Raw genomic sequence first — 57,671 nt, 5'->3', positions numbered from 1 at the left:
TGCCCGGCATACGCATGGTCGGTGGGCTGATTTTGCGCGTGTAGACTTCGTACGCGCATCGGCGTATTAACGCCGGTCAACCATAGCGTATCGCCCACGTTTACCTCTCCGCTCAACGCCGTTCCGGTCACCACCAGTCCCGCCCCTTTCACCGTAAACGCACGGTCGATAGCCAGACGGAAGCGATGCTGCGCGGCGTGTAAACGTGCAGGAAGCTGCTGTAAATGAGCGCGAAGTTCTGCAATACCGCGTCCTTCATTGGCGGCGGTGACAAATAAAACGGTATCGGCGAAGCCATAGTTGTCGAGTGCCGCCAGCACCTCTTCACGTACTTCACCGATACGCGCCTCGTCCACGCGATCGGCTTTGGTCAGCGCGACGGTGAGCTGGAGATTACCCGTCAGTTGTAGGATCTGTAAATGCTCGCGCGTTTGCGCCATGACGCCGTCATCACAGGCGACCACCAGCAAAGCGTGATCAATACCGCCTACGCCCGCCAGCATGTTAGAGAGGAATTTTTCATGTCCAGGCACATCGATAAAGCCCAGCACACGACCATCCGGCTGCGGCCAATAGGCGTAGCCCAGATCGATAGTCATCCCGCGTTTTTTCTCTTCCGGCAGGCGATCGGCATTGACCCCGGTAATCGCCTGGAGCAACGTCGTTTTACCGTGGTCTACGTGTCCGGCAGTTGCAATAATCATTTCAGCATCATCTCCATAAACCGGCTTTCGTCTTCAAGACAGCGCATATCCAGCCATAAACGGCCATCATAAATTCGGCCAATGACCGGTACAGGCAGCGTGCGCCAGCGGGCCGCCAGCGCCTCCAGCCGACTACCGCGCCCGTCGTGCGGGGTAAAGGTCATGGCGGCGCTGGGGAGGCGGTCTACCGGTAATGAACCGCTGCCGATTTGCGACAGACAGGGTTTAACCTCCAGCGCAAATTCATCGCCGTAACGTGCCGCCAGCCGCGCCTGTAACCGCTGCGCTTGTTCGCGAATCGACGCTTCGCTGCGGGTTAACAGACGCAGCGTGGGTAATTTCTCCGCCAACGCTTCCGGGTGCAGATACAGACGTAACGTTGCCTCCAGCGCTGCCAGCGTCATTTTATCCGCACGCAGGGCGCGTTTCAGCGGATGGCTTTGCAGTTGGGCAATCATCGCTTTTTTGCCGACGATGATCCCGGCCTGCGGCCCGCCCAACAACTTATCGCCGGAGAAGCTTACCAGGCTGACGCCTGCGGCAATGAGCTGCTGCGGCATCGGCTCTTTGGGTAAGCCATATTGGCTTAAATCCACCAGCGAACCGCTGCCCAGATCCGCCACCACCGGAATATCCAGCTCTCGCCCGATTTCCGCCAGTTCCGCTTCCTCTACCGTTTTGGTAAAGCCCTCAATGCTGTAATTACTGGTATGCACCTTCATCAACAGCCCGGTATTTTCATTTACCGCCTGACGGTAATCTTTCGCGTGCGTCCGGTTGGTGGTGCCCACTTCATGCAGCGTACAGCCCGCCTGGCGCATAACATCCGGAATACGAAACGCGCCGCCGATTTCGACCAGCTCGCCACGCGAAACCACCACCTCTTTGCCGCTGGCTGTCGCCGCCAACATCAGCAATACCGCCGCCGCATTGTTATTGACGATACAGGCGTCCTCCGCCCCGGTGATACGGCATAACAGCGTCGCCAGCGCCCGGTCGCGATGCCCCCGCCCGGCGCCATCTAAATCGTATTCCAGCGTCACCGGCGCGCGCATCGCCTGCGTTACCGCCTCAATCGCTTCTTGCGCCTGCAATGCGCGGCCAAGATTGGTGTGCAACACCGTCCCCGTCAGGTTAATCACCGGGCGCAGCGCGCTTTGCGCCGCATTTTCCAGCCGGAGTTTCGCCTCTTGCGCCCAGTCTGCGTACCAGTCGGGAAGTGTTTGCGTATTCCGGATGACGTCGCGCGCGTCGTCAAGCATCTGCCTAAGCAGATCAACCACCTGGGTATGGCCATACCGATCGCGCAGAGAAAGAAAAGCGCTATCGTGCAATAAGCGATCGATAGCAGGAAGCTGGCTGTAGAGTGTACGCGTTTCGCTTGTCATGAAAATGCCTGGCTGTTGGTGGCCCTCTCCTGGCGGGAGAGGGATATCGACATAAGGGGGATTGTAACGTGAGTTTGCTCAGGCGGACATAATGCGCGTCAAGCCTTTGGCGCTTCGGTGCGGGCAAAGCTTTCGCGTTGAAAAAGCGTTTCGACCAGTTTGACCAGGTGGGGGCGGCTAACACACCAGCCGGGCGCGACCCGGCGGAAGTTGAGATAGCCTACCGCACAGGCAATCGCGATAGTCGCCAGATTGACCGTATCCGTTTTTAGTGTCCCGTCGCTCAGATAACTTTCGAGCATATCCAGGCTGCGGTTGATTTTTTCCCGCTGGCGCAACAGTTCCGTTTCCGATTGTTGCGCCGCCGGGCGCGCCTGTTCGCGTACAGAAACCAACGCTGCATCCATAATGCCGTCAGCCAACGCTTCAAGCTGGCGAACTTTAAGCGCTGCCATCGGGTCACGCGGGAGCATCGCTGGCGCGATATCCAGCAGCTCAATATATTCCGCGATGATCGGCGAATCGAACCAATACTCCCCTTTCTCCGTCACCAGCGCTGGCACCTTACCCAGAGGGTTGTATTGCGCCACGCCGTTATCCGCCTCGTAAGGTAGTTCATTAATAAATTCGAAGGTAATACCCTTTTCGAGCAGCAGAACAGAGATTTTGCGCACAAAAGGGCTGGTGTAGCTACCGATGAGTTTCATGCCGTGTCCTTTTTGCCAACCAGTAAAAATCATAGTATGGCTCAAATAAGACGAAAAGAGACACAAAAGGAGGTTGCTGAATGACATAACGTGAGAGGACTCGCGACAAAATGTTTGTCGGATCGTATTGACGTTACCCGGGCTTAAAATTTCTTGTGAAGAGGATCACAAAAATTCAACAAAGCACCAAAATAAAAATGTGAAATATCTCACATAAAATGGCCTTTTAAGGGCTAAAAATTAGATTCGTTGTTTTTTTACACAGCCACTTTGTGATCAATATCACATCAATTACCTCTCTACCCCCTATATTTATGTGACGCAAATCACATAAATTGTCCCTGTCTGGACAGTTGAACGATTCAGTGCCAGATTGCGCAGTATCTACACTACAGGGTCCGGCTACCTCTGCCGCTACATTAACAAACCTCGGGCTTTCAGCCTGCGCGACAGCAACATAAGAAGGGGTGTTTTTATGTCATCCGATATTAAGATCAAAGTGCAAAGCTTTGGTCGATTCCTCAGCAATATGGTGATGCCTAATATCGGCGCGTTTATCGCGTGGGGTATTATCACCGCATTATTTATTCCAACAGGGTGGTTGCCTAACGAAACGCTGGCGAAACTGGTTGGTCCGATGATCACCTACCTGCTGCCGCTGCTCATCGGTTATACCGGCGGTCGTCTGGTTGGCGGCGAACGCGGCGGCGTAGTGGGCGCTATCACTACCATGGGCGTTATTGTCGGCGCGGATATGCCGATGTTCCTCGGCTCGATGATCGCCGGTCCATTAGGCGGCTACTGCATTAAGAAATTCGACAGTTGGGTAGACGGTAAGATCAAATCCGGTTTTGAGATGCTGGTGAACAACTTCTCCGCTGGCATTATCGGTATGATCCTCGCCATCCTGGCGTTCCTCGGTATTGGTCCGGCGGTTGAAGTCCTGTCCAAAATTCTGGCGGCGGGCGTTAACTTCATGGTGGCGCACGATATGCTGCCGCTGGCGTCCATTTTTGTTGAACCGGCGAAAATCCTGTTCCTCAATAACGCGATTAACCACGGCATCTTCTCACCGCTGGGTATCCAGCAGTCCCATGAAATGGGTAAATCCATCTTCTTCCTGATTGAAGCTAACCCGGGTCCGGGGATGGGCGTCCTGCTGGCGTACATGTTCTTCGGTCGCGGCAGCGCTAAACAGTCTGCGGGCGGCGCGGCCATCATCCACTTCCTGGGCGGTATCCACGAAATTTACTTCCCGTACGTGCTGATGAACCCACGCCTGATTCTGGCCGTTATCCTTGGCGGTATGACCGGCGTATTCACCCTGACCATCCTGAACGGCGGTCTGGTCTCTCCGGCGTCTCCGGGTTCCATTCTGGCGGTACTGGCGATGACGCCAAAAGGCGCTTACTTCGCTAACATCGCTGCCATCGTGGCGGCAATGGCGGTCTCCTTCGTGGTTTCTGCAATTCTGCTGAAAACCAGCAAAGTGAAAGAAGAAGATGACATTGAAGCGGCCACCCGTCGTATGCATGACATGAAAGCGGAATCTAAAGGCGCCTCTCCGCTGGCGGCTGGCGACGTGACCAACGACCTGAGCCATGTGCGTAAAATCATCGTGGCTTGCGATGCCGGTATGGGTTCCAGCGCGATGGGCGCAGGGGTACTGCGTAAGAAAGTACAGGATGCAGGCCTGAGCCAGATCTCCGTCACCAACAGCGCCATTAACAATCTGCCGCCGGATGTAGATCTGGTCATTACTCACCGTGACCTGACCGAGCGCGCGATGCGTCAGGTACCGCAGGCGCAGCATATTTCGCTGACCAACTTCCTGGATAGCGGCCTGTACACCAGCCTGACCGAACGTCTGGTTGCCGCACAGCGCCACAATACTAATGAAGAGAAAGTACGCGACCATCTGAAAGACAGCTTTGAGGAGGGTGATAACAACCTGTTCAAGCTGGGCGCGGAGAATATCTTCCTGGGCCGTAAAGCCGCTAACAAAGAAGAGGCGATTCGCTTTGCCGGTGAACAACTGGTGAAAGGCGGCTATGTTGAGCCGGAATACGTCGAAGCGATGCTGGACCGCGAAAAGCTGACGCCGACTTACCTCGGTGAATCCATCGCAGTTCCGCACGGCACGGTGGAAGCTAAAGATCGCGTGCTGAAAACCGGCGTGGTGTTCTGCCAGTATCCGGAAGGCGTACGCTTCGGTGAAGAAGAAGACGATATTGCCCGTCTGGTCATTGGTATCGCCGCACGTAACAATGAGCACATCCAGGTCATCACTAGCCTGACCAACGCGCTGGATGATGAATCCGTGATCGAACGTCTGGCGCACACCACCAGCGTGGATGAAGTGCTGGAACTGCTGGCAGGTAAAAAAGCTTAACAGTTAAGCATCCCCAAAATAGTTCGAGCTGCAGGAAGGCGGCAACGCAGTGAATCCCCAGGAGCGTACATAAGTACGTGACTGGGGTGAGCGAGGAGAGCCAACGCATCTGCAGTTCGAAATATGAAGGCGATATCCTCTCCCTTGTGGAGAGGGTTAGGTTGAGGGAAAAGCCTCACCCCAGCCCTCTCGGGTAAAAACATTAATGAAGGTTAATACTATGAAAGCATTACATTTTGGCGCAGGTAATATCGGTCGTGGCTTTATCGGCAAATTGCTGGCTGACGCGGGGATACAACTGACGTTTGCGGATGTAAACCAGGTCGTACTCGATGCCCTGAATGCCCGTCATAGCTATCAGGTTCATGTTGTGGGTGAAAATGAGCAGGTGGATACCGTTTCCGGCGTCAACGCTGTCAGCAGCATCGGCGATGATGTTGTCGACCTGATTGCCCACGTTGATTTAATCACCACTGCCGTGGGCCCGGTGGTGCTTGAGCGTATCGCTCCGGCTATCGCTAAAGGGCTGGTAAAACGTAAGGCGCAGGGCGTGGATGCCCCGCTGAATATCATCGCCTGTGAAAATATGGTGCGCGGCACCACGCAGCTGAAAGGCCACGTAATGAACGCGCTGGCGGATGGCGATAAAGCCTGGGTTGAACAGCACGTCGGTTTTGTCGATTCCGCCGTTGACCGTATTGTGCCGCCATCTGCTTCTGCGACCAACGATCCGCTGGAAGTGACGGTAGAAACGTTCAGCGAGTGGATTGTCGATAAAACCCAGTTTAAAGGCGCGTTGCCAAACATTCCGGGGATGGAGTTAACGGATAACCTGATGGCATTTGTCGAACGTAAACTCTTCACGCTGAACACAGGTCATGCTATAACCGCGTACCTCGGCAAATTAGCCGGTCATCAAACCATTCGCGACGCTATTCTCGATGAGAGTATTCGCGCGGTGGTGAAAGGCGCGATGGAAGAAAGCGGCGCGGTGCTGATCAAACGCTACGGTTTTGATGCCGACAAACATGCGGCATACATTCAGAAAATCCTCGGTCGTTTTGAAAACCCGTATCTGAAAGATGACGTCGAACGCGTAGGTCGTCAGCCGCTACGCAAACTCAGCGCGGGCGACCGTCTGATCAAACCGCTGCTTGGCACCCTGGAATATGGTCTGCCGCATGTAAATCTGGTCAAAGGGATCGCGGCGGCGATGCATTTCCGTAGTGATGAAGATCCGCAGGCGCAGGAGTTGGCGGCTCTGATTACCGAAAAAGGCCCGCAGGCCGCGCTGGCGCAAATTTCCGGGCTGGATGCCAATAGCGATGTGGTGGCGGAGGCGGTTAACGCATATAACGCGACCAAATGACGCAGAATCCGGCGCAGGTTAGCCTGCGCCCAAATAACAGATTGTCAGATATGCAGGCAATAATGGAACAAACCCAGGCCTTTGAAAATCGTGTGCTTGAGCGTCTGAATGCTGGCAAAACCGTACGGAGCTTCCTGATTACCGCCGTCGAGTTATTGACCGAGGCGGTGAATATTCTGGTGCTTCAGGTGTTTCGCAAAGACGACTATGCCGTGAAATACGCTGTGGAACCGTTGCTGGACGGCGACGGGCCGCTGGGCGATCTTTCGGTACGTCTGAAACTTATCTATGGCCTGGGCGTACTCAGCCGCACCGAATATGAAGATGCGGAGCTGTTAATGGCGCTGCGCGAAGAGCTGAATCACGATGGCAATGAGTACGCCTTTACCGACGATGAAATCCTCGGGCCGTTTGGCGAACTGCACTGCGTCATGGCGCTACCGCCGCCGCCGCATTTTGATACGTCCGACGCGGCGCTATACGCCATGCAAATTCAGCGCTACCAGCAGGCGGTGCGTTCGACGATGGTCCTCTCTCTGACCGAGCTGATTTCTAAAATCAGCTTAAAAAAGGCCTTTCAAAAGTAAATCCCGCCGTTAACCTCTTTCTTCTTCTTTTGGTCGGTACAGCCGCCGGTAATATTCCAGACGCTGCAAATAAATGGGCGCGCTCTCCGACGGCACCTCGGAAGGAACATAATCACGCGGCGGCGTTTTATTCAGGTATTCACGGAACGCCTGGCTGGACGCCATAAAATCGACGGCTTTATCAATAAGAAGTGGTACGTTCTCACCTATTTTTGCCATGATAGATCCTCCATGTGGGACCCGCGTCTGACTCCCGCGGTCGCTTATTTGAGTTTAGGATCAATTTAGCGTTGTCATTGAGGAAAATGTGCTTAATCGCTTTTCTTGCCGACAAAAGGGCGCTTCATCTTTTCTTTCGACAAAAAGGATTTTATTCTCAACGAGATAATTAAATAATGAGCAGTGTAATACTTGCCATAATTGATTATCTTTACGTCATGAGTTGTGAAGAATCACTCACTGCGCGCATACTATAAGGTATCTATCCCATTTCTATCAGAAGCTATCCCATGAAAGAAGTTGAAAAAAACGAAATTAAACGCCTGAGCGATCGTCTTGACGCTATTCGCCACCAGCAGGCAGGTCTCTCTCTGGTTGAATCCGCCGATAAATACGCGGAGCTGGAAAAAGAAAAAGAGACGCTAGAAGCAGAAATTATCCGTCTGCGCGAAGTACACAGCCAGAAACTGAGTAAAGAAGCGCAGAAGCTGATGAACCTGCCGTTTCGCCGCGCGATCACTAAAAAAGAGCAGGCCGACATGGGCAAGTTGAAGAAAAGCGTGCGTGGCCTGATTGTTGTCCACCCGATGACGGCGCTGGGCCGGGAAATGGGGCTCAAAGAGATGACAGGTTTCGCGAAGAGCGAGTTCTAAACCTTCCGCATCCCAGGCTCTCAGGACACCCGTTGTACGGAGGATGTCTTGAGAGCATCGGGCTATATTCCGAATTTTTCATGGAACTATTTACACCGCTTATATACAAGTTCATTTTTAACGGTAGTCCCTGCTTTTTCAGGATGAAAAATTCCACTATCATGCCTGTTTGTATTTATACAATGAATTTTTTTCATCCCCTTTTCTTATATCCCGCAGAATATGATTGACCCGCAAAATTAAATAACATTATCATCCCTGAAAAAAATCCCCATACATAAACATTATAATTATATTTTTATAAAGCATTGCTATGAGCAATTGATAAATAACGTCGGGTTTTTGCGCGCTTCTATAGAAGCGACGAATGTTTTCATTCTAACCATACGTTAATGAGTTATTGGCAATACTCGCTGAATGATGAGCTAGTTGTATAAATAACAGGTTAACTATTTATATTATATAAATTATTAACAAGGATATTTCATATGCACAAAAATGGAAAATTTATCCCCCTGCTTGCGTTGGGATTCACATTCTTTTTATCTGGTTGTGATTACTTCGCAGATAAACACCTTGTTGAAGAAATGAAAGAACAACAAAAAGAACAAGAAACAAAGATAAACCTGTTAGAAAAACAACAAAAAGAACAAGAAGCAAAGATAAATCTGTTAGAAAAACAACAAGCTACGATTATCAACACAACCAAAAAGGTCACCGAAGTCGTTGGCCGCGTTGAACGCAAACAACGGCTATTCGACTATACAGAACTGGACCCATCACAAACGCACTATTTTATTATTAACAACGGCAATATCGGATTAGCCGGGCGTATTCTATCTATTGAGCCAATAGATAATGGAAGTGTTATTCATCTTGATTTAGTTAACTTACTCAGCATTCCGGTATCAAACCTTGCGTTTAATATGACATGGGGTACGAAAAAACCTTCCGAGGCAAAAGATCTGCCTCGCTGGAAACAACTCCTGCTCAACACGAAAATGGACTCGACAATCGAACTCTTACCGGGAGCATGGACAAACGTCACGCTAACATTAAAAGGCGTATCGCCCAATAATCTTAAGTATCTAAAAATAGGTATTGACATGGAGAATGTCATATTCGACAGCATACAACCTATTAACGATACAAAAAAGAAGCCAAAAAAATAATAGCCATTGATACAATTATTTTAGAAAAGGAAATTACTCATTCATGAATAGAATATTTAAAGTCCTCTGGAATGCCGCTACGGGAACATTTGTTGTCACCAGCGAAACCGCAAAAAGCCGCGGCAAAAAAAACGGCCGCAGAAAGCTGGCAGTTTCCGCACTCATCGGTCTTAGCAGCATTATGGTTTCTGCGGATGCACTGGCCAACGCAGGAAACGATACAGGCGACGGCGTTACTCCAACGGGTACCCAGACTGGAGGAAAAGGGTGGATTGCAATTGGTACCGATGCCACAGCCAATACTTACACCAACGTTGATGGCGCAAGCGCCGCAATGGGTTATAAAGCCTCCGCGATGGGGAAATGGAGTACCGCCATTGGTTCCTACAGCCAGTCCACCGGCGACTCTTCGTTAGCGCTTGGCGTAAAATCGGTTTCAGCCGGTGACCGGGCCATTGCAATGGGCGCCTCATCCTCAGCCAGTGGAAGTTATTCAATGGCAATGGGCGTGTATGCCAATTCGAGCGGCGCAAAATCGGTTGCGTTAGGTTATAAATCTGTCGCGAGCGGAGCAACTTCCTCTGCATTAGGTTATCAAGCTACTGCGAGCGGCGACGACAGCGCTGCTTTTGGTAATGGCGCAAAAGCGATAGGCACCAACTCAGTTGCCCTTGGCTCGGGCTCTGTCGCCCAGGAAGACAATTCCGTCGCCGTGGGTAACAGCACCACTCAGCGGCAGATAACCTACGTTGCTAAAGGCGACATCAATTCCACCAGTACCGATGCCGTTACAGGTGCGCAAATTTATTCTTTAAGTCAATCCGTCGCCGACCGACTCGGCGGAGGGGCTTCCGTTAATAGTGATGGTACAGTGAATGCGCCCCTCTACGAGGTAGGCACAGGCATCTACAATAACGTAGGTAGTGCATTAAGCGCACTTAACACGTCTATCACTAACACAGAGGCCTCTGTCGCAGGATTAGCCGAAGACGCGCTGTTGTGGGATGAAAGCATCAGCGCCTTTAGCGCTAGCCACACGGGAAACGCCAGCAAAATCACCAATCTGGCGGCGGGTACCCTGGCTGCGGACAGCACCGATGCCGTTAACGGCTCTCAGTTGTTTGATACAAATGAGAAAGTGGATAAGAACACTGCTGATATCGCCACCAATACCGGCAGCATCAACCAAAACACTGCCGATATTACCGCTAATACCGACAGCATTAACCAGAACACAACCGATATCGCCGCCAATACGACCAGCATCAATCAGAACACCACTGATATCGCCACCAACACCACCAATATCAACAGTCTGAGCGACTCCGTCACCACGCTCACCGATGATGCACTGCTTTGGGATGCAGCCTCTGGCGCATTCAGCGCTAAGCACAACGGAAACGACAGCAAAATCACCAATCTGGCGGCGGGTACCCTGGCCGCTGACAGCACCGACGCCGTTAACGGCTCCCAGTTGTTTGATACAAATGAGAAAGTGGATCAGAACACCGCTGATATCACCACCAATACCAACAGCATCAATCAGAACACCACTGATATTGCCACCAACACCACCAATATCAACAACCTGAGCGATTCCATCACCACGCTCACCGATGATGCCCTGTTGTGGGATGCAGCCTCTGGCGCATTCAGCGCTAACCACAACGGAAGCGCCAGCAAGATCACAAATCTGGCGGCGGGCACCCTGGCCGCGGACAGCACCGATGCGGTGAACGGCTCCCAGTTGTTTGCCACCAACGAAAATGTGTCTCAGAACACCGCTGATATCACCACCAATACCAACAGCATCAATCAGAACACCACTGATATTGCCACCAACACCACCAGTATCAACAACCTGAGCGATTCCATCACCACGCTCACCGATGATGCCCTGTTATGGGATGCAGCCTCTGGCACATTCAGCGCCAGCCGTAGCGGAAGCGCCAGCAAGATCACCAATCTGGCGGCGGGCACCCTGGCCGCGGACAGTACAGACGCGGTGAACGGCTCCCAGTTGTATGAAACCAACCAGAAGGTGGATCAAAACACCTCTGCTATCGCAGATATTAATACGTCCATCACCAATCTTAGCTCTGACAACCTGAGCTGGAATGAAACAACGAGTTCGTTCTCTGCCAGCCACGGAAGTAGTACGACAAACAAAATCACCAACGTTGCTGCCGGAGAGCTGTCTGAAGAAAGTACCGACGCGGTTAACGGATCGCAGTTGTTCGAAACCAATGAAAAAGTGGATCAGAACACGACCGATATCGCCGCCAATACCACCAACATCACTCAGAACAGCACCGCGATTGAGAACCTGAATACTTCTGTCTCCGACATTAATACGTCCATTACCGGCCTCACTGATAACGCTCTGTTATGGGACGAAGACACCGGCGCTTTCAGCGCAAACCACGGTGGAAGCACCAGTAAAATAACCAATGTCGCCGCCGGGGCGCTTTCTGAGGACAGTACAGACGCGGTAAACGGATCACAGTTGTATGAAACCAACCAGAAGGTGGATCAAAACACCTCTGCTATCGCGGATATCAATACGTCCATCACCAACCTTGGTACCGATGCACTGAGCTGGGATGACGAAGAGGGTGCGTTCAGCGCCAGCCACGGTACCAGCGGTACCAATAAGATAACCAATGTAGCAGCAGGTGAAATCGCCAGTGACAGTACTGACGCCGTTAATGGCTCTCAGCTCTATGAAACTAACATGCTGATTTCTCAGTATAATGAATCTATTAGCCAACTAGCCGGCGATACCAGCGAAACCTATATCACGGAAAATGGTACCGGCGTGAAATACATCCGTACGAATGATAACGGGCTTGAAGGCCAGGATGCATACGCAACGGGTAACGGCGCAACGGCAGTAGGTTACGACGCCGTCGCCTCTGGCGCTGGCAGTCTGGCTCTTGGCCAAAACAGCAGCAGCAGCATTGAGGGCAGTATCGCTTTGGGCAGTGGCTCCACCTCTAACCGCGCTATTACAACCGGTATACGAGAAACGAGCGCAACAAGCGATGGCGTGGTGATTGGCTACAATACAACAGACAGAGAGTTGCTGGGCGCGTTGTCATTGGGGACGGATGGAGAAAGCTATCGTCAAATTACCAACGTTGCTGACGGCTCTGAAGCGCAAGATGCGGTAACAGTTCGTCAGTTACAAAATGCCATTGGTGCGGTCACTACTACACCGACCAAGTACTACCACGCAAACTCAACGGAAGAAGATTCACTGGCTGTCGGAACTGACTCACTGGCAATGGGTGCGAAGACCATCGTCAATGCTGATGCAGGTATTGGTATTGGTCTGAATACACTGGTGATGGCTGATGCCATCAACGGGATTGCTATCGGTTCTAACGCACGCGCCAATCATGCAAACAGTATTGCAATGGGTAATGGTTCTCAGACCACTCGCGGCGCACAGACTGACTACACCGCCTACAACATGGACACACCGCAGAACTCTGTCGGTGAGTTCTCTGTCGGCAGTGAAGACGGCCAACGTCAGATCACTAACGTCGCGGCGGGTTCGGCAGATACCGATGCCGTTAACGTTGGTCAATTGAAAGTAACGGACGCGCAGGTTTCCAGGAATACCCAGAGCATTACTAACCTGAATACTCAGGTATCGAATCTGGATACCCGCGTCACCAATATCGAAAACGGCATTGGCGATATCGTCACTACCGGTAGCACCAAGTACTTCAAGACCAACACCGATGGCGCAGATGCAAATGCCCAGGGTGCGGACAGCGTCGCGATTGGCTCTGGCTCTATTGCTGCCGCTGAAAACAGCGTGGCGTTAGGCACAAATTCCGTCGCAGATGAAGCTAATACTGTGTCTGTCGGCTCTTCTACTCAACAACGCCGTATTACCAACGTTGCCGCAGGGGTGAACAACACTGACGCGGTTAATGTGGCGCAACTGAAAGCCTCAGAAGCAGGCTCCGTGCGTTATGAAACCAATGCAGATGGCTCGGTTAACTACAGTGTGCTCAACCTGGGAGACGGGAGTGGCGGCACCACTCGGATCGGCAATGTTTCTGCGGCGGTGAATGATACGGATGCGGTGAACTATGCGCAATTGAAACGCAGCGTCGAAGAAGCAAACACTTATACCGACCAAAAAATGGGTGAAATGAACAGCAAAATCAAAGGCGTAGAAAACAAGATGAGCGGCGGTATCGCCTCAGCGATGGCGATGGCCGGTCTGCCACAAGCCTACGCCCCGGGCGCCAACATGACCTCGATTGCTGGCGGTACGTTTAATGGTGAAAGTGCCGTCGCCATTGGTGTCTCCATGGTAAGTGAAAGCGGGGGCTGGGTGTATAAATTGCAAGGAACCAGCAACAGCCAGGGCGATTACTCTGCGGCCATTGGCGCGGGCTTCCAGTGGTAATGAAGTAACAACACTCCCGACATCAAAGGCAATGGCATAATGCCATTGCCTTTTCACTTCCCTTTGCTGTCCTCTCCCCTCAATTGGCCCTACCAATTTTAGCCAGTTACCACAGCCTACTCACATTTCATTAAATTAACTCTACAATACCGTTGCCAATAAATAACATCTGGTTAACTATTTGTTGTCATTATCCATACACAACAATATTGGCAGGACCACTTTTACACATAATGTGACCCCAACGAGATGAGCAAAGATTCATCCCATTATGCGTGTGGTTCTCAGGAGACCTGCAATGAACCTCTGGCAACAAAACTATGACCCGGCGGGTAATATCTGGCTTTCCAGCCTGATCGCATCGCTCCCAATCCTGTTCTTCTTTTTCGCCCTGATTAAACTCAAGCTGAAAGGCTATGTTGCCGCTTCGTGGACGGTGGTTATCGCGCTCGCCGTCGCGCTGCTGTTCTATAAAATGCCGGTCGATCACGCGCTGGCATCGGTCGTGTATGGCTTCTTCTACGGGCTATGGCCGATAGCCTGGATAATCATCGCCGCGGTCTTTGTCTATAAAATTTCGGTCAAGACCGGGCAGTTTGACATTATTCGCTCGTCAATTCTGTCGATTACCCCCGACCAGCGTCTGCAAATGCTGATTGTCGGCTTCTGCTTCGGCGCGTTCCTTGAAGGCGCGGCAGGTTTCGGCGCGCCGGTGGCGATAACCGCCGCGCTGCTGGTGGGTCTGGGCTTTAATCCGCTGTATGCGGCAGGGCTGTGCCTGATTGTAAACACCGCGCCAGTCGCCTTTGGCGCGATGGGGATCCCGATTCTGGTTGCCGGACAGGTCACGGGCCTGGACAGCTTTGAAATCGGTCAGATGGTCGGTCGTCAGCTACCGTTCCTGACCATTGTCGTCCTGTTCTGGATTATGGCGATTATGGACGGCTGGCGCGGCGTGAAAGAAACCTGGCCTGCGGTGATGGTCGCTGGCGGCTCGTTTGCTATCGCCCAGTATCTCAGCTCCAACTTTATCGGGCCGGAACTGCCGGACATCATCTCTTCACTGGTGTCTCTGGTGTGTCTGACGCTGTTCCTCAAACGCTGGCAGCCGGTACGCATCTTCCGCTTCGGCGATATGGGCGCGTCGCAGGTCGATCAGACGCTGGCCCGCACCCGCTATACGACAGGGCAAATTGTTCGCGCCTGGTCGCCGTTTCTGTTCCTGACCGCCACGGTCACTCTCTGGAGCGTACCGCCGTTTAAAGCGTTGTTTGCCCCCGGCGGCGCGCTGTATGACTGGGTAATTAACGTTCCGGTACCGTATCTCGATAAACTGGTCGCCCGTATGCCGCCGGTCGTACACGAAGCGACCGCTTACGCGGCGGTGTATAAATTTGACTGGTTCTCCGCCACCGGCACGGCGATCCTGTTTGCCGCGCTGTTGTCTATCGTCTGGCTGAAAATGAAACCCTCAGCCGCAATCCAAACCTTTGGCAGCACGCTGAAAGAGCTGGCGTTGCCGATTTACTCCATCGGCATGGTGCTGGCGTTCGCGTTTATCTCGAACTATTCCGGGCTTTCTTCCACGCTGGCGTTAGCGCTGGCGCACACCGGCAGCGCCTTCACGTTCTTCTCGCCGTTCCTCGGCTGGCTGGGGGTATTCCTGACCGGCTCGGATACCTCATCTAACGCGCTGTTTGCCTCTCTACAGGCTACCGCGGCGCAGCAAATCGGCGTCTCTGATGTGCTGATGGTGGCGGCGAATACCACTGGAGGCGTAACCGGGAAGATGATCTCGCCGCAGTCTATCGCCATCGCCTGCGCGGCGGTGGGGCTGGTAGGGAAAGAGTCCGATCTGTTCCGTTTTACCGTCAAACACAGCCTGATCTTCACCTGTATGGTGGGCGTGATCACTACGCTTCAGGCCTATGTTTTAACCTGGATGATTCCGTGATTGTGATGCCAAAACGCCTGTCAGACGAGATTGCCTCTCGCGTGCGGGCGCTGATTGAAGAACAAAACCTGGAAGCGGGCATGAAATTGCCCGCCGAGCGCCAGTTGGCTCTACAGCTTGGCGTATCACGCAACTCTTTACGCGAAGCGCTGGCGAAGCTGGTCAGTGAAGGCGTGCTGGTGAGTCGTCGCGGCGGCGGGACATTTGTCCGCTGGCAGCACGAAACCTGGTCTGAACAGAATATCGTGCAACCGCTGAAAATGCTGATGGCGAACGATCCGGACTACAGTTTCGACATTCTGGAAGCCCGCCACGCCATTGAAGCCAGTACGGCCTGGCACGCCGCCATGCGTGCCACCGCTGCCGACAAAGAGAAAATCAGACTCTGCTTTGATGCGACGCTCAGCGAAGACCCGGATCTCGCCTCCCAGGCCGACGTGCGCTTTCATCTGGCGATCGCGGAAGCCTCGCACAATGTGGTGCTGTTGCAAACCATGCGCGGTTTCTTCGACGTCCTGCAATCCTCCGTCAAACAGAGTCGCCAGCGTATGTATCTCGTTCCGCCCGTATTCTCAAAGCTGACGGAACAACACCAGGCAGTGATGGACGCCATTCTGGACGGTAACGCCGAGGGCGCGCGTAAAGCGATGATGGCGCACCTCAGTTTTGTCCACACCACGATTAAACGATTTGATGAAGACCAGGCCCGCCAGGCGCGTATTACCCGCCTGCCCGGCGACCATAATGAGATGACCAGGGAGAATAAATCATGATTATTTCAGCAGCCAGCGATTATCGCGCCGCAGCTCAGCGCACGTTGCCTCCTTTCCTCTTCCACTACATCGACGGCGGCGCGTATGCGGAATATACCCTGCGCCGAAATGTGGAAGACCTGTCGCAAGTCGCTCTGCGCCAGCGCGTGCTGAAAAATATGTCCGATTTAAGCCTGGAAACGACCCTGTTTAACGAAACGTTGTCGATGCCGGTGGCATTAGCGCCGGTAGGCCTGTGCGGCATGTACGCCCGTCGCGGCGAAGTACAGGCCGCCGCCGCCGCAGACGCAAAGGGCATTCCGTTCACCCTTTCCACCGTCTCCGTCTGTCCGATTGAAGAAGTTGCACCAACCATTAAGCGCCCGATGTGGTTCCAGCTTTATGTACTGCGTGACCGGGGCTTTATGCGCAACGCGCTGGAACGTGCAAAAGCGGCGGGCTGCTCCACGCTGGTCTTTACCGTGGATATGCCAACGCCGGGCGCGCGCTACCGTGACGCCCACTCCGGGATGAGCGGCCCAAACGCGGCCATGCGCCGTTACTGGCAGGCGGTGATGCACCCTAAATGGGCGTGGGATGTCGGCCTGAACGGTCGCCCGCATGATTTAGGCAATATTTCCGCCTATCTGGGTAAACCGACCGGCCTTGAGGACTATATCGGCTGGCTGGCAAATAACTTCGATCCGTCCATCTCCTGGAAAGATCTGGAGTGGATACGCGAATTCTGGGACGGCCCAATGGTGATCAAAGGGATCCTCGATCCAGAAGATGCCCGCGATGCGGTACGTTTCGGCGCTGACGGTATCGTGGTGTCGAATCACGGCGGCCGCCAGCTCGATGGCGTGCTCTCTTCCGCCCGCGCCCTGCCCGCCATTGCCGATGCGGTGAAAGGCGATATCGCCATTCTGGCGGATAGCGGGATCCGTAACGGGCTGGATGTCGTGCGTATGATTGCGTTGGGGGCCGATACCGTACTGCTGGGTCGGGCCTATCTCTACGCGCTGGCGACGGCAGGAAAAGCGGGTGTCGCCAACCTGCTGGACCTGATTGAGAAAGAGATGAAGGTCGCCATGACCCTGACCGGCGCGAAATCCATTAGCGAAATCAGTGGCGATTCACTGGTGCAGGAACTGGGGAAAAGTTTGCCCGCCGCGCTGGCGCCAATGAGCAAAGGCGATGCCGCCTGAACGCCTGGCGCGTGAGAGCCCGGTAAATTTCTGCTATTCTGCCCCCGCATTTAAGGGGGCATCATGCTTAACATCGTACTCTTCGAACCAGAAATCCCGCCGAATACCGGCAACATCATTCGTCTTTGCGCCAATACCGGCTTTCGTCTGCACATCATCGAACCGATGGGGTTTACCTGGGATGATAAGCGCTTACGCCGCGCAGGGCTGGACTATCACGAATTCGCCGCGGTTCAGCGCCATCACGATTATGCCGCCTTTGTCGCCGCCGAAAATCCGCAGCGCCTGTTTGCGTTGACGACAAAGGGCACGCCCGCCCATAGCGCCGTAAGCTATCAGGATGGCGATTATTTGATGTTTGGCCCGGAAACGCGCGGCCTGCCCGCCAGCATTCTCGATGCGTTGCCTAAAGAGCAGAAGATTCGCATTCCGATGATGCCGGATAGCCGTAGCATGAACCTGTCGAATGCGGTGTCGGTGGTGGTGTATGAAGCGTGGCGCCAGTTAGGATATCCCGGCGCGGTATTGCGGTCGTAATATATTCAATGCCGGATGGCGGCTAACGCCTGATCCGGCCTGGCCGATCCCGATGGCATGTTCCCGTTTATGCGGACTCTCGCCCAATCAAATGAAAGCCAATATCCACAATAGCTTCTGCGCACGGTTTCTGTTCAATACGATCGGCCAACAGCGTAGCGGCGCGCTGGCCAATGGCGCGTCTGTCAACGCTTACGGTAGTAATTGATGGTCGATTGCTGGCGGCAAAATCAAGGTCGCCAAAACCAATAACCGCTAAATCATGCGGGATGCGCAAACCACGGCTTTCCGCCTCCATCATCGCCCCCTGTGCCAGGGTATCAGAACTGCAAACAATGACATCAAACGTCCCTTCGTCAAAAAGCTGGCTTAAACCGCTGCGCCCCAGCGAAAGCGATGCCGGAAGGGGGACATCTACCTGCGGTACGGCATGAATAGCGTGGCGTTGAAGAACACTACATAACCCCTGCTTACGTTGCGCGGCTCGGCGATCGGCAGTCCACAACAAGCCGGGACGACGATAGCCCTTACTCAGAAGATACTCCCCCGTCGCCTGCCCGACTTTTTCATGGGAAAAACCGACCAGCATATCAAGCGGCGTGGGCGTTAAGTCCCAAATTTCCACCACCGGAATAGCCGCGTTCAGGATGACCTTTTTCAGTTCTATCGTGTGATGGTTCCCGGTAAGCACCACGCCATCGGGGCGGCGGGAAAGCAGTGTCGCCACCAACTCCGCTTCCGTTTGTTCGGTATATCCCGCCACGCACAGCAATATGTGATATCCGCGTCGGGCCAGTTCATCGCTCAGCGACTGGATGGTATCGACAAACATGTTGTTGTTAATTTGCGGCACGACGACAGCGATTAATTTACTCCGTCGCGACGCCAGACCACCGGCTAACGCGTTGGGTATGTAGCCTGTGACGCGAACCGCCTGCATGACTTTCTCAACCGTTTTGGGGCGAACCAGTTGTGGCGAATTCAATGCCCGGCTGACTGTCATCGGAGACAGCCCGGCGCTACGTGCTACATCTTCCAGCGTCGGCGCACGAGGTGATTTGGTTCTCTTCACGTCTGATGCCCCTGCAAAGATTGGCTGATTTATCCGCGCATTATTCATCATGCCTGCGGCTATTGCCAGCTTCGCATCAGGAAAGGCCGTAAATACAGTAGCTTATCAAGCTCAGTCATTACAAAATGATAGCGCCATCATTTTGTATTATGCATTTCCCCAGATATTTTTGGATCGTGATCCATTTTGCAATAAATCCTGCTTTTTATACGACATATGTGATCAAATGTTCAAATCAACATCAACTTTCTGGATCCTGCGTTCGCTTAATAATAAAAATGTTAGCGCAATCATTTTGTGATTATCAGGAGAAAAAAAATGGCTTTAAGCGCGAATTCCGACGCCGTAACGTATGCAAAAGCGGCGAATACCAGAACCGCGGCAGAAACCGGCGATCGTATCGAATGGGTGAAGCTATCACTGGCTTTTCTACCGCTGGCGACGCCAGTGAGTGACGCGAAGGTACTGACCGGGCGCCAGAAACCTTTGACCGAAGTGGCAATCATCATTGCCGAAATCCGCAGTCGCGACGGCTTTGAGGGCGTTGGTTTTAGCTACTCCAAACGTGCTGGCGGCCAGGGTATTTATGCTCACGCCAAAGAGATAGCCGATAATCTACTGGGCGAAGATCCCAATGATATCGACAAAATATACACCAAGCTGCTGTGGGCCGGAGCCTCGGTGGGGCGTAGCGGGATGGCGGTACAGGCTATCTCCCCTATCGATATCGCCTTATGGGATATGAAGGCTAAACGTGCCGGTCTGCCACTGGCAAAACTGTTGGGCGCGCACCGCGACTCCGTTCAGTGTTACAACACCTCAGGGGGGTTCTTGCATACACCGCTCGATCAAGTGCTGAAAAATGTGGTGATTTCCCGCGAAAATGGCATTGGCGGTATTAAGTTGAAAGTCGGACAACCCAACTGCGCTGAGGATATTCGCCGCTTAACCGCAGTACGTGAAGCGCTTGGGGATGAGTTCCCGTTAATGGTTGACGCTAACCAGCAGTGGGATCGCGAAACGGCTATCCGCATGGGGCGTAAAATGGAACAGTTCAACCTTATCTGGATTGAAGAACCATTAGATGCTTACGACATCGAAGGCCATGCCCAGCTTGCTGCCGCGCTGGATACGCCTATCGCCACCGGGGAAATGCTGACCAGTTTCCGGGAACACGAGCAGTTGATTCTGGGCAATGCCAGCGATTTCGTTCAGCCAGATGCGCCGCGTGTCGGCGGTATCTCTCCGTTCCTGAAGATTATGGATCTGGCGGCGAAACACGGGCGTAAGCTGGCGCCGCACTTTGCGATGGAAGTACACCTGCACCTTTCCGCAGCGTATCCCCTGGAGCCGTGGCTGGAACATTTCGAGTGGCTGAACCCATTATTCAACGAGCAACTTGAGCTGCGCGATGGCCGCATGTGGATTTCCGATCGTCATGGTCTGGGTTTCACGCTCAGTGAACAAGCGCGCCGCTGGACACAATTAACATGTGAATTTGGCAAACGCCCTTAACCCGACTGGCGGGAATCCGTCCCGCCTCTCTTACCTTACAGGATGCATTCTGCCCTTATCTGAGGAGTAGATAATGAACACAATAATAAAGCGCACAAAAGTGCGTCATACCATTCTTATATTTTTATTTCTTGCTACCGTATTTAATTATGCGGATCGCGCAACTCTATCCGTAGTTGCCCCAATAATGAGTAAAGAATTAGGTTTTGATCCGGAAGCGATGGGCCTGGCCTTCTCCTCATTTGGTATTGCCTATGTCATTATGCAACTACCCGGCGGTTGGCTATTAGACCGCTACGGTTCACGACTGGTTTACGGTTGCGCATTGATTGGCTGGTCGTTAGTAACCATGTTTCAGGGAACGATCTATCTGTATGGCAGCCCATTAATTGTACTGGTTATTCTACGTCTGCTGATGGGCGCGATTGAAGCGCCTGCCTTTCCGGCGAACAGTCGTTTAAGCGTACAATGGTTTCCCAATAATGAAAGAGGCTTCGTTACTTCAGTTTATCAGGCTGCGCAATATATCTCGCTGGGCATTATCACCCCGCTAATGACGATCATTCTGCATAATTTAAGCTGGCATTTTGTCTTCTATTATATTGGCGCTATTGGCGTGATGCTCGGTATATTCTGGTTAATGAAAGTCAAAGATCCGATGCACCATCCAAAAGTTAATCAAGCGGAAATTGACTATATTCGTAGCGGTGGTGGCGAGCCCTCTCTGGGCTGTAAAAAGGAGCCGCAGAAAATAACGTTCGCGCAGATTAAAACCGTCTGTGTTAACCGGATGATGATCGGTGTTTATATCGGGCAATTCTGCGTCACCTCTATCACCTGGTTCTTCCTGACCTGGTTCCCGACCTATCTGTACCAGGCGAAAGGCATGTCGATTCTGAAAGTCGGTTTTGTGGCCAGTATTCCAGCCATTGCCGGTTTTATTGGCGGCCTGCTCGGCGGCGTGTTCTCCGACTGGCTACTCAAACGCGGCTATAGCCTTACCGTCGCGCGGAAATTGCCTGTTATCTGCGGTATGTTGCTCTCTTGCGTAATTGTGATCGCCAACTACACCTCTTCAGAATTTGTGGTCATTGCGGCGATGAGTCTGGCCTTTTTTGCCAAAGGGTTTGGTAACCTGGGCTGGTGCGTACTCAGCGACACCTCGCCGAAGGAAGTTCTGGGTATTGCTGGCGGCGTATTTAACATGTGCGGCAATATGGCAAGCATCGTTACGCCACTGGTCATCGGCGTGATTCTTGCCAATACTCAGTCGTTCGACTTTGCCATTTTATACGTTGGCTCGATGGGACTTATTGGTCTCATTTCATATCTGTTTATCGTCGGCCCGCTGGATCGCATCACGCTGACATCATCCGCAGCCTGATTGTCCACATTGCGAATTCTTCGCTCCGCTGTTCCGGGATTGCACTCCATCGGAACAGCGTTTTTTAGTTGTACCGCGCAATTCAGATGCCGTCGCCATACTCAAACGTATGGTGTATCCCGTTGAAATGCTGGTCCATATCCATCGACGGCTTATCGCTGCCCGGCTTGCCGACAATACGCGCCGGAACGCCTGCGGCGGTAGTGTGCGGCGGGACAGGCTGTAAAACGACGGAACCTGCGCCAATTTTCGCGCCGCGCCCCACCTCGATATTGCCGAGAATTTTCGCGCCCGCGCCAATCATCACGCCTTCGCGGATTTTAGGATGACGATCGCCGCTCGTTTTCCCGGTACCGCCCAGGGTGACGGATTGCAGGATCGACACATCATCTTCAATAACCGCCGTCTCCCCCACCACAATACCGGTGGCATGGTCGAGCATAATCCCGCGGCCAATTTTCGCTGCCGGGTGAATATCCACCTGAAACGAGACCGAAACCTGATTTTGCAGGAAGATAGCCAGCGCGCGGCGACCTTTATTCCACAACCAGTGACCAATGCGGTAGGCCTGTAGCGCATGAAAGCCTTTCAGATATAACAGCGGCGTGGAGTATTTATCCACCGCCGGATCGCGAGTGCGCACGGCCTGAATATCGCAGGCTGCCGACGCGATCATTTCCGGGTCGGCGGCATAGGCTTCTTCAACTACTTCACGGATAGCGATAGCGGGCATGATGGGCGAAGCCAGTTTATTTGCCAGCATATAGCTCAGCGCACTGCCCAGATTTTCATGCTTGAGTAGCGTGGCGTGATAAAAACTGGCCAACATAGGCTCACAGTCAGCTAAAGCGCGGGCTTCAGCTTTAATATTCTTCCAGACGATTTCCAGTTCTTCACACGGCATGGCTTACTCCAGACGGGCAGAAAACGACCAACCCGTTCTGTGCGGGTTGGGTCGTTTATGCAAACAGTTCCTTACGGCTAGTGGCGACTCAGCTCTTCCTTGCGGGCGCGACCTAATAACGTTAATGCTGCCTCGCGCGCGTTTTTTCCGCAATACAATACTTGATAAATTTCCTCGGTTATTGGCATTTCAACACCAAAACGGTGCGCCAATTCACGAACTTCTTTCGTATTGCGATAGCCTTCGACCACCTGGCCAATCTTATCCTGCGCGCCTTTAACGTCCATGCCCTGGCCAAGCATCATGCCAAAACGACGGTTGCGCGACTGGTTGTCGGTACAGGTCAGCACCAGATCGCCTAAACCCGCCATCCCCATAAAGGTGGCGGGATCGGCACCAAGCGCTGCGCCAAGCCGCGACATTTCGGTCAGTCCACGCGTGATTAGCGCCGTGCGGGCGTTCGCGCCGAAGCCGATGCCGTCAGACATCCCCGCGCCAATCGCAATCACATTTTTCACCGCGCCGCCAAGCTGCACGCCGATAAAATCCGCATTGATATAGACGCGAAAACTTTTTCCGCAGTGCAACAGTTGCTGGAGATCGTCGGCAAAGGTCTCATCGGTTGAGGCCAGCGAGATTGCCGTCGGCAAACCCGCCGCCAGCTCTTTAGCGAACGTCGGACCGGAAATCACCGCCAGCGGGATTTGATCGCCTAACGCCTCGCGAGCGACATCCTGCAACAGGCGCCCCGTTTCCGCTTCCAGGCCTTTGGTCGCCCATACCAGACGCGCATCCGGACGCATCAGCGGTTTAATCTGCCGCAGCACGTCGCTGAAAACATGGCTTGGCACCACCACCAGAATGTTACGACTGGCCGCCAGCGCGGTTGCTAAGTCGCTTTCCAGGTGTAACGTATCGGGAAAAGGCACATCGGGAAGGAACGCGACGTTGCAGCGATCGTGCTCCAGGGTCGCGATATGTTTTGGGTCGTGGCCCCACAGGACAACCTGGTGGCCGTTTCTCGCCAGAGTGATGGCAAGAGCGGTGCCGTACGAGCCGGCACCGATGACTGTCATTGACGCATTACTTTGGTTCATCAGGCATCCTGATGTTCTTCAGTACCTTCGCCAGCCTGCTGCTGCAAATAGTTCATGAACAGCGCATCAAAGTTGACCGGCGCAAGGTTCAGTTGCGGGAACGTACCGCGTGAAACCAGGCTGGTGATGCACTCGCGAGCATACGGGAACAGAATGTTCGGGCAGTATGCGCCCAGGCAATGCGCCATCTGAGTACCTTCAATACCGCTGATGGAGAAAATACCGGCCTGCTGAACTTCGCACAGGAACGCGGTTTCTTCCCCCAGGGAAGCCGTTACGGTAACACGCAGCACAACTTCATAAACGTCATCCGCCAGTTGGGAAGATGCCGTATCAAGATCCAGTTTAACCTCTGGCTGCCAATCTTTCTGGAAAACATGCGGTGCGTTTGGCGCTTCGAAAGAAACATCCTTGGTATAGATACGTTGGATCTGGAAAGCCATTTCAGTGTTATTTTGTTCTGACATGTGTAAAACCCTTTAGTGTTGTCCTTAAATACTTGAGTACGCCTTAACGCAACAGCGGATCCAGTCCACCACGCGCATCCAGCGCATACAAGTCGTCACAACCGCCAATGTGCTGTGCATCAATAAAAATTTGCGGAACCGTCGTTCGGCCACTACGTTTGATCATCTCTTCACGCTTCACGGCGTCGCCGTCAATCGCAATTTCCTGGAAACTCACGCCCTTGCTGTTTAACAGCGCCTTTGCACGATGGCAAAACGGGCAGGTTGCTTTGGTGTAGATTTCAATATTGGCCATGACTTCGCTCCTGTTTTTTTACCCGATGGATTTCATGTCGACGCAAGGGCAAGTCATTCCCCTTGCGTCATGAAAACGACGGGTAATCACTTACCGCGCACCAGAGGCAGATTCTCGCCGCTCCAGCCTGCTACGCCTTCTTTCAACACAAAGACCTTTTCAAAGCCGGCTTTTGTCAGCGCGTTAGCGGATTCCTGGCACTGCATACCAGAACCGTCGACCACGATAATCGGCTTGTCTTTGTGCTTTTCCAGTTCGCCAACATTGTTGGCTTTGATTTCGCTCGGCAGCAAATTGGTCGCGCCAGCGATATGGCCTTTACGGAAATCGTCACGTTGACGTAAATCCACAACAACGGCGTCCTCTTTGTTGATAAGGCGCGTGGCTTCGCCGCGTGTAATCACCTTAACTTTTGAAGTCAGACCTTTGAACGTGGTAAATAAAACCGCCACCAGTAACGCAATCCAGGCGATACTCAGTATGGGATGACGGCCAACAAATTGCATAATTTCTTGCATGGGGGGTAACAACTCCCGACGTAGTGATTAAAAAACCAGGAAAGGAGTATACCTGTGCAGTGGCGCAAATACAGCCAGAGCGTGCACTGGAATGCATTTTTGCGGGGCGCTACGAAAAAAAATCACGCTATTACTTGCCTTCTCACGCCAGCGCGATCCCTTTCTTTGATCTTCTGAGGCTATTTTATCGATTCAGCTGTAGTAAAATTACGCAATTATTTTGTCTATTGAGTATGAGGTTGTCGCAATGTCGGTTTCTAAAAAACCTATGGTACTGGTGATTCTGGATGGCTACGGCTACCGTGAAGAACAGCAGGATAACGCTATCTTAAACGCCAAAACCCCGGTGATGGATGCTCTGTGGGCAAAACGTCCGCATACCCTGATCGACGCATCCGGTCTGGAAGTGGGTCTGCCTGACCGCCAGATGGGCAACTCCGAAGTGGGCCACGTTAACCTGGGCGCAGGCCGCATCGTTTATCAGGACCTGACGCGTCTGGACGTTGAAATTAAAGAACGTACTTTCTTTGCTAACCCAGTCCTGACCAATGCGGTAGACCAGGCGAAAAACGCCGGTAAAGCGGTTCATATTATGGGTCTGCTGTCCGCGGGCGGCGTCCACAGCCACGAAGATCACATTATGGCGATGGTGGAGCTGGCCGCAGAGCGCGGCGCAGAAAAAATCTATCTGCACGCCTTCCTCGACGGTCGCGACACGCCGCCGCGCAGCGCTGAAGCCTCGCTGAAAAAATTCGAAGACAAATTCGCCGCGCTGGGCAAAGGCCGCGTGGCGTCTATCGTCGGTCGTTACTACGCTATGGACCGCGACAACCGTTGGGATCGCGTGGAAAAAGCGTATGATCTGATGACCCTGGCGCAGGGCGAATTCCAGGCAGATACCGCTGTGGCTGGCCTGCAGGCCGCTTACGCTCGTGATGAAAACGATGAGTTTGTCAAAGCGACCGTTATCCGCGCCGAGGGCCAGGCTGATGCGGCGATGGAAGACGGCGACACGCTGATTTTCATGAACTTCCGCGCTGACCGCGCGCGCGAAATTACCCGCGCTTTCGTTAATGCTGATTTCGACGGCTTTGCGCGTAAGAAAGTGGTTAATCTGAACTTCGTGATGCTGACCGAATACGCCGCCGACATCAAAACTGCCGTTGCCTACCCACCAGCGTCGCTGGCGAATACCTTTGGCGAATGGATGGCGAAAAACGACAAAACTCAGCTGCGTATTTCCGAAACGGAAAAATATGCGCACGTAACCTTTTTCTTTAACGGCGGCGTAGAAGAACCGTTTGCTGGTGAAGAGCGCATTCTGATCAACTCCCCGAAAGTGGCCACTTATGACCTGCAACCGGAAATGAGCTCTGCAGAATTGACTGAAAAATTGGTCGCGGCGATCGAAAGCGGTAAGTACGACACCATCATTTGTAACTATCCAAACGGCGATATGGTCGGTCATACCGGCGTGATGGAAGCCGCCATCAAAGCGGTGGAAGCGCTGGATAACTGCATTGAACAGGTAACAAAAGCGGTTGAGTCCGTTGGTGGACAACTGTTGATTACCGCGGACCACGGCAACGCGGAGCAGATGCGCGATCCGGCGACCGGTCAGGCGCATACCGCCCACACCAACCTGCCGGTGCCGCTGATTTATGTCGGCGAGAAAAACGTGAAGGCGGTCGAAGGCGGCAAACTTTCAGACATTGCGCCTACCATGCTGTCGCTGATGGGGATGGAAATCCCGCAAGAGATGACTGGTAAGCCGCTGTTCATCGTGGAATAATCCCTCCCCATGAGGGGAAAGGCGATTAACACCATTCAACAGGCCGTGAAACCAAGAACGTTTTCAGTCAGGCCTTTGTTCTACGCCAGCGTACTTAGCGCTGGCGTATTGTTGTGCGCCTTTTCCGCCCACGCGGATGACCGTGATCAACTCAAATCTATTCAGGCCGATATCGCCGCGAAAGAACGCGACGTACGCCAGCAGCAGCAACAACGCGCCAGCCTCCTGGCACAACTTAAAGCCCAGGAAGAGGCCATCTCAGCCGCAGCACGTAAGCTGCGCGAAACGCAAAGCACCCTGGATCAGTTAAACGCGCAAATTGATGAGATGAACGCCTCAATTGCCAAACTGGAGCAGCAAAAAGCCAGCCAGGAGCGTAATCTTGCCGCGCAGTTGGACGCCGCTTTCCGCCAGGGCGAACACACCGGCATTCAGCTTATTCTTAGCGGAGAAGAAAGCCAGCGTGGGCAACGCCTGCAGGCCTACTTCGGCTATCTGAACCAGGCGCGCCAGGAGACTATCGCCGAGCTGAAACAGACTCGCGAACAGGTCGCCACGCAAAAAGCCGAGCTGGAAGAGAAGCAAAGCCAACAACAAACGTTGCTGTATGAGCAGCGCGCCCAGCAGGCGAAGCTGGAACAGGCGCGTAATGAACGTAAGAAAACGCTTGCCGGACTGGAGTCGTCTATTCAGCAAGGCCAGCAACAGTTAAGCGAACTACGCGCCAACGAATCACGCCTACGCAACAGTATCGCGCGGGCGGAAGCGGCGGCCAAAGCGCGAGCGGAGCGTGAAGCCCGCGAAGCGCAGGCGGTACGCGATAAGCAGCAGGAAGCCTCGCGTAAAGGCAGCACCTATAAGCCGACGGAAAGCGAGCGCTCGCTAATGTCCCGCACCGGCGGTCTGGGCGCGCCTCGCGGTCAGGCATACTGGCCGGTACGCGGCCCGATCTTGCATCGCTATGGCGAACGGCTGCAGGGTGAGCTACGTTGGAAGGGGATGGTGATCGGCGCGTCGGAAGGCACCGAGGTCAAAGCCATCGCCGACGGCAGGGTGATTCTGGCGGACTGGCTACAAGGCTATGGCCTGGTGGTGGTCGTAGAGCATGGTAAAGGCGATATGAGCCTTTACGGCTATAACCAGAGCGCGCTGGTCAGCGTAGGCGCGCAGGTGCGCGCCGGACAACCTATCGCCCTTGTGGGCAGTAGCGGCGGTCAGGGCAGACCCTCGCTTTATTTCGAAATTCGTCGCCAGGGTCAGGCCGTCAATCCACAGCCGTGGTTGGGAAGATAAGTTTTGCCTCAGTTTCGTCGCTCCATTCTCACGCTGGCCACTTTGCTGGCGTTTGCACATCCCGTTTTCGCTGGCAAGCTCGCCATCGTGATTGATGATTTTGGCTATCGCCCGCACACGGAAAACCAGGTTCTGGCGCTGCCGCCAAACATCTCCGTCGCTGTACTGCCCAACGCGCCGCACGCGCGCGAAATGGCAACTAAAGCGCACAATAGCGGGCATGAGGTGTTAATCCATCTGCCGATGGCGCCGCTAAGCAAACAGCCGCTGGAGAAGGATACGCTGCGACCAGATATGAGCAGCGATGAGATCGAGCGCATTATCCGCGAGGCGGTAAACAACGTGCCGTATGCCGTCGGGCTTAATAACCACATGGGCAGCGCAATGACTTCCAGCCTGTTCGGTATGCAAAAAGTTATGCAGGCGCTGGAACATTACAATCTCTATTTTCTCGACAGCATGACGATTGGCAATAGCCAGGCGATGCGCGCGGCATCCGGTACGGGTGTGAAAGTGATCAAGCGCAAAGTGTTCCTCGACGATACGCAAAACGAGGCGGATATCCGTCGTCAGTTTAATCGCGCTATCGAACTGGCCCGTCGCAACGGTTCCGCTATCGCGATTGGTCATCCACATCCCGCAACGGTTCGCGTGCTGCAACAGATGGTTTATCGCCTGCCGGCGGATATCACCCTGGTACGTCCAGGCAGCCTGCTCAACGAACCGCAGGTAGATACGTCCCGACCTGGTGTGACGCCGCAGAAAATTGACGCGCCGCGCAATCCCTTCCGCGGCGTAAAGATGTGCAAGCCGAAAAAACCGCTGCAACCGGTCTACGCTACGCGCTTTTTCAGCGTCATCGGCGAGAGCATTACGCAAAGTTCCGTGGTTACCTGGTTTCAGCACCAGTGGCAAGGCTGGGGGAAAATCGCCGCGCCTAAAAACGTGAGCGCTAAGACAGATTGAGCGCCTTACGGGCCATACGACGGTGCGACAAGGTTTTGTCGCGCCATTGCCACAGCCGGAAGGACCAGAGCAGCGTCTGATAAGCTGCTTTCGCGCTGCGGACGTTAGCCATCATCCGTCTATACATGCCAGAAGTAAAAATTTCGGCAATCATACGCTGGCGGGTCAAAATATCAGGCTCTTTACGTACCGCATGACAAACGCGTAACGCTTCCCAGGTAATTTGCTGGCGAAATTCCGGGTAAATCGGAATACGACGGGCATAATCACGATTGAGCTTTTCTAATAATCGCGTAATTTTAATATAATGCCGCTGATAATTAAGATTTTTATTGCCTTGTCTTTGCAAACGGCTTACCGAATTATCATGCAGGAAATATTTATATAATGATTGTTCGGTATAACGTACGCGCGTGGCATTAAACATAACTTCCGTCGACCATAATATGTCCTGATGATGTAGTCCGGGAACGAAAGTAATATTGTTATCGGTAATTAACGCACGTCGATAAACGCCCATCCAGACAACATGCGTCCAGCGCCGCGAGGCCAACGCCATACGCAACCAATCCGGTCCGCTTAATACCCCGGTGGAACGCAGACGATCGGTCGGAATAGATTGCCAGGCGTGCCCGGTTTTTCGGACGCACCAGTCCGCATTACACTGCGCAACGTCCAGATCATCGTTAAGCGCCATAGTCATCAGCGTTTCATACATCTTCGGGTAGACCTGGTCATCCGCATCGACAAAGGCGACATAATCGCCGGTCGCCGCTTGCAGGCCAAGATTACGGGCGACAGATGCGCCAGCATTGGCCTGATGAAGCAGTCGAACATGTGGGTAATGTTCCGCGTAATGTTTTGCTATCTCAACGGAATGATCCGTCGATCCATCATTCACAATAATAATTTCCAGCGCCGACCACGTTTGCGCGATTAACGACGCCATGCAAGCATTAAAATCCGCTCCCGCATTATATAACGGGACAATGATACTCACTTTGGTTTTACTATTTTTCATAACGATTACCAGAAAAACCTTAATTTACCCTGCCTTTATACTGTGGCTCTATTAAGAAACTATTAAGCCGCCATAATTAATTTTTACAGTAAAAAGCAAGCACAAAACTCAGAGTAGAGCGTGACGTTAGCGAGTAAAATAAGAGTAAAGCGCAATTACGAATGCTTGATGTCTATGACAATTCTTTACGGCTTTCCAGATTTTCCCTAACAAAAAAGGTTGGCGAATGACACCAACCTTTTACGATGAAACGTATATCAGACCCGATAAAATTATCGGGTCTCTATACCCTTCATACTTCAAGTTGCTTATGTGTTGGCTACGGATTACTCGGCCCATCCATGGGCCTCGCCCTGACGGGCCGTCGCAAGCGACGTTCAAATCTGCTCCCGGCAGATTTGTCGTTCACCCCAGTCATATAGTTATCTATGCTCCTGGGGACTCACTCCCTTGCCGCCTTTAAGCAACTCGAATTATTTTGGGTATATACATATTAATCCCAGCTCAGAATAACTTTTCCTGACTGGCCTGAACGCATGGCATCAAAACCTTTCTGGAAATCATCAATAGAGAAACGATGGGTGATAATCGGTGACAGATCCAGACCGGACTGGATCAGCGCCGCCATTTTGTACCACGTTTCGAACATCTCACGACCATAAATACCTTTAATGAACAAGCCCTTAAAGATAACTTTTGTCCAGTCGATAGACATATCTGATGGCGGAATCCCCAGCATCGCAATACGACCGCCGTGATTCATGGTGTCCAGCATGGTACGAAACGCCGGCGGCGCGCCGGACATCTCCAGACCCACATCGAACCCTTCGGTCATTCCCAGCTCCGCCATGACGTCGTTCAGGCTCTCTTTCGCGACGTTGACCGCGCGGGTGACGCCCATTTTACGCGCCAGCTCCAGACGGTATTCATTGACGTCAGTAATCACCACATGACGCGCGCCAACATGTTTCGCCACCGCGGCGGCCATTACGCCGATTGGCCCCGCCCCCGATACCAGTACATCTTCGCCGACAAGATCGAAAGACAGCGCCGTATGCACCGCATTACCAAACGGGTCGAAAATAGAGGCTAAATCATCAGAAATGTTATCCGGGATTTTAAACGCATTGAACGCCGGGATGACCAGATATTCCGCGAAGCAGCCGGGACGGTTGACGCCCACGCCGGTGGTGTTGCGACACAGGTGAGTACGACCACCACGGCAGTTGCGGCAATGACCGCAGGTGATATGACCTTCGCCGGAGACGCGATCGCCGATTTTAAAGCCTTTCACTTCCTGACCGATGCCGACCACTTCGCCGACATATTCATGCCCCACGACCATCGGAACCGGGATGGTTTTTTGCGACCAGTCATCCCAGTTATAGATGTGAACGTCAGTACCGCAGATGGCTGTTTTACGGATTTTAATCAGCAAATCGTTATGGCCGACTTCCGGTTCCGGAACGTCGGTCATCCAGATGCCCTCTTCCGCTTTCAGTTTGGATAACGCTTTCATCTTACATCCTCAGGCAATCACGCCCAGTTGTTTACCAATACGCGTGAACGCGTCTACCGCACGCGTAATTTGCTCAGGCGTATGCGCCGCAGACATCTGGGTACGAATACGCGCCTGACCTTTTGGTACGACCGGATAGAAGAAACCGGTAACGTAAATGCCCTCTTTTTGCAGTTCGCGGGCAAATTTCTGCGCGACAACCGCATCTCCCAGCATTACCGGGATAATGGCGTGATCCGCGCCTGCCAGCGTAAATCCCGCGGCAGACATCTGCTCACGGAACTGCCGGGCGTTCGCCCACAAGCGATCGCGCAGTTCTGCGCCCGCTTCCACCATCTCTAACACTTTAATAGAAGCCGCCACGATCGCCGGCGCCAGGGAGTTGGAGAACAGATATGGGCGGGAACGCTGACGCAACCACTCAACGACCTCTTTACGCGCCGCGGTATAGCCGCCGGATGCGCCGCCTAACGCTTTGCCCAGCGTACCGGTAATAATATCTACGCGGCCCATTACGTCGCAGTATTCATGGGAACCACGACCGTTTTCGCCGACAAAGCCTACCGCGTGAGAATCATCAACCATCACCAGCGCATCGTATTTATCGGCCAGATCACAGACGCCTTTCAGATTGGCGATGACGCCATCCATTGAGAACACCCCGTCGGTGGCGATCAGGACATGACGCGCGCCGGCCTCACGCGCCTCTTTCAGCCGCGCTTCCAGCTCAGCCATATCGTTGTTGGCATAGCGATAACGCTTCGCTTTACACAAACGCACGCCGTCAATGATAGACGCGTGGTTCAGCGCGTCGGAAATAATAGCGTCTTCCGCGCCCAGCAACGTCTCAAACAAGCCGCCGTTAGCGTCGAAACAGGAGGAATACAGAATCGCATCTTCCATGCCGAGGAAGCTTGCCAGCTTTTGCTCCAGCGCTTTGTGGCTGTCCTGGGTGCCGCAGATAAAACGCACGGACGCCATACCGAAACCGTGGCTGTCCATGCCCGCTTTTGCGGCATTAATCAGCTCAGGGTGATTAGCCAGCCCGAGATAGTTATTGGCGCAAAAGTTAATAACGTGGCTTCCATCCACCACGGTGATATCCGCCTGCTGCGCAGACGTAATAATGCGCTCTTCTTTAAACAATCCTTCCGCCCGGGCGGTTTCCAGATCGTTGGTTAACTGTTTGTAAAAATCCCCACGCATTGCGATTCTCCAGACTGGGCAAATTTCAGCACATATTACCCAAAGCGATACGTTGATACGAGATGACGCGTCATCACTTCTTTAAAATGCAGCATAAATCACGCGTATCCTCACGGGTTATCAGTGAATGGATGAATAGTGTTATGATAAGAGCATTCATGTCTGAGACAGTCTCTGACACCATAATTCAAAGGTTACAGTTATGATCATCGTTACCGGCGGCGCGGGCTTTATCGGCAGCAATATCGTTAAAGCCCTGAATGATAAAGGTATCACCGATATTCTGGTGGTGGATAACCTGAAAGACGGCACCAAGTTTGTAAACCTGGTGGATCTGAACATTGCTGACTATATGGATAAGGAAGATTTCCTGATCCAGATTATGTCCGGAGAAGAGCTCGGCGATATCGAAGCTATTTTCCATGAAGGCGCCTGCTCTTCCACCACCGAGTGGGACGGCAAGTATATGATGGATAATAACTATCAATACTCCAAAGAGCTGCTGCACTATTGTCTTGAGCGCGAAATCCCGTTCCTTTACGCCTCTTCTGCCGCCACCTATGGCGGTCGCACGTCTGATTTCATCGAATCGCGCGAATACGAAAAACCGCTTAACGTTTACGGCTATTCTAAATTCCTGTTTGATGAATATGTGCGCCAGATCCTGCCAGAAGCGAGCTCGCAGATTGTCGGTTTCCGCTATTTCAACGTCTATGGACCACGTGAAGGCCATAAAGGCAGCATGGCAAGCGTGGCATTTCATCTGAATACACAGTTAAACAACGGCGAAAGCCCGAAACTGTTTGAAGGCAGCGAAAACTTCAAGCGCGACTTCGTTTACGTGGGCGATGTGGCCGCCGTTAACCTGTGGTTCCTGGAAAGCGGTAAGTCCGGCATCTTTAACCTGGGCACAGGCCGCGCGGAATCTTTCCAGGCCGTCGCCAACGCGACGCTGGCATACCATAAAAAAGGCAGCATTGAATACATTCCGTTCCCGGATAAGCTGAAAGGTCGCTATCAGGCGTTTACGCAGGCGGATTTAACCAATCTGCGCAATGCGGGCTACGACAAACCCTTTAAGACCGTCGCCGAAGGCGTCACGGAGTATATGGCCTGGCTGAACCGCGACGCGTAAGTATGAAAATTTTGGTCATTGGCCCGTCCTGGGTGGGCGACATGATGATGTCGCAAAGTCTCTATCGCACGCTTAAAGCGCGCTATCCCCAGGCGATAATCGACGTGATGGCGCCCGCCTGGTGCCGTCCGTTGTTATCGCGTATGCCGGAAGTTAACGAGGCGATACCCATGCCGCTGGGCCACGGCGCGCTGGAAATCGGCGAGCGTCGCAGATTGGGCCATAGCCTGCGAGAGAAGCGCTACGATCGCGCCTGGGTGCTGCCAAATTCGTTTAAATCGGCGCTGATTCCTTTCTTTGCCAATATCCCGCACCGTACCGGCTGGCGCGGCGAAATGCGCTATGGCCTGCTGAACGATGCGCGCGTCCTTGATAAAGACGCCTGGCCACTGATGGTAGAGCGCTACGTGGCGCTGGCCTATGACAAGGGCGTGATGCGCACGGCGAAAGATCTGCCGCAGCCGCTACTCTGGCCACAGCTCCAGGTTAGCGAGGGTGAAAAGTCGCTGATGTGCAGCGACTTTTCACTATCTTCTGAACGTCCTCTGATCGGCTTTTGCCCCGGCGCGGAATTTGGCCCGGCAAAACGTTGGCCGCACTATCACTACGCCGAACTGGCAAAACAGCTCATTAACGAAGGGTATCAGGTCGTGCTGTTTGGCTCGGCAAAAGACCATGAAGCCGGAAATGAGATCCTGGCGGCGCTGAATAGCGAGCAGCAGGCATGGTGTCGCAACCTGGCGGGGGAAACCCAGCTGGAACAGGCCGTCATTCTGATAGCCGCCTGTAAAGCCATCGTCACTAACGATTCCGGACTGATGCACGTCGCGGCGGCGCTCGACCGCCCGCTGGTCGCCTTATATGGCCCAAGTAGCCCGGATTTCACGCCACCGCTGTCTCATAAGGCCCGGGTGATTCGTCTCATTACGGGTTATCACAAAGTGCGTAAAGGCGATACGGCGCAAGGCTATCACCAGAGCCTGATCGATATCACGCCGCAGCGGGTTCTGGAAGAGCTTCATTCGCTGTTGTCGGAAGAGGGCGTTTAATGCGGGTTTTGATCGTTAAAACATCATCGATGGGCGACGTATTACATACCCTGCCTGCGCTTACCGACGCGCAACAGGCGATTCCGGGGATTCAATTTGATTGGGTTGTCGAAGAAGGGTTTGCACAAATTCCGTCCTGGCACAGTGCTGTCGATCGCGTGATTCCCGTCGCTATTCGCCGTTGGCGCAAGGCCTGGTTTTCCGCGCCCATCAAAGCGGAACGCACAGCCTTTCGTCGGGCGGTATGCGCAAACCAATACGACGCTGTGATTGATGCGCAGGGGCTGGTAAAAAGCGCGGCGCTGGTGACGCGTCTGGCGCATGGGATAAAGCACGGTATGGACTGGAGTACCGCCCGCGAACCGCTGGCCAGCCTGTTCTATAACCGTAAACACCATATCGCAAAGCAACAACATGCGGTTGAACGGACGCGCGAGCTGTTCGCCAAAAGCCTGGGATACGATAAACCGCAGTCGCAGGGCGATTATGCCATCGCAAAACATTTTCTGCATTGCCAGCAGGCGGTTAGCGATCCGTATGCGGTGTTTTTACATGCCACGACCCGCGATGATAAACACTGGCCGGAAGCAAACTGGCGCGAGCTTATCGGCCTGGTGGGCAACACCGGATTACGGATAAAGCTTCCCTGGGGCGCGCCTCATGAGGAGGCCCGGGCTAAACGACTGGCCGAAGGCTTTGACTATGTGGATGTGTTACCGCGCATGAGCCTGGAGGAGGTCGCCAGAGTGCTGGCTGGCGCAAAATTTGTCGTATCGGTTGATACCGGCCTGAGCCATCTCACCGCCGCGCTCGACAGACCGAATATTACGCTATATGGCCCAACGGACCCTGGGTTAATTGGAGGTTATGGGAAGAACCAAATGGCATGCTGCTCACCAGAACAGAACCTGGCGAATTTAGATGCCACAAGCGTATTTGGAAAGATTCATTAAAGAGACTCTGTCTCATCCCAAACCTATTGTGGAGAAAAGATGCTAACCACATCATTAACGTTAAATAAAGAGAAATGGAAGCCGATCTGGAATAAAGCGCTGGTTTTTCTTTTTGTTGCCACGTATTTTCTGGATGGTATTACGCGTTATAAACATTTGATAATCATACTTATGGTTATCACCGCGATTTATCAGGTCTCACGCTCACCGAAAAGTTTCCCCCCTCTTTTCAAAAATAGCGTATTTTATAGCGTAGCAGTATTATCATTAATCCTTGTTTATTCCATACTCATATCGCCAGATATGAAAGAAAGTTTCAAGGAATTTGAAAATACGGTACTGGAGGGTTTCTTATTATATACTTTATTAATTCCCGTACTATTAAAAGATGAAACAAAAGAAACGGTTGCGAAAATAGTACTTTTCTCCTTTTTAACAAGTTTAGGACTTCGCTGCCTTGCAGAGAGTATTCTGTATATCGAGGACTATAATAAAGGGATTATGCCATTCATAAGCTATGCGCATCGACATATGTCCGATTCCATGGTTTTCTTATTTCCAGCATTATTGAATATTTGGCTGTTTAGAAAAAATGCAATTAAGTTGGTTTTTTTGGTGCTTAGCGCCATCTACCTTTTCTTTATCCTGGGAACCCTATCGCGAGGGGCATGGTTGGCGGTGCTTATAGTTGGTGTTCTGTGGGCAATACTGAACCGCCAATGGAAGTTAATAGGAGTTGGTGCCATTTTATTAGCCATTATCGGCGCTTTGGTTATCACTCAACATAATAACAAACCAGACCCAGAACATTTACTGTATAAATTACAGCAGACAGATAGCTCATATCGTTATACTAACGGAACGCAGGGCACCGCGTGGATACTGATTCAGGAAAACCCGATCAAGGGCTACGGCTATAGTAATGATGTGTATGATAGTGTTTATAATAAACGCGTTGTCGATTATCCAACGTGGACCTTTAAAGAATCTATCGGTCCGCATAATACCATTCTGTACATCTGGTTTAGTGCAGGCATATTAGGTCTGGCGAGCCTGGCCTATTTATATGGCGCTATCATCAGGGAAACAGCCAGCTCTACCTTCAGGAAAGTAGAGATAAGCCCCTACAATGCTCATCTCTTGCTATTTTTATCTTTCGTCGGTTTTTATATCGTTCGTGGCAATTTTGAACAGGTCGATATTGCTCAAATTGGTATCATTACTGGTTTTCTGCTGGCGCTAAGAAATAGATAAAAAAACGCGCTGATACTTATTACGGTATCAGCGCGTTTTTCATCATCAGAACTCAATCACTTATCAAACCAGCTTTTCATTTGTTCCTCGAAACGCTGCGCTACATTTTCCCAACTGTATTTTGAAAACACCAGGGATTTTGCTTTTTCGGCAATCTGGTGGCGTTCCTTATCAGCAAGCGCACGGTTAATATCATTAATTATACTGTCGCTCGACATAGGCTCTGCGAGGTGATAGCCCGTTATGCCATCTAACACAAATTCGCTAATCCCCCCTTTTTTGCTGGCAAGAACCGCTTTTCCTGCTGCCATCGCTTCTACAGCCACCATGCAAAATGCTTCTTCAACCTGAGATGGCACAATAACCAGATCGGCTATATGATAGAAGTTATGCATCTGGTCAGGAGATTGCCCCCCAGCCATAATACAATCCGTTCCAATCTCTTTTGCGGCGTCCAGTACTTTCTTTTGATACTCTGCTTTTTCACCCTTGCGGCTTGCATAAGGGTCGCCAACAACGACAAGTTTAATATTACTTCTTAAGGTACGTAATTGTTTGAACGCCTGCAAAAGCAACAGGATGCCTTTATCAGGCGAAATTCTCCCGGCATACAAGAGAACGGTGGCATCTTCCGCAATATTTAATTGCTGACGAAGATTATCTTGTGGGTTTCTTTTATAAGTCTCAGCACAAAAACCATTAGGCACAATACTAACAGCAGCGGCGGGCAATCTTTCTTCATAAAACGCTTTAAGAAACTGACTGGGCACGATAATTTTTGCATCATTATCAGGAAGTTCTGGTTCAAATGCGTTATGCATGTGCATAACCAGTTTTGCATTCGGATTGCGCTCTCTGATCTGCCGATACAGTTTCATACTATTATGAATAACAATGACGCTATCTTCCTGGGTAGTCACTTTATCTCTAATATTAAGGATGCGCTGGGAATAGGGTAGCGGGTCGAGACGAGTCCATTTCTGAAAAAGACGCTTATAAACTTTACTAAACCCGATGTAATGAATATCACAGTTATCGTTTATTTTATTATATTCAGGATAGCCAGCATTCTTTATACAAGCAATAGCATTCGGTATTGATAGTCGTTTTGCAACCTGGTAAATCCAGGTTTCTACCGCAGCCGCACCACGAGGAGGAATTGAAAATATAGGAGTAACAGTAAATATGATTTTTTTAATCATAATAGCTATAATCCAGAATAGTTAACTTTATAGAAAAAGAAATGTTATAAAAAAAGAAATGCGTGCCGAAGCAACGCAAAATAATGATTTATCTGTGTCTAGACAATTTTATCGTAATATATTTCATCCTCAAGTTCCGAGGCTGTAATATATGGAATAATATCGTAATGAATTGCAGTATCATCTGATAAATTAAAGATATTTAAATCACTCACATTTTTTCTCATAAAAGTAAAAAATGGCAGTATTTTAAACAGATCTTTACTAAGCTCAGATGGCATAGGGCTGGTAGATTCGTCATAGAAACGTGGGCAACTCCCTGTTAAGTCAAGCCCAGAACATATAATACGGCCATACTTGAGGGAATAGGCAACCTGAATAGCGGTATAAGCAATAGTATGGCAAGAGCAATACCCGATGCTGATATCCTTGCAAAATCCAGCCAGTCGCCCTCTTTTCGAAAGAGGAACTGAAATAAGTAATGCTTTATGAACCCGCTTGAGGATATTAAATTTAATTTTCTTTAAAAAGCCCCCTTTTTCTCGGCGATAAAAGGAGCGAATAATTAAACAGTTTTCTTCAATATATTTTTGATCATCCACTGAAGCCTGTTCATACACATCAAGATTGACGATAGTGAACTGACTGTTACGGCTAAAGTTATAAAAATCTTCGCGCCGACGATGGAGGAAGCGAACATCCGTCAGAAGGTACAAAAATGGCTTGACGTTATTGTTTAGCAAATATTGAACAGAACCATTGACTGCAATGACATCTTTCATTCGTAACAAGGACAGCGGCGTCTTTCTGGACGTAGGACCAGAAAGAAAAATAATACAATCTTCAGCCGTTCTTTTCGCAATAAGTTGCAGAACATCGGCGTGAGTTATGAAGTTAACGCTGCCCATAAAAAACTCGTATGTTTATCATGCAACCTATAAATAAATGTTATATTCAATAACTAATATTACATCTCAAATTCTCTCAATTATGTCATAACGCTGCAGCAAATAAAAGTCAGTCAACCCCTTAAATTAAACCAAACGTGCTACATTGATCAGCGTTTTTCCTTACCCTTAATACGACGCAATAAATTTCGGAGTTTTTTCTTATAAATCAATAAGTAAAATCCGATATCTCTCACATTATTTTTGATACCATAATGTCTTTCTAAATCAATACGATCCTTTGCTTTTCGTTGTCTGGAAGGTCTTTTTCCGGACAAATCAATAATTCTGATCTCATTGCCTTGCAGGATAAAGTTACCTTTATGGGGATCGCCCGAAACCATACCATGCTGATGCAGAGAATATATCGACTGTTTGACTTTCCCTCTCACCTCGTCAGAAATTTCTGGCATATCAACAAGTTCAATACCTTCAATATACTCAATTATCATCACGTATGTTTTTACATAGCGTAATGTTTTAATTTCCGCCAGCAGGTAAAAATCATTAAGCGCCGTAAACCCCTCGCGCCGCACGCGATCTGTCTGATGAAAAAGCTTTTCGTAGTAATCTCCTTTTACTAACGATTTGAAAAAGCGTTCAGTATTTTTTACTTTTGGACTAAATACTTTGAGAATATATTTTCCGTAGTCTGTATTAATCAATACAACTTTTGTATCTTCTATATTACGGAAGACTTTAATAACCTGATGATTATAAGATAGAAAATCTTTGAATATCTCAATATATTTTTCACCGTCTTTTTTGACAAAGACGGTATAGTTTTTAATCTTTTTTTCAATAATCATAATGGAGATTTAGGGAGGGGAATTATTTGTGGAAAAGTTTACGATAAAGATATGCGCTTCCAGCCAGAAGGCCTTTAAAATAATGCCCCTGCACGAGAAGATGTTTATATCGCTTCTTAAATTCAACTATGGTACGCGCATCTTTTGCAGGAGAATCTTTCCAGGGCGAGTTCAGTCGTGCATTTTTATAATAGATAACTGAAGGATAATTTGCCCAGGCATGCCATGGTTTTGTAGCGCCCGTATAATGAATTAAAATAGTATTATCCTTAATTATATTGCTATATTTTTTATGTGACTTATCTTTCAACTCGCTTTTGATAGTATAAATGGTATTATATGGTCGCGGTAGAAAAATGACTTTATCCTGTAGGAGAATATTCAAAACATCCTGATCGGGATATTTAAAAGAGTCAGCTTCTTTACCTGCCAGAAGTAAAAATGCCTTTTCAGTTAAGGCATTCTCTTTCCATAATTTCAGGTTAACAAAAACCACGCCGGAGTTAAAATAACCACCTTGTAAATTAAATGCGCTTAATCTCTCATTTACCTTATTCTGGATGGAATCAACATCTTTTACTACCGCAGCAATCTTCTCTGTCAGATCAAGCTGTAGAAGATCTTGCAAAGATCCTTTACATACAACATCGGCATCCAAATAAAGTAAGGTGTTAACCTTCTTGCTGAGATAATCGAAAGCAAATAAACGAAAATACATTGCCCTCGACCATACTTTAGTTTGGGGCAATACTTCAAGGCTTTCTACTTTAATAAGATAAAGAGAAATTTTTATGTGATGCTGTACGGCTAAACGCTCTATATATTTTACAAAACACGGAGAATATGAGTCACAAATAATGTGAAAAGCGAGCGGGATATTATTGTTTAATACAACGGAAGCGATTGATACCCCCACACCATCAAGATAGTTTTCATCAACGCCATAAGAAATGTTTAATACGTTATTATCATTATTATTACTTTCATCAAAAACTTTATATTCAGCTATTTCTATCTCAGGAAATGAATCCATTACATCACCTATGGGTTTTATTCAAGAAGTTTACGTTTAAAGTAGGCTATATAGTAATTTATACCCGAAGTATAATGCTTCTGATTAAACATATGCTTTGCCGCATAACGTAACTGATGGCTAGTGACTGGATTTAAAAGTGCACAATGAGACCATGGTGAGTTGCTCTTAGCCTGCAAAAAATATTGTGACACAGGATAAGCCCCCCAACTATGCCAGGGCTTCGTTGGTCCGATATAATGAACAAATACAGTCTCAGCATCGACTGGATTAATAACTGAATCTTTTAATTCATAGTTAAGACTAAATTGTGTATTAAATTTTTTATCAACAAAACGCGCTTTATTCACTAACAATATATTTAATACATCCTGATCAAGGTGCGTTATGCGCTGTACTACCTCTGGATCTTTTAGCATTTCAATCGCTTTCTTAGAGATATTTTCTGCGGTCCAAAGAGGTATGTTAATTAAAATAAAACCGGCATTAAAATAGCCAGAAACCAGCCCAGGCGTTGCCAGGCTAACCGAGCGCTTAGTCCACCATTCCAACTCGCCTTCAGCAACGACAGCCGCAATCTCATTTTCAGCAAAATTAAGATCAATAAGTTCCTGAATACTCCCCTTACATGCAATATCTGCATCCAGATAAAGTACTCTATCTGTTTTATCTGAAAAATAATCGGCGATAATGAATCTAAAGTATGTTGCATAGGTCCAGTTTTTGGTACTGGGTAGCGATTTTAAGCGCTCACAGTCGATTAGGTAAACAACAATCTGCGTAGCGTACTGTTTTGCTAATGCCTCAAATCGCTGCTGGTCTTCAGAGCCAAAGAAATCGGTAAAAACATGGAAAGCTAACGCCTTCTCTGGGTTAGCGAGGAGAACCGATGCAATAGAGACACCACAGCCAAAAAGAAAGTTTTTATCAATCCCATAAGCTATATTAAATTTAGCAGCATCACTATGTTGTGCATAGTTATAATCTAAAGTCTGTTGAATGACTTCTTCTTCAAAATATTTTCTGCTCATAGTGATCACTTTTGTAATTTCGAGAATATTGCATTATTAAAATTTTTAAAATATAGCACATCGTAAAATCTCTCAATCGTGCCGGGAATAATATCATGCTGATATTTTACTTCACCAGAAATAACACGATTAAGGTGTCCTACAAAATCATCTATAGCCCCCGGGGTGTAAAGCTCACCATTCAAACCGGGTTTAATCATATCGCGCGGGCCAGACATACAATCAGAACTAATACACGGAATTCCATATGACATTGCTTCCAGCAGGGTCATAGGAAATCCCTCAAACGCAGAGGTAAGTAGTAACGCGGTGACATTTTTTATTTTTTGCTGTACAACTTGCCACGGCGCGCTTTGCCAACCATACCAGATCACACGCTGCTCAATACCAAGCTCCCGACTATAGGCCTGGCACTTTTCAAAATCTGAGCCATCACCAATAATATGTAGCTGCCATTCCCCTGTCGTACGAGCTAAGCCATCAAATAGATCTTTAACTCTTTTCTGCCCTTCAAATTTAAGACGCCCTACATAGAGAAATACAGCGGGTTTATCGCGCTCAGGCGGCGGCACAATGATTGTTTTAATAGAGACAGGATTATAAACGACGCTAATATCTTGCGCTGAGATACCCCGTGCCATCATCTGTTCTTTAATACCACTACTGATGGCCAGATGATAATCCGCGTACGTTATACATTCTGCATGTTTTTTATGGTCGAGCGAAAAATGCGGCCACGAGAAAATAGTAAAATGTTTACCACTTTTCTTTCGTGCTTTATTGGCATAAAGACATGAGATGACATCAATACATATCACAATATCCGGTGACGTTTCTTTCATCCATTGACTAAAATTATAAACATGCTTAGCTCGACGAAGAAAACTTAATTTTATATTTGAGAATGATTGCGCATATTTAATCTCTTTTAGCCATGCTTTATCCATTTTGTCATTACGACAAAAGAAAAACATTTCACAGTTGATCTTCGGAGAGCTATTTTCAAACGTATGGATAACGTTGCTAATAACGGTTTCCATCCCTCCAAAACCAGATACCGCTTCGCCAATAAATGCTATTTTCATATATACCCCAGAGTTAAAACCTTAATCTAAAGACTTTAGATATTAAATAGCAAAAATAGTAATATAATCCTATAGAGTAATTTTTACCTGACATTTCTCTTTTGGCTTTAAGGAGTATTCAATATCTTTATTATTTTCGATAATGGAATATATTGCCACACCTGCTGGCATTATAAAACCATGATCAAAGCAAAGAGCAATGTCCAGTCTTTTTCCAAAAAAATCATCATGTTGAATTATGTTTTTTTGGTTTGAAATATAACTTTTAATGTCAGACATTCTGTCTATCCTTGTCTCACTCATAAATTACTCACTGAGTGCATAATTATTATAATTACAGATTTTTTCTTATTGTTCTTTCTTTAATTCGAGCGGCTTTAACATCTGCCTGATGAATCAACCCCGATTCTTTTTGCAAAATCTCTCGCAGGGGGAGAGAGAAATACTCACGCATAAACCGGAATATATCTCGCTGAGTCAGGCCAATATTCATTGAAGAAAAATAAAGCCCAATTAAATCTTTGTCACGCCAGCGAAGGGGAACACGCTGGCGTATCTGCGCGCGATGCAGGTCGATTACGGAGATTTTTAAATCCTCTTCGCGACCAGTGAAAGGTAAATGCAGAAGAAAGTGGCAAATATAACAGTCGCGATGGTTAATTCCCCCGACGTGCATTTTACGTACCATAGTCGCAACACGCTTAATGATCATCCACTTCACCTGCGCGTCCGGTGGATTAACAGCCCAGTCAGCACAGTAGTCTTCAAGGCTAATGGTAGGCGTTAAATCTTCGGTGATAATAAATGATGTTCTGGTTAGCGGGTTTACGCCTTTTTCACCAAAACCAACGCCGTGCATCGTATCAACGCCCAGCTCATGTAGACGATGAATGGCGTGCCATTCTCTGTCAGCGCCCAGAACAGGCATACGTAACGAAATCAGGTTCTTCACAATTTCTTTCAGCGAAGTGCCTTTATGCCACTTCAGGAAGTAACTTTTGCCGTCCAGCTCAAACCGCAATGTTCGACGCGTCTCCAGCTCTCTGAACACTTCGCCCTGTAACGTTTTCACTTCCTCAAAAGCATCTTTACCGCGCCATAGTGTGGTTAACGGCGCTTTCAGCTCAACCATCTAAATCACCTGTAATAATATCTGCGGCCTTCTCCGGTAAGCTGTATAAATCCTGGGTATCAGCATAATACCGCGCATTTTCAGCCCAGGCGTTGCGTAAGGAAGGCTGTGTCAGCGCTTTGAGTAAAACCTCATTTAGCGCATCCTGACGGAATGGTTCAGTCATCGCTTCGCCACAGTTGGCATCCACAATATAATGTGCATAACCGCACACCGCAGTTGTCAGCACCGGCAAACCAGCAGTAATGGCTTCCAGCAAAACAATACCTGCAGCTTCCTGATAGGCTGGATGCAGTAAAAGGTCGGCTGCCGCCATTAACTCCGCGATATCATTACGTCCGGAGAAAAAATGCACATTCGTGCCGACGCCGCTTCTTTCAGCCAGTGCTGCAAACTTCTTCGGCTTATCCTGCCCGACAACATAGAGCACCGTATTTTGCCGTAAAGATTCGGGTAGCGATGCCAGCGCTTCAATAGAGCGATCCACACCTTTACGGGTGAAGTCAGACCCTACTTGCAACAGTAATTTTTGCTGTTCTGAGATACCATTTTTCTGACGATAAATTTGACGACTGTTCGGGATCTGTTGGCTATATTTTCTGTCCGGGTAAATCCCCGGAGGAAGAATATGGAAACGCTCCGCTTCAGTCTGATAATGTTTTTGGAAGTCAGCAATCTGCTTATTCGTCAGCATTAATAGTTGCGTCTGCTTGCCGTGTTCAAACGTGGCGCGTTCAAAAGCAGCATAATGCCGATAGCGTGATGTCAGGCGATAGAAAAAACCTTTTTCCTGTGCGACTTTTTCGGCGTAACACACGTCTGCGGCGTAATACACATCAAGGCCTGGCATCTTATTGAACCCAACCACCCGATCGACAGGATGGTCGCGCAAATGGTGTTGCACCCAGGCATAATATTCTGCGTTACGACCGTGGTTCGTCCGGGATTTAACCGGCACGCGGATTAATTCAAAGTTATCCGGGCATTCCCCTTCCCATGACTGAGTATAAACACGAACCTGATGCCCTCGCGCCGCCACGGTTTGGGCAATGCGCATAAAATCACGCTGCAGACCGCCAAAAGGAAAATACTTATATAAGCAAAAGGCAACTCTCATAGCAGGCTGTCCAAATCTATGGCGCGTGCCTCATGCGGCAGCATTTTTTCCGTCGCGGCGATAACATCTTCAGCCGGAATCACGGAAAGGTATTTTTTATTACGATCAAGCTCATGCCGTTCAGGCATCGGCTGATAATTTCCTGCCCAAAACTGAATGATGTCGTCGGTCCAGGGACGCCAGAACACATGATCCGTCGCGCCGAAAAGGCAAATGACCGGCGTTTTGACTGCTGCGGCAATATGACCAGGGGCCGAATCAACGCCGATAAAGAGATCCGCATGGTCAATCAACGCGCCCAATTCAGGAAAGCGAGTTTTACCCGCCAGACCAGTAACCGGTTTTGTTTCACAGCCGCGTGCAATAGCATCCACGCAGGCCATCTCGTCTGCGGCCGGGCCTGACGTCAGTACAACTTGATAACCGCGGCGCTGCACGGCATCAATAACCTGCGAGAATTTATCATTATCCCAGCACTTAAATAGCTGCCGTGCCGTAGGCTGAATAACAACATATTGTCGGATCACACCAAGTTGTTTGAGCTGTTGTCGCATGTTTTCCCAATGTTCCGGGCGATAGCTCATGGTGGTTTCCGTGACATACTGTTTTAGCGCTAACGGCTTTAGCGCGGATAATGTGCGATCAACAGCATGTTCTCCCGCATAAGGTACTAAATGCGTAAAGCTCTTTTTCCATAAAGCAGACTGACGATTACCGAAATCCTGCGAGATTTTTATTTTTGCGTTTAAAAAACGCACAATAAGCGCCACGCTCCACTGATCGGTGAGATTGACGACCAGATCATACGAGTTAGCACGCAATTTTTTGATTAACGATAGCGCGTTTTTGATCTTCTCTTTTGTTCCTGCGCCTTTGTTACTGATGCCGTAGAGTGCATTAATCTCCGGATTTTCCGACAATATCGGTATAGTGTTCTGGTAAAGAAGCACATCGATTTTTGCATCGGGATAATTCTGCTTCAGCGTGCTGATGACAGGAGTGGTAAGTAACATGTCTCCATGAAAACGCATTTTTATAATCAGAATTCTTCGAAATGGCTTTTCCACAAGCGACTCTTTGGTTGAAATTGTCCGGATAAATAAGCAGAAAAAAGCACGCTACCGCCCCAGGCTCACAGCAACCCGATGGCTAATACCGCACTCATTTTAGATGCGCTAGTGTAACACTTCTTTCGCAGCAATCCGATACGAATAATTTTTATACACAATCATTTTTTTAATCATAAATTCAAAGAGATATTAATTTATCCCTCTCTTGTGAATGGTCATTCCCATTGTCTGGGGCGACAAGGGCGGCAAATTTCAATGGATTGCGTAAAAATGCAAAAATAATGGGGTTCAGCGCCTGGAATCCTCGCTTCTGAGCCAATTTGGCGCAAAAATGGGAAAAGTAATGGTAAAGCCCAGGCTAAATACATAGAATCCCCAGCACATCCATAAGTCAGCTATTTACTATGCTCGAATTGCTTTACACCGCTCTTCTCTACCTTATTCAGCCTCTGATCTGGATACGGCTTTGGGTGCGTGGACGTAAAGCGCCGGCCTATCGTAAACGTTGGGGTGAACGCTACGGATTCTACCGCCGTCCGTTGAAACCGGGCGGAATCATGCTGCATTCCGTCTCGGTGGGCGAAACTCTGGCGGCCATCCCATTGGTCCGCGCTCTACGTCATCGCTATCCCGATCTGCCTATTACCGTAACGACCATGACGCCGACCGGCTCGGAGCGCGTCCAGTCTGCCTTTGGCAACGATGTTCAGCACGTTTACTTACCTTATGATTTGCCCGATGCGCTCAATCGTTTCCTCAATAAGATTGATCCTAAGCTGGTATTGATCATGGAGACTGAGCTCTGGCCAAATCTGATTGCTGCGCTGCACAAACGTCATATTCCGCTGGTTATCGCTAATGCGCGGCTTTCCGCCCGCTCCGCCGCGGGTTATGCGAAGCTTGGCAAGTTTGTCCGTACGCTCCTGCGCCGTATCACCCTGATTGCCGCGCAAAACGAAGAAGATGGCGAACGCTTTGTGGCATTGGGCGCGAAGAACAATCAGGTCACGGTCACCGGCAGTCTGAAATTTGATATTTCAGTTACGCCGCAGCTGGCGGCTAAAGCCGTTACGCTACGCCGCCAGTGGGCGCCGCACCGTCCGGTCTGGATTGCCACCAGCACCCACGATGGCGAAGAGAGTATTGTTATCGCCGCTCACCAGGCGTTATTACATCAATTCCCGAATTTATTACTGATTCTGGTGCCCCGCCATCCGGAGCGTTTCCCGGATGCTATCAATCTTGTGCGCCAGGCAGGGTTAAGCTACATCACTCGCTCTTCGGGCGAAGTACCGTCCGCCAGCACTCAGGTCGTGGTAGGCGATACCATGGGCGAATTAATGTTGCTCTATGGCATTGCCGATCTCGCCTTTGTTGGTGGTTCGCTGGTTGAACGCGGCGGTCATAACCCGCTGGAGGCCGCCGCTCATGCGATTCCGGTACTGATGGGTCCGCATACCTTTAACTTTAAAGATATTTGCGCCCGTCTGGATCAGGCGAGCGGACTTATCACGATTACCGATGCGGCTACGCTGGCAAAAGAAGTTTCCTCTTTACTGACCGACGCTGATTATCGTAATTTCTACGGACGTCACGCAGTTGAAGTGCTGTATCAAAATCAGGGCGCGCTCCAGCGTCTGCTGCAACTGCTGGAACCTTATCTGCCACCGAAAACGCATTGAGGACTGTCATGCAAAAACGGGCGATTTATCCAGGTACGTTTGATCCGATTACTAACGGTCATCTCGATATTGTGACGCGCGCAACGCAGATGTTCGACCATGTCATTCTGGCCATCGCCGCCAGCCCCGGCAAGAAACCCATGTTCACCTTGGACGAACGTGTGGCGCTGGCGCAAAAAGCGACCGCACACCTGGGTAACGTAGAGGTGGTGGGCTTTAGCGACCTGATGGCCAATTTCGCCCGCGACAGACAGGCGAATATCCTGATTCGTGGTCTGCGCGCGGTGGCGGATTTTGAATATGAAATGCAGTTGGCGCATATGAATCGCCATCTGATGCCGCAACTGGAAAGCGTTTTTCTGATGCCGTCCAAAGAGTGGTCGTTTATCTCATCGTCGCTGGTCAAAGAAGTGGCGCGCCATCAGGGCGATGTGACCCACTTTCTGCCGGACAATGTGCATCAGGCGCTAATGGATAAGTTGAAATAAGTATCCTTCCTTGCCGGCCTGGCGTTTTACTTCTGACAGTGACGGCAATAGAACGTCGCACGCTGTGCGTGTTTCGTTGCGACTATCGGCGTACCGCATACCCGACACGGCTCGCCTTTGCGCCCGTACACCTGCAACTCCTGCGCAAAATAGCCCGGTTTCCCATCGCTTTGCAGAAAATCCTTCAGCGTTGTCCCGCCTTGTTCAATAGAGCGCAGCAAAACGGCTTTAATCACCCGCGCCAGCAGATCGCACTCCTCTGTCGAGAGTGACGACGCCAGGCGGTCAGGGTGAATACCAGCGGCAAACAGCGACTCGCTGGCGTAGATATTCCCCACGCCGACCACCAGCTTGTTATCCATCAGCCAGGGTTTAATCGCCGTCTTCTTCTTCGCGCATTTCTGCTGCAAATATTCGCCATTAAACTCATCGCTTAGCGGCTCCGGTCCCAGATGCGCCAGTACGTTATGCCCTTCCAGCTCTTTGGTCCATAACCAGGCGCCAAAGCGGCGAGGATCGGTATAACGTAGAATTTTGCCGTTGCTCATCACCAAATCGACATGGTCGTGCTTTTCCGCCGGCAGCGCTTCCGGCAGTATCCGCAAGCTTCCCGACATCCCCAGGTGAATAATTATCCAGCCGTCAGGCAACTCCAGCAGTAGATATTTAGCACGACGCTGAACGCTAAGGACGGGTGTATCGCTCAGACGATAAATTTCGTCTGAAACCGGCCAGCGCAGACGACCGTTACGGATATGGGCGTGCAGGATAGTAGCGCCAACTAAATGGGGTTCAATACCCCGGCGGCTGGTTTCAACTTCGGGTAATTCAGGCATAACGTCTCCGGCTGTGTGGCAGGTCTCATTAATATGGGGACGGCCAGAAAACAAAAAACCCCGCCGAAGCGAGGTTTTTGTTACATCAAAGCGAGAATTATTTGATTTTCGCTTCTTTGTAGATCACGTGCTGACGGACAACTGGATCGAATTTTTTCAGTTCCAGTTTTTCCGGCTTAGTACGTTTGTTCTTCGTCGTGGTATAGAAGTGACCAGTACCAGCAGAAGAAACCAGCTTGATTTTCTCACGAATACCTTTAGCCATGATTTATTTCCTCTTAGTACTTAGTACTTTTCGCCACGGGCACGCAGTTCAGACAGAACTGTTTCGATGCCTTTTTTATCGATGATACGCATACCTTTAGCAGATACACGCAGGGTGACAAAACGCTTCTCGCTCTCAACCCAGAAACGGTGAGAGTGCAGGTTAGGCAGGAAACGGCGTTTAGTCGCGTTCAGTGCGTGGGAACGGTTGTTACCGGTCACCGGACGCTTGCCAGTAACTTGGCAGACTCGGGACATGTCTATTCTCCAAAAATCAAATTAGCTCGAGCTTCGTATGGGGTATCGGCGCCTCGTCAGGCTTTACAGCCTGGTCATCGCGCAGTTCTATTGAACTCTCGATTGCCAGGCCCAAATGCCAAACCCGAGATTCTCAAAGGTGGCGTAGTATACGCTGACCCGGCGATATGCTCAAGTCCCGAACAGACAAAGATCCCGATGGATCGCGCAAAGAATCTTAAATCCAGCCGCGTTCGGCAAAAGAAACGTACTCTCCGCGCCCAATTATCAGGTGATCGAGCACCCGGATATCCATAAACTGGCAACTCTTTATCACGCGCTCAGTGATAAGTTTATCTGCTTTACTTGGCTCTGCGCAGCCTGAAGGGTGGTTATGCGCCAGAATGACCGCTGAAGCATTGAGTTTAATCGCTTCCCGAACAATCTCACGCGGATGCACCTCTACGTGGTTAAGCGTGCCGGAAAACAGGCGGCTGTGCTGAAGCACCCGGTGCTGGGCATCAAGGAAGATCACCAGAAAGATCTCACGCTCTTCGCCCGTCAGTTGGCTTTGCAGAAATTCCCGCGTCATTTCCGGACTCAGCAACGCACTTTCCTCATTCATGCGCACGCTGTAATAGCGCCTTGCCAGCTCAGCAATGCCTTTCAACTGCGCGAATTTCGCCAGGCCGATGCCGTTTACGCCGCGAAACTGCGCAAAGTCCGCCGACAGCAGGCCATACAGCGACCCAAAGTGCTGCAATATCTCTTTTGCCAACGTCATAACATCTTTTCCCGGCGTGCCGGTACGTAAAAAAAGCGCCAGCAGCTCCACATCGCTGAGGGAAGCAATGCCGGATCTGAGCATTTTTTCACGCGGTAATAATTCGTCCAACGTATCCATACGCGCACCTCCTTTTTTAAGGAAGCGGCATAGTGGCACAGCCTTTGGGAGAGATCGACGCCCCGATTTTGTTCTTGCGTAGCGCCTCGCAAAGTGGAGCGCAGGCAAAGACACGACGCCGTAGAGATTGTGATAAAATAGCCGCCTTTCAAAGTCACCCAACAGGAAAGACATGATGAGCCTGGCCGGTAAAAAAATTGTTCTCGGCGTTAGCGGCGGTATCGCTGCGTATAAAACGCCGGAGCTGGTGCGCCGTTTACGTGAGCGCGGCGCTGACGTGCGCGTGGCAATGACCGAGGCGGCAAAAGCCTTTATTACCCCCCTGAGCTTACAGGCAGTGTCGGGCTATCCCGTATCCGACAGTCTGCTTGACCCTGCCGCCGAAGCTGCGATGGGGCATATCGAGTTGGGGAAATGGGCCGACCTGGTGATTCTTGCTCCCGCGACCGCCGATCTGATCGCCCGTGTAGCATCGGGTATGGCTAATGATTTAGTCTCCACCATCTGCCTGGCGACGCCAGCCCCGGTGGCCGTTCTTCCGGCCATGAACCAACAGATGTACCGCGCTGCCGCCACGCAACATAATCTGGAGGTGCTCGCCTCTCGCGGCCTGTTCATTTGGGGGCCGGATAGCGGCAGTCAGGCGTGCGGCGATGTAGGCCCAGGCCGAATGCTGGACCCATTAGTTATCGTTGATAAGGCCGCCGCGCATTTCGCTGCCGTCAACGATTTGCGACATCTTAATATCATGATTACGGCAGGCCCGACGCGCGAACCGCTCGACCCGGTGCGTTATATTTCCAACCACAGCTCCGGTAAAATGGGCTTCGCTATTGCGGCGGCCGCAGCGCGTCGCGGCGCAAATGTCACGCTGGTCTCCGGTCCCGTTTCGTTACCGACGCCGCCTTTTGTAAAACGGGTTGATGTCATAACCGCGCTGGACATGGAAGCCGCTGTTCAGGCCGCCGTTCAACAGCAGCACATTTTCATTAGCTGCGCCGCCGTGGCTGACTATCGCGCAGAGACTATCGCCAGTGAAAAAATCAAAAAACAGGCGGCGCAAGGTGATGAATTACTAATAAAAATGGTCAAAAACCCGGACATTGTCGCCGGGGTGGCCGCACTCAGTGACAATCGACCCTACGTTGTTGGGTTTGCCGCGGAAACGAATAATGTGGAAGAATACGCCCGGCAAAAACGTATCCGTAAAAACCTTGACCTGATTTGTGCAAATGATGTTTCACTTTCAAATCAAGGATTTAATAGCGATAAAAACGCTTTACACCTTTTCTGGCAGGATGGAGATAAAGTCTTACCGCTTGAGCGAAAAGAACTCCTGGGCCAATTATTACTCGACGAGATCGTGACCCGTTATGATGAAAAAAATCGACGTTAAGATTCTGGACCCGCGTGTTGGTCAGCAGTTTCCGCTGCCGACTTATGCTACTTCTGGTTCTGCCGGGCTTGACCTGCGCGCCTGTCTCGACGACGCCGTAGAACTGGCGCCTGGCGCAACGACGTTGGTACCTACCGGACTGGCCATTCATATCGCCGATCCATCACTGGCGGCAGTCATGTTGCCGCGTTCGGGCCTGGGCCATAAACATGGTATCGTGCTGGGCAACCTGGTCGGGCTGATTGATTCCGATTATCAGGGGCAACTGATGGTTTCGATCTGGAACCGTGGTCAGGACAGTTTTACCATTGAACCGGGCGAACGTATCGCGCAAATGGTGTTTGTTCCGGTCGTTCAGGCCGAATTTAATCTGGTGGAAGCATTTGACGCCACCGAACGTGGCGAGGGCGGCTTCGGTCATTCTGGCCGTAAGTAAATTTTACGCATCCCCATAACGTCATAATACTGCCGCAAGCGCTGAGTTTGCGGTTATAGCGTGGGTGCTCGCCTGGCAAGTGCTTATTTTCAGGGGTATTTTGTAACATGGCAGAAAAACAAACTGCGAAAAGGAATCGTCGCGAAGAAATACTTCAGTCACTGGCGCTGATGCTTGAATCCAGCGATGGAAGCCAACGCATCACGACGGCAAAACTGGCGGCTTCGGTCGGCGTTTCCGAAGCGGCGCTATACCGCCATTTTCCCAGCAAGACCCGCATGTTCGATAGCCTGATTGAGTTTATCGAAGATAGTCTGATTACCCGTATCAATCTGATTTTAAAAGATGAAAAAAACACCAGCACGCGTTTGCGCCTGATTGTGTTGCTGATTCTGGGTTTTGGCGAACGCAACCCTGGCCTGACGCGCATTCTTACCGGGCACGCGCTGATGTTTGAACAGGATCGCCTGCAGGGGCGCATTAATCAGCTTTTTGAACGCATCGAAGCGCAGCTCCGCCAGGTGCTACGAGAAAAAAGAATGCGTGAAGGCGAAGGCTACACGACGGATGAAAATCTGCTGGCAAGCCAACTGTTAGCCTTCTGTGAAGGGATGCTTTCACGGTTCGTACGTAGCGAATTTAAATACCGCCCAACGGACGATTTCGACGCCCGCTGGCCGCTCATTGCCGCTCAGCTACAGTAACGCTGGCTGGATAGAGGCTCACGCCTTATCCAGGCGACAGAAACATAAGCCCGGTAAAGCGCCACCGGGCAATTCGCTTACACGCCAAATTCTTCCCGGTATGCTCGCACAGCCGCCAGATGCTCAGCCATATCAGGTTTTTCTTCCAGATAGGCAATCAGGTCTTTCAGCGTAATGATGGAGATAACCTTACAACCATAGTCGCGCTCCACTTCCTGAATCGCGGAAATCTCGCCGCGGCCACGTTCCTGACGATCCAGCGAAATCAGTACGCCAGCCAGCGTAGCCCCGTGCGCCTGAATAATCTCCATCGACTCGCGAATCGCCGTACCTGCGGTAATCACGTCATCCACCAGCATCACGCGGCCCTGTAGCGCGCTGCCCACCAGACTCCCGCCTTCGCCATGATCTTTTGCCTCTTTGCGGTTAAAGCAGTACGGCAGGTCTTTATCGTGATGTTCCGCCAGCGCAACCGCCGTCGTCGTCGCGATCGGAATACCTTTGTACGCGGGGCCAAACAGCAGATCAAATTCAATACCGGAATCCACCAGCGCTTCGGCATAAAAACGGCCTAACAACGCCAGGTCGCGCCCGGTATTAAACAGCCCGGCGTTGAAGAAATAGGGGCTTTTGCGCCCGGATTTCAGCGTAAACTCGCCAAACTTTAGTACCTGCTTGTTAAGCGCAAACTCAATAAACTGGCGCTGATACGGTTTCATGGATTCGCTCCTTTTCTTACTTTCATCATTTACGAAATTTACGGACAAAAAAAAGGCGACTTTTCAGTCGCCTTAAAATCAATTTTCTAACGCCGCCTTCTGCGTCGCCACAATGGATTCAATTCCCCCTCGGGCCAGCGCCAACAAAGTGAGAAGTTCTTCATGGCTGAACGGCTCGCCTTCCGCGGTACCCTGTACTTCAATAATACGGCCGTCTTCAGTCATCACGACGTTCATGTCGGTTTCTGCGGCGGAATCTTCAACATATTCCAGATCGCAGATCGCTTCGCCGTTAACGATGCCTACGGAAACCGCCGCCACCATGCCTTTCATCGGGTTGGTTTTCAGCTTACCGTTGGCAACCAATTTATTCAGCGCATCCGCCAACGCCACGCAGGCGCCGGTAATAGACGCTGTACGCGTACCGCCATCGGCCTGGATTACATCGCAGTCCAGCGTAATGGTAAATTCGCCGAGCGTTTTCAGATCGACCGCCGCACGCAGCGCACGCGCGATCAAACGCTGAATTTCCATAGTACGGCCGCCCTGCTTACCCTTTGCCGCTTCGCGCGCGTTACGGGTATGGGTAGCGCGAGGCAACATGCCATACTCTGCGGTGATCCACCCCTGGCCTTGTCCTTTCAGAAAACGTGGAACGCCTTCTTCAATGGAGGCAGTGCACAACACTTTGGTATCTCCAAATTCGACCAGTACCGAGCCTTCAGCGTGTTTTGTATAGTTACGGGTCAGGGTTACGGGACGCACCTGATTAGCGCTACGGCCTGCTGGACGCATATTGAGATCTCCGGCTTAAAACGAATGTGGCTGCGCATTATACGGACTTCCGATGGTTATTCCTATCCTGACAAGGCCTGGATAGCTATAATCCCCTCATCTCTCCTTTAAAAACGGGAACATCTATGATCCGCAGTATGACCGCCTACGCCCGGCGTGAAATCAAGGGTGAATGGGGTAGCGCGACCTGGGAAATGCGCTCGGTAAACCAGCGTTATCTGGAAACTTACTTTCGTCTGCCGGAACAGTTCCGTAGTCTTGAACCCGTCGTGCGCGAACGCATTCGTACACGCCTGACGCGCGGCAAAGTCGAATGTATGCTGCGTTTTGAACCCGATGCCAGCGCGCAAGGCGAGCTTATTCTGAATGAAAAGCTCGCGAAACAATTAGTTAGCGCCGCAAACTGGGTCAAAATGCAGAGCGACGAAGGGGAAATCAATCCGGTTGATATTTTGCGCTGGCCAGGTGTCATGGCGGCGCAAGAGCAGGATCTGGACGCGATTGCCGCAGAAATTTTAGCCGCACTGGACGGTACGCTGGATGACTTTATCGTCGCGCGCGAAACGGAAGGCCAGGCGCTGAAAGCGCTGATTGAACAACGGCTGGAAGGCGTCAGCGCCGAAGTAGCGAAAGTCCGCGCGCATATGCCGGAAATCCTGCAATGGCAGCGTGAGCGCCTGGTCGCGAAGCTGGAAGATGCTCAGGTTCAGTTGGAAAACAACCGTCTGGAGCAAGAGCTGGTGATGATGGCGCAACGCATTGATGTGGCGGAAGAGCTGGATCGTCTGGAAGCGCACGTCAAAGAGACTTACAACATTCTGAAGAAAAAAGAGGCGGTAGGTCGCCGTCTGGACTTTATGATGCAAGAATTTAACCGTGAGTCGAACACCCTGGCCTCCAAATCCATCAACGCTGATGTAACTAACTCCGCTATTGAATTAAAAGTGTTGATCGAGCAAATGCGCGAGCAAATCCAGAATATTGAATAATTCTGGCGCTCAATATGTCACAGAGCCCGCCTTATGCGGGCTCTCGCGTTTATCGGTAGTACGTTTTTAATTTCCGGCGAATAGCGTCGATAAGGCGTCGCTTCCACTCTACCGTTGAAGCCCGATACTGCATAAAAATAGCGCCTTCCGCCTGCTCCCCGGCAAGCGGCAGGACAAAAAGACCGCGCTTATCGGATAAATTTTCATACCAGGGGCGCGGTACAATCGCCATTAGCGGCGCCGACTGGACAGCAGGCGCAAGTTGACTGTAATCATGACAAACAAACGCCAGCGGACGTTCAAACCCGGCACGAGCCTGCTGCCTGTCCAGTTCGTTGTTCTCTTTTGTCCACGGCAAACAGTAAATGTGTTGATAATGCTGCAGATCAGCAAAATTCAACGCTGTGGCATTCTCCAGACGTGAACGCAATGGCGCGCCATAAACCGCGATCAAACGCGTAGTCCCCACCCGCTCGTAATGCAGAGCGCTGACCTGCTTTTGATGGTCGCCAATTGCCAGCACCAAATCAACCGAGCTATCCAACAGTTCATCACGCCAGGGTCGGCGGGCAAAAGGAAGGCACTCGATCACCGCCTGATGAAGATGACCTTTCTCTGCGAGAACAGGCGTAAGCAGCGCGTTCAATGCGGGAGGAAGTACCACCCGGAAACAACGGGAGCCGTTCTCTTTATCGCCAAACAGCTCCTCATTAAGCGAAACAAACACAGGCGCCAATTTGTCACGCAGCGCCTGCGCATAAGGCGTAGCAATCTGGCGGTTCCCTTCCCGTCGAAACAACGGATCGTTTAGCGCATCGCGCAATCTCATTAGCGCATGACTTACCGCAGAAGGCGACAAAGCCAGCTTTTGCGCCGTTTTCCCCGTAGAGCTCGTCTCCAGCAGCACATACAGTACTTTTAACAGGTTCATATCCATTTGCAGCAAGTTCATTAAACGTCTCTCTTATTGAACCTAGCTAAATTACTGCCAGGTATACTGCGGGCGCTTCAATCAGGAGAACATTATGAATCGCTATGCATTATTCTTTGTATGTATATTTTCAACATCAGCACTTCCTGCCATGGCGGCATTAGATCCTTCACAACCGTTATCACCCGCGCCTCCGTTATCACTGTTTAAAGCGTGGGCTAAGCCTATAAAGCCGTTTCAAATCACAGAAGGCGTGTGGTATGTCGGCACGAAAAATCTCTCTTCTATTCTGCTGACCACTCCGGCAGGGCATATTCTTATTGATGCGGGGTTGGATGAAAGCGCACCGCAAA

General features: G+C 50.7%; 55 protein-coding genes and 1 pseudogene (2 of these 56 cut by a window edge). 26 read left to right on the top strand and 30 right to left on the bottom strand.

All coding sequences use genetic code 11. From position 1 onward, the window contains the following. The 3 genes from selB to QEN31_RS00810 form a co-directional block, all read right to left on the bottom strand. A protein-coding gene (selB, locus tag QEN31_RS00820) for a selenocysteine-specific translation elongation factor (RefSeq protein ID WP_000582387.1) crosses the window boundary here: on the bottom strand, window positions 1-704 show its 5' portion. The gene continues 1,147 nt to the left of window position 1, outside the view; 704 of the gene's 1,851 nt are visible here — the first part of the coding sequence; the start codon lies at window positions 702-704; its stop codon lies off the left edge, out of view. Next, complete coding sequence (selA, locus tag QEN31_RS00815) at window positions 701-2,092, bottom strand: L-seryl-tRNA(Sec) selenium transferase (protein ID WP_000200177.1); 1,392 nt, start codon at window positions 2,090-2,092, stop codon at window positions 701-703. The genes selB and selA overlap by 4 nt, the downstream gene beginning before the upstream one ends. 98 nt (window positions 2,093-2,190) lie before the next feature. After that, window positions 2,191-2,799 carry a glutathione S-transferase gene (locus tag QEN31_RS00810; RefSeq protein ID WP_000766681.1) on the bottom strand — a complete coding sequence of 203 codons (609 nt, stop codon included), beginning with the start codon at window positions 2,797-2,799 and terminating at the stop codon, window positions 2,191-2,193. A gap of 475 nt (window positions 2,800-3,274) precedes the next feature. Here QEN31_RS00810 and mtlA point away from each other — a divergent pair, with 475 nt between their 5' ends. The 3 genes from mtlA to mtlR all read left to right on the top strand — a co-directional run bounded on the left by mtlA (window position 3,275) and on the right by mtlR (window position 7,147). Then, entirely contained in the window at window positions 3,275-5,191 is a 1,917-nt protein-coding gene (mtlA, locus tag QEN31_RS00805) for a PTS mannitol transporter subunit IICBA (RefSeq protein ID WP_000093287.1), read from the top strand. Window positions 5,192-5,411: 220 nt separating this feature from the next. After that, window positions 5,412-6,560: a mannitol-1-phosphate 5-dehydrogenase gene (mtlD, locus tag QEN31_RS00800; RefSeq protein ID WP_000645391.1), complete on the top strand. Its 1,149-nt coding sequence runs from the start codon at window positions 5,412-5,414 to the stop codon at window positions 6,558-6,560. After that, complete coding sequence (gene mtlR / locus QEN31_RS00795; RefSeq protein ID WP_000193201.1) at window positions 6,557-7,147, top strand: mannitol operon repressor MtlR; 591 nt, start codon at window positions 6,557-6,559, stop codon at window positions 7,145-7,147. The genes mtlD and mtlR overlap by 4 nt, the downstream gene beginning before the upstream one ends. A 9-nt stretch (window positions 7,148-7,156) precedes the next feature. Here the strand turns inward: mtlR and QEN31_RS00790 are convergent, their stop codons facing one another. Then, on the bottom strand, window positions 7,157-7,366 hold the full coding sequence (locus QEN31_RS00790) for a hypothetical protein (RefSeq protein ID WP_001062558.1): 210 nt from the start codon (window positions 7,364-7,366) through the stop codon (window positions 7,157-7,159). Between the two features lie 290 nt (window positions 7,367-7,656). Here QEN31_RS00790 and QEN31_RS00785 point away from each other — a divergent pair, with 290 nt between their 5' ends. The 7 genes from QEN31_RS00785 (at window position 7,657) to trmL (ending at window position 18,071) form a co-directional block, all read left to right on the top strand. Continuing rightward, window positions 7,657-8,019 (top strand): YibL family ribosome-associated protein, encoded by a 363-nt coding sequence (locus tag QEN31_RS00785; protein ID WP_000665687.1) that lies wholly within the window; start codon window positions 7,657-7,659, stop codon window positions 8,017-8,019. A gap of 488 nt (window positions 8,020-8,507) precedes the next feature. Further along, the gene (locus QEN31_RS00780; RefSeq protein ID WP_000549457.1) at window positions 8,508-9,191 is read left to right on the top strand and encodes a DUF3251 domain-containing protein; all 684 of its coding nucleotides are present in this window, start codon (window positions 8,508-8,510) and stop codon (window positions 9,189-9,191) included. Between the two features lie 43 nt (window positions 9,192-9,234). Then, complete coding sequence (sadA, locus tag QEN31_RS00775) at window positions 9,235-13,620, top strand: trimeric autotransporter adhesin SadA (RefSeq protein ID WP_058653077.1); 4,386 nt, start codon at window positions 9,235-9,237, stop codon at window positions 13,618-13,620. Between the two features lie 298 nt (window positions 13,621-13,918). Beyond that, window positions 13,919-15,574: an L-lactate permease gene (gene lldP, locus QEN31_RS00770; protein ID WP_099949589.1), complete on the top strand. Its 1,656-nt coding sequence runs from the start codon at window positions 13,919-13,921 to the stop codon at window positions 15,572-15,574. After that, window positions 15,571-16,347, top strand: a complete 777-nt coding sequence (lldR, locus tag QEN31_RS00765) for a transcriptional regulator LldR (RefSeq protein WP_000636696.1) — start codon at window positions 15,571-15,573, stop codon at window positions 16,345-16,347. The genes lldP and lldR overlap by 4 nt, the downstream gene beginning before the upstream one ends. Continuing rightward, window positions 16,344-17,534, top strand: coding sequence for a quinone-dependent L-lactate dehydrogenase (lldD, locus tag QEN31_RS00760; protein WP_000586988.1), 1,191 nt, complete (start codon window positions 16,344-16,346; stop codon window positions 17,532-17,534). Before lldR ends, lldD begins: the two co-directional genes overlap by 4 nt. A 63-nt stretch (window positions 17,535-17,597) precedes the next feature. Further along, window positions 17,598-18,071 carry a tRNA (uridine(34)/cytosine(34)/5-carboxymethylaminomethyluridine(34)-2'-O)-methyltransferase TrmL gene (gene trmL / locus QEN31_RS00755; RefSeq protein WP_000932335.1) on the top strand — a complete coding sequence of 158 codons (474 nt, stop codon included), beginning with the start codon at window positions 17,598-17,600 and terminating at the stop codon, window positions 18,069-18,071. Between the two features lie 67 nt (window positions 18,072-18,138). Here trmL and QEN31_RS00750 read toward each other — a convergent pair whose 3' ends face one another. Further along, entirely contained in the window at window positions 18,139-19,143 is a 1,005-nt protein-coding gene (locus tag QEN31_RS00750; RefSeq protein WP_327258368.1) for a LacI family DNA-binding transcriptional regulator, read from the bottom strand. Window positions 19,144-19,461: 318 nt separating this feature from the next. On the opposite strand from QEN31_RS00750, the gene QEN31_RS00745 reads away from it, so the two are divergent. Then, window positions 19,462-20,658 carry an L-talarate/galactarate dehydratase gene (locus QEN31_RS00745; protein WP_001218249.1) on the top strand — a complete coding sequence of 399 codons (1,197 nt, stop codon included), beginning with the start codon at window positions 19,462-19,464 and terminating at the stop codon, window positions 20,656-20,658. Between the two features lie 73 nt (window positions 20,659-20,731). After that, window positions 20,732-22,042, top strand: a complete 1,311-nt coding sequence (locus QEN31_RS00740; RefSeq protein WP_001092104.1) for an MFS transporter — start codon at window positions 20,732-20,734, stop codon at window positions 22,040-22,042. Between the two features lie 82 nt (window positions 22,043-22,124). On the opposite strand, the gene cysE is transcribed toward QEN31_RS00740, so the two are convergent. The 5 genes from cysE to QEN31_RS00715 form a co-directional block, all read right to left on the bottom strand. Continuing rightward, window positions 22,125-22,946 carry a serine O-acetyltransferase gene (cysE, locus tag QEN31_RS00735; RefSeq protein ID WP_001112113.1) on the bottom strand — a complete coding sequence of 274 codons (822 nt, stop codon included), beginning with the start codon at window positions 22,944-22,946 and terminating at the stop codon, window positions 22,125-22,127. A gap of 77 nt (window positions 22,947-23,023) precedes the next feature. After that, window positions 23,024-24,043, bottom strand: coding sequence for an NAD(P)H-dependent glycerol-3-phosphate dehydrogenase (gpsA, locus tag QEN31_RS00730; RefSeq protein ID WP_001076596.1), 1,020 nt, complete (start codon window positions 24,041-24,043; stop codon window positions 23,024-23,026). Then, on the bottom strand, window positions 24,043-24,510 hold the full coding sequence (gene secB / locus QEN31_RS00725; protein ID WP_000003370.1) for a protein-export chaperone SecB: 468 nt from the start codon (window positions 24,508-24,510) through the stop codon (window positions 24,043-24,045). The genes gpsA and secB overlap by 1 nt, the downstream gene beginning before the upstream one ends. Before the next feature lie 43 nt (window positions 24,511-24,553). Next, window positions 24,554-24,805 (bottom strand): glutaredoxin 3, encoded by a 252-nt coding sequence (gene grxC / locus QEN31_RS00720; RefSeq protein ID WP_001273795.1) that lies wholly within the window; start codon window positions 24,803-24,805, stop codon window positions 24,554-24,556. A gap of 86 nt (window positions 24,806-24,891) precedes the next feature. After that, window positions 24,892-25,323, bottom strand: a complete 432-nt coding sequence (locus QEN31_RS00715) for a rhodanese-like domain-containing protein (RefSeq protein ID WP_001156179.1) — start codon at window positions 25,321-25,323, stop codon at window positions 24,892-24,894. Window positions 25,324-25,570: 247 nt separating this feature from the next. Between QEN31_RS00715 and gpmM the strand changes: the two genes are divergently transcribed. The 3 genes from gpmM to QEN31_RS00700 are packed head-to-tail and all read left to right on the top strand — an operon-like array spanning window position 25,571 to window position 29,374. Continuing rightward, window positions 25,571-27,115 carry a 2,3-bisphosphoglycerate-independent phosphoglycerate mutase gene (gene gpmM, locus QEN31_RS00710; RefSeq protein WP_000116576.1) on the top strand — a complete coding sequence of 515 codons (1,545 nt, stop codon included), beginning with the start codon at window positions 25,571-25,573 and terminating at the stop codon, window positions 27,113-27,115. Between the two features lie 33 nt (window positions 27,116-27,148). After that, window positions 27,149-28,408 carry a murein hydrolase activator EnvC gene (envC, locus tag QEN31_RS00705; RefSeq protein ID WP_058814511.1) on the top strand — a complete coding sequence of 420 codons (1,260 nt, stop codon included), beginning with the start codon at window positions 27,149-27,151 and terminating at the stop codon, window positions 28,406-28,408. A gap of 3 nt (window positions 28,409-28,411) precedes the next feature. After that, entirely contained in the window at window positions 28,412-29,374 is a 963-nt protein-coding gene (locus tag QEN31_RS00700) for a divergent polysaccharide deacetylase family protein (protein WP_001135518.1), read from the top strand. On the opposite strand, the gene QEN31_RS00695 is transcribed toward QEN31_RS00700, so the two are convergent. The 3 genes from QEN31_RS00695 to kbl all read right to left on the bottom strand — a co-directional run bounded on the left by QEN31_RS00695 (window position 29,361) and on the right by kbl (window position 33,120). Further along, window positions 29,361-30,395, bottom strand: coding sequence for a glycosyltransferase (locus QEN31_RS00695; protein ID WP_000798206.1), 1,035 nt, complete (start codon window positions 30,393-30,395; stop codon window positions 29,361-29,363). The two genes, QEN31_RS00700 and QEN31_RS00695, sit on opposite strands and share 14 nt — an antisense overlap. Before the next feature lie 493 nt (window positions 30,396-30,888). Next, window positions 30,889-31,914 (bottom strand): L-threonine 3-dehydrogenase, encoded by a 1,026-nt coding sequence (gene tdh / locus QEN31_RS00690; protein WP_000645990.1) that lies wholly within the window; start codon window positions 31,912-31,914, stop codon window positions 30,889-30,891. A 9-nt stretch (window positions 31,915-31,923) separates the two neighbouring features. After that, on the bottom strand, window positions 31,924-33,120 hold the full coding sequence (gene kbl / locus QEN31_RS00685; protein WP_058653076.1) for a glycine C-acetyltransferase: 1,197 nt from the start codon (window positions 33,118-33,120) through the stop codon (window positions 31,924-31,926). Window positions 33,121-33,322: 202 nt separating this feature from the next. Between kbl and rfaD the strand changes: the two genes are divergently transcribed. From rfaD to rfaL, 4 genes are read left to right on the top strand one after another with little or no spacing between them, the layout of a single operon-like run. Next, on the top strand, window positions 33,323-34,255 hold the full coding sequence (gene rfaD / locus QEN31_RS00680; RefSeq protein ID WP_000587777.1) for an ADP-glyceromanno-heptose 6-epimerase: 933 nt from the start codon (window positions 33,323-33,325) through the stop codon (window positions 34,253-34,255). Window positions 34,256-34,257: 2 nt separating this feature from the next. Continuing rightward, window positions 34,258-35,304: an ADP-heptose--LPS heptosyltransferase RfaF gene (rfaF, locus tag QEN31_RS00675; RefSeq protein ID WP_000699196.1), complete on the top strand. Its 1,047-nt coding sequence runs from the start codon at window positions 34,258-34,260 to the stop codon at window positions 35,302-35,304. Further along, window positions 35,304-36,257, top strand: coding sequence for a lipopolysaccharide heptosyltransferase RfaC (gene rfaC, locus QEN31_RS00670; protein WP_001264622.1), 954 nt, complete (start codon window positions 35,304-35,306; stop codon window positions 36,255-36,257). The genes rfaF and rfaC overlap by 1 nt, the downstream gene beginning before the upstream one ends. A gap of 39 nt (window positions 36,258-36,296) precedes the next feature. Continuing rightward, entirely contained in the window at window positions 36,297-37,511 is a 1,215-nt protein-coding gene (gene rfaL / locus QEN31_RS00665) for an O-antigen ligase RfaL (RefSeq protein ID WP_000958463.1), read from the top strand. A 56-nt stretch (window positions 37,512-37,567) separates the two neighbouring features. Here rfaL and QEN31_RS00660 read toward each other — a convergent pair whose 3' ends face one another. From QEN31_RS00660 to rfaQ, 10 genes and pseudogenes are all read right to left on the bottom strand, one after another. Continuing rightward, a complete protein-coding gene (locus QEN31_RS00660) occupies window positions 37,568-38,713 on the bottom strand; it encodes a lipopolysaccharide N-acetylglucosaminyltransferase (protein ID WP_000591819.1) in 1,146 nt (381 codons plus the stop codon). Between the two features lie 98 nt (window positions 38,714-38,811). After that, complete coding sequence (waaZ, locus tag QEN31_RS00655) at window positions 38,812-39,621, bottom strand: 3-deoxy-D-manno-oct-2-ulosonate III transferase WaaZ (RefSeq protein ID WP_000536017.1); 810 nt, start codon at window positions 39,619-39,621, stop codon at window positions 38,812-38,814. A 149-nt stretch (window positions 39,622-39,770) separates the two neighbouring features. After that, window positions 39,771-40,469, bottom strand: coding sequence for a lipopolysaccharide core heptose(II) kinase RfaY (rfaY, locus tag QEN31_RS00650; RefSeq protein WP_052944292.1), 699 nt, complete (start codon window positions 40,467-40,469; stop codon window positions 39,771-39,773). Window positions 40,470-40,491: 22 nt separating this feature from the next. Then, on the bottom strand, window positions 40,492-41,502 hold the full coding sequence (gene rfaJ, locus QEN31_RS00645) for a lipopolysaccharide 1,2-glucosyltransferase RfaJ (protein WP_023200955.1): 1,011 nt from the start codon (window positions 41,500-41,502) through the stop codon (window positions 40,492-40,494). Between the two features lie 17 nt (window positions 41,503-41,519). Then, window positions 41,520-42,533: a lipopolysaccharide 3-alpha-galactosyltransferase gene (waaO, locus tag QEN31_RS00640; protein WP_000088475.1), complete on the bottom strand. Its 1,014-nt coding sequence runs from the start codon at window positions 42,531-42,533 to the stop codon at window positions 41,520-41,522. A 5-nt stretch (window positions 42,534-42,538) separates the two neighbouring features. Next, on the bottom strand, window positions 42,539-43,618 hold the full coding sequence (gene waaB / locus QEN31_RS00635; protein WP_052944293.1) for a lipopolysaccharide 1,6-galactosyltransferase: 1,080 nt from the start codon (window positions 43,616-43,618) through the stop codon (window positions 42,539-42,541). A 117-nt stretch (window positions 43,619-43,735) separates the two neighbouring features. Next, window positions 43,736-43,897: pseudogene (locus QEN31_RS00630) on the bottom strand (glycosyltransferase family 8 protein); the annotation flags it as partial. Between the two features lie 55 nt (window positions 43,898-43,952). Beyond that, a complete protein-coding gene (gene rfaP / locus QEN31_RS00625) occupies window positions 43,953-44,750 on the bottom strand; it encodes a lipopolysaccharide core heptose(I) kinase RfaP (protein WP_099949588.1) in 798 nt (265 codons plus the stop codon). Beyond that, on the bottom strand, window positions 44,743-45,867 hold the full coding sequence (locus QEN31_RS00620) for a glycosyltransferase family 4 protein (RefSeq protein WP_001261581.1): 1,125 nt from the start codon (window positions 45,865-45,867) through the stop codon (window positions 44,743-44,745). Before QEN31_RS00620 ends, rfaP begins: the two co-directional genes overlap by 8 nt. After that, entirely contained in the window at window positions 45,864-46,934 is a 1,071-nt protein-coding gene (gene rfaQ, locus QEN31_RS00615; RefSeq protein WP_072104898.1) for a lipopolysaccharide core heptosyltransferase RfaQ, read from the bottom strand. The genes QEN31_RS00620 and rfaQ overlap by 4 nt, the downstream gene beginning before the upstream one ends. Before the next feature lie 407 nt (window positions 46,935-47,341). Here rfaQ and waaA point away from each other — a divergent pair, with 407 nt between their 5' ends. Next, entirely contained in the window at window positions 47,342-48,619 is a 1,278-nt protein-coding gene (gene waaA / locus QEN31_RS00610; protein WP_000891582.1) for a lipid IV(A) 3-deoxy-D-manno-octulosonic acid transferase, read from the top strand. 8 nt (window positions 48,620-48,627) lie between these two features. Beyond that, window positions 48,628-49,107, top strand: coding sequence for a pantetheine-phosphate adenylyltransferase (gene coaD / locus QEN31_RS00605; RefSeq protein ID WP_001171884.1), 480 nt, complete (start codon window positions 48,628-48,630; stop codon window positions 49,105-49,107). A 26-nt stretch (window positions 49,108-49,133) separates the two neighbouring features. Here the strand turns inward: coaD and mutM are convergent, their stop codons facing one another. From mutM to radC, 4 genes are all read right to left on the bottom strand, one after another. Beyond that, window positions 49,134-49,943 carry a bifunctional DNA-formamidopyrimidine glycosylase/DNA-(apurinic or apyrimidinic site) lyase gene (gene mutM / locus QEN31_RS00600; protein ID WP_001114508.1) on the bottom strand — a complete coding sequence of 270 codons (810 nt, stop codon included), beginning with the start codon at window positions 49,941-49,943 and terminating at the stop codon, window positions 49,134-49,136. Between the two features lie 97 nt (window positions 49,944-50,040). After that, window positions 50,041-50,208, bottom strand: a complete 168-nt coding sequence (gene rpmG / locus QEN31_RS00595) for a 50S ribosomal protein L33 (protein WP_001051798.1) — start codon at window positions 50,206-50,208, stop codon at window positions 50,041-50,043. Between the two features lie 20 nt (window positions 50,209-50,228). Further along, the gene (gene rpmB / locus QEN31_RS00590) at window positions 50,229-50,465 is read right to left on the bottom strand and encodes a 50S ribosomal protein L28 (protein WP_001519051.1); all 237 of its coding nucleotides are present in this window, start codon (window positions 50,463-50,465) and stop codon (window positions 50,229-50,231) included. Window positions 50,466-50,682: 217 nt separating this feature from the next. Beyond that, window positions 50,683-51,348 carry a RadC family protein gene (gene radC / locus QEN31_RS00585; protein ID WP_052944296.1) on the bottom strand — a complete coding sequence of 222 codons (666 nt, stop codon included), beginning with the start codon at window positions 51,346-51,348 and terminating at the stop codon, window positions 50,683-50,685. Window positions 51,349-51,523: 175 nt separating this feature from the next. Between radC and coaBC the strand changes: the two genes are divergently transcribed. The 3 genes from coaBC (at window position 51,524) to slmA (ending at window position 53,884) form a co-directional block, all read left to right on the top strand. Next, window positions 51,524-52,744, top strand: a complete 1,221-nt coding sequence (gene coaBC, locus QEN31_RS00580; RefSeq protein ID WP_000050176.1) for a bifunctional phosphopantothenoylcysteine decarboxylase/phosphopantothenate--cysteine ligase CoaBC — start codon at window positions 51,524-51,526, stop codon at window positions 52,742-52,744. After that, window positions 52,722-53,180, top strand: a complete 459-nt coding sequence (gene dut, locus QEN31_RS00575; RefSeq protein ID WP_000976078.1) for a dUTP diphosphatase — start codon at window positions 52,722-52,724, stop codon at window positions 53,178-53,180. Before coaBC ends, dut begins: the two co-directional genes overlap by 23 nt. A gap of 107 nt (window positions 53,181-53,287) precedes the next feature. Further along, window positions 53,288-53,884, top strand: coding sequence for a nucleoid occlusion factor SlmA (gene slmA / locus QEN31_RS00570; RefSeq protein WP_000818607.1), 597 nt, complete (start codon window positions 53,288-53,290; stop codon window positions 53,882-53,884). Window positions 53,885-53,961: 77 nt separating this feature from the next. Here the strand turns inward: slmA and pyrE are convergent, their stop codons facing one another. Then, window positions 53,962-54,603: an orotate phosphoribosyltransferase gene (gene pyrE, locus QEN31_RS00565; RefSeq protein ID WP_000806167.1), complete on the bottom strand. Its 642-nt coding sequence runs from the start codon at window positions 54,601-54,603 to the stop codon at window positions 53,962-53,964. A gap of 78 nt (window positions 54,604-54,681) precedes the next feature. Continuing rightward, window positions 54,682-55,398 carry a ribonuclease PH gene (gene rph / locus QEN31_RS00560; protein ID WP_001247078.1) on the bottom strand — a complete coding sequence of 239 codons (717 nt, stop codon included), beginning with the start codon at window positions 55,396-55,398 and terminating at the stop codon, window positions 54,682-54,684. Between the two features lie 125 nt (window positions 55,399-55,523). Here rph and QEN31_RS00555 point away from each other — a divergent pair, with 125 nt between their 5' ends. After that, window positions 55,524-56,387 (top strand): YicC/YloC family endoribonuclease, encoded by an 864-nt coding sequence (locus QEN31_RS00555; protein ID WP_000621352.1) that lies wholly within the window; start codon window positions 55,524-55,526, stop codon window positions 56,385-56,387. A 49-nt stretch (window positions 56,388-56,436) separates the two neighbouring features. On the opposite strand, the gene QEN31_RS00550 is transcribed toward QEN31_RS00555, so the two are convergent. After that, complete coding sequence (locus QEN31_RS00550; protein WP_001050866.1) at window positions 56,437-57,339, bottom strand: LysR family transcriptional regulator; 903 nt, start codon at window positions 57,337-57,339, stop codon at window positions 56,437-56,439. Between the two features lie 73 nt (window positions 57,340-57,412). Between QEN31_RS00550 and QEN31_RS00545 the strand changes: the two genes are divergently transcribed. After that, window positions 57,413-57,671: the 5' portion of an HARLDQ motif MBL-fold protein gene (locus tag QEN31_RS00545; RefSeq protein WP_001082962.1), read on the top strand. It continues 623 nt past the right edge of the window; the window shows 259 of its 882 coding nt (coding positions 1-259); the start codon lies at window positions 57,413-57,415; its stop codon lies beyond the right edge, outside the window.

Source organism: Salmonella sp. SA15303, from assembly GCF_029962125.1.
Lineage (GTDB): Bacteria > Pseudomonadota > Gammaproteobacteria > Enterobacterales > Enterobacteriaceae > Salmonella > Salmonella enterica.
This window is presented reverse-complemented; position numbering and strand designations above follow the sequence as displayed.

Bases quoted from the DNA above. Each gene is read 5' to 3' on its own strand.
- mtlA (WP_000093287.1), top strand. From the start codon at position 3,275: ATGTCATCCGATATTAAGATCAAAGTGCAAAGCTTTGGTCGATTCCTC.
- QEN31_RS00790 (WP_001062558.1), bottom strand. From the start codon at position 7,366: ATGGCAAAAATAGGTGAGAACGTACCACTTCTTATTGATAAAGCCGTC.
- sadA (WP_058653077.1), top strand. From the start codon at position 9,235: ATGAATAGAATATTTAAAGTCCTCTGGAATGCCGCTACGGGAACATTT.
- rfaF (WP_000699196.1), top strand. From the start codon at position 34,258: ATGAAAATTTTGGTCATTGGCCCGTCCTGGGTGGGCGACATGATGATG.
- rfaP (WP_099949588.1), bottom strand. From the start codon at position 44,750: ATGGTTGAGCTGAAAGCGCCGTTAACCACACTATGGCGCGGTAAAGAT.
- waaB (WP_052944293.1), bottom strand. From the start codon at position 43,618: ATGAAAATAGCATTTATTGGCGAAGCGGTATCTGGTTTTGGAGGGATG.
- pyrE (WP_000806167.1), bottom strand. From the start codon at position 54,603: ATGAAACCGTATCAGCGCCAGTTTATTGAGTTTGCGCTTAACAAGCAG.
- rfaD (WP_000587777.1), top strand. From the start codon at position 33,323: ATGATCATCGTTACCGGCGGCGCGGGCTTTATCGGCAGCAATATCGTT.
- waaZ (WP_000536017.1), bottom strand. From the start codon at position 39,621: ATGGGCAGCGTTAACTTCATAACTCACGCCGATGTTCTGCAACTTATT.
- QEN31_RS00555 (WP_000621352.1), top strand. From the start codon at position 55,524: ATGATCCGCAGTATGACCGCCTACGCCCGGCGTGAAATCAAGGGTGAA.
- QEN31_RS00780 (WP_000549457.1), top strand. From the start codon at position 8,508: ATGCACAAAAATGGAAAATTTATCCCCCTGCTTGCGTTGGGATTCACA.
- waaO (WP_000088475.1), bottom strand. From the start codon at position 42,533: ATGAGCAGAAAATATTTTGAAGAAGAAGTCATTCAACAGACTTTAGAT.
- rfaJ (WP_023200955.1), bottom strand. From the start codon at position 41,502: ATGGATTCATTTCCTGAGATAGAAATAGCTGAATATAAAGTTTTTGAT.
- trmL (WP_000932335.1), top strand. From the start codon at position 17,598: ATGCTTAACATCGTACTCTTCGAACCAGAAATCCCGCCGAATACCGGC.
- lldD (WP_000586988.1), top strand. From the start codon at position 16,344: ATGATTATTTCAGCAGCCAGCGATTATCGCGCCGCAGCTCAGCGCACG.
- rfaL (WP_000958463.1), top strand. From the start codon at position 36,297: ATGCTAACCACATCATTAACGTTAAATAAAGAGAAATGGAAGCCGATC.
- coaBC (WP_000050176.1), top strand. From the start codon at position 51,524: ATGAGCCTGGCCGGTAAAAAAATTGTTCTCGGCGTTAGCGGCGGTATC.
- mtlR (WP_000193201.1), top strand. From the start codon at position 6,557: ATGACGCAGAATCCGGCGCAGGTTAGCCTGCGCCCAAATAACAGATTG.
- QEN31_RS00785 (WP_000665687.1), top strand. From the start codon at position 7,657: ATGAAAGAAGTTGAAAAAAACGAAATTAAACGCCTGAGCGATCGTCTT.
- QEN31_RS00740 (WP_001092104.1), top strand. From the start codon at position 20,732: ATGAACACAATAATAAAGCGCACAAAAGTGCGTCATACCATTCTTATA.
- slmA (WP_000818607.1), top strand. From the start codon at position 53,288: ATGGCAGAAAAACAAACTGCGAAAAGGAATCGTCGCGAAGAAATACTT.
- QEN31_RS00810 (WP_000766681.1), bottom strand. From the start codon at position 2,799: ATGAAACTCATCGGTAGCTACACCAGCCCTTTTGTGCGCAAAATCTCT.
- coaD (WP_001171884.1), top strand. From the start codon at position 48,628: ATGCAAAAACGGGCGATTTATCCAGGTACGTTTGATCCGATTACTAAC.
- rfaC (WP_001264622.1), top strand. From the start codon at position 35,304: ATGCGGGTTTTGATCGTTAAAACATCATCGATGGGCGACGTATTACAT.
- mutM (WP_001114508.1), bottom strand. From the start codon at position 49,943: ATGCCTGAATTACCCGAAGTTGAAACCAGCCGCCGGGGTATTGAACCC.
- rpmG (WP_001051798.1), bottom strand. From the start codon at position 50,208: ATGGCTAAAGGTATTCGTGAGAAAATCAAGCTGGTTTCTTCTGCTGGT.
- radC (WP_052944296.1), bottom strand. From the start codon at position 51,348: ATGGATACGTTGGACGAATTATTACCGCGTGAAAAAATGCTCAGATCC.
- waaA (WP_000891582.1), top strand. From the start codon at position 47,342: ATGCTCGAATTGCTTTACACCGCTCTTCTCTACCTTATTCAGCCTCTG.
- cysE (WP_001112113.1), bottom strand. From the start codon at position 22,946: ATGCCGTGTGAAGAACTGGAAATCGTCTGGAAGAATATTAAAGCTGAA.
- QEN31_RS00715 (WP_001156179.1), bottom strand. From the start codon at position 25,323: ATGCAAGAAATTATGCAATTTGTTGGCCGTCATCCCATACTGAGTATC.
- rpmB (WP_001519051.1), bottom strand. From the start codon at position 50,465: ATGTCCCGAGTCTGCCAAGTTACTGGCAAGCGTCCGGTGACCGGTAAC.
- rph (WP_001247078.1), bottom strand. From the start codon at position 55,398: ATGCGTCCAGCAGGCCGTAGCGCTAATCAGGTGCGTCCCGTAACCCTG.
- rfaY (WP_052944292.1), bottom strand. From the start codon at position 40,469: ATGATTATTGAAAAAAAGATTAAAAACTATACCGTCTTTGTCAAAAAA.
- selA (WP_000200177.1), bottom strand. From the start codon at position 2,092: ATGACAAGCGAAACGCGTACACTCTACAGCCAGCTTCCTGCTATCGAT.
- kbl (WP_058653076.1), bottom strand. From the start codon at position 33,120: ATGCGTGGGGATTTTTACAAACAGTTAACCAACGATCTGGAAACCGCC.
- QEN31_RS00660 (WP_000591819.1), bottom strand. From the start codon at position 38,713: ATGATTAAAAAAATCATATTTACTGTTACTCCTATATTTTCAATTCCT.
- QEN31_RS00620 (WP_001261581.1), bottom strand. From the start codon at position 45,867: ATGAGAGTTGCCTTTTGCTTATATAAGTATTTTCCTTTTGGCGGTCTG.
- tdh (WP_000645990.1), bottom strand. From the start codon at position 31,914: ATGAAAGCGTTATCCAAACTGAAAGCGGAAGAGGGCATCTGGATGACC.
- QEN31_RS00550 (WP_001050866.1), bottom strand. From the start codon at position 57,339: ATGAACTTGCTGCAAATGGATATGAACCTGTTAAAAGTACTGTATGTG.
- gpmM (WP_000116576.1), top strand. From the start codon at position 25,571: ATGTCGGTTTCTAAAAAACCTATGGTACTGGTGATTCTGGATGGCTAC.
- secB (WP_000003370.1), bottom strand. From the start codon at position 24,510: ATGTCAGAACAAAATAACACTGAAATGGCTTTCCAGATCCAACGTATC.
- QEN31_RS00695 (WP_000798206.1), bottom strand. From the start codon at position 30,395: ATGAAAAATAGTAAAACCAAAGTGAGTATCATTGTCCCGTTATATAAT.
- QEN31_RS00745 (WP_001218249.1), top strand. From the start codon at position 19,462: ATGGCTTTAAGCGCGAATTCCGACGCCGTAACGTATGCAAAAGCGGCG.
- grxC (WP_001273795.1), bottom strand. From the start codon at position 24,805: ATGGCCAATATTGAAATCTACACCAAAGCAACCTGCCCGTTTTGCCAT.
- lldP (WP_099949589.1), top strand. From the start codon at position 13,919: ATGAACCTCTGGCAACAAAACTATGACCCGGCGGGTAATATCTGGCTT.
- gpsA (WP_001076596.1), bottom strand. From the start codon at position 24,043: ATGAACCAAAGTAATGCGTCAATGACAGTCATCGGTGCCGGCTCGTAC.
- mtlD (WP_000645391.1), top strand. From the start codon at position 5,412: ATGAAAGCATTACATTTTGGCGCAGGTAATATCGGTCGTGGCTTTATC.
- dut (WP_000976078.1), top strand. From the start codon at position 52,722: ATGATGAAAAAAATCGACGTTAAGATTCTGGACCCGCGTGTTGGTCAG.